The 57,318-nt window shown below is 58.1% G+C and carries 50 protein-coding genes and 2 pseudogenes (2 of these 52 only partly in view); 24 read left to right on the top strand and 28 right to left on the bottom strand.

What is annotated here, in order from left to right; translation table 11 throughout:
- The 8 genes from TU73_RS11460 to tssJ form a co-directional block, all read right to left on the bottom strand.
- On the bottom strand, positions 1 to 1,431 hold the 5' portion of the coding sequence (locus TU73_RS11460) for a DUF2345 domain-containing protein (RefSeq protein WP_057012276.1). Its footprint begins 270 nt before the window's first position; only the first 1,431 of its 1,701 coding nucleotides appear in the window; it begins with the start codon at positions 1,429 to 1,431; its stop codon lies off the left edge, out of view.
- 189 nt (positions 1,432 to 1,620) lie between these two features.
- On the bottom strand, positions 1,621 to 2,055 hold the full coding sequence (locus TU73_RS11465) for a hypothetical protein (RefSeq protein ID WP_057012277.1): 435 nt from the start codon (positions 2,053 to 2,055) through the stop codon (positions 1,621 to 1,623).
- Between the two features lie 261 nt (positions 2,056 to 2,316).
- Complete coding sequence (locus TU73_RS11475) at positions 2,317 to 3,333, bottom strand: PoNe immunity protein domain-containing protein (protein ID WP_082642583.1); 1,017 nt, start codon at positions 3,331 to 3,333, stop codon at positions 2,317 to 2,319.
- Positions 3,334 to 3,337: 4 nt separating this feature from the next.
- Positions 3,338 to 4,861 (bottom strand): hypothetical protein, encoded by a 1,524-nt coding sequence (locus TU73_RS11480; RefSeq protein WP_057012279.1) that lies wholly within the window; start codon positions 4,859 to 4,861, stop codon positions 3,338 to 3,340.
- A gap of 3 nt (positions 4,862 to 4,864) precedes the next feature.
- Complete coding sequence (locus TU73_RS11485; protein ID WP_057012280.1) at positions 4,865 to 7,801, bottom strand: type VI secretion system Vgr family protein; 2,937 nt, start codon at positions 7,799 to 7,801, stop codon at positions 4,865 to 4,867.
- An 11-nt stretch (positions 7,802 to 7,812) separates the two neighbouring features.
- Positions 7,813 to 8,583 carry a type IVB secretion system protein IcmH/DotU gene (gene icmH / locus TU73_RS29325; RefSeq protein WP_057012281.1) on the bottom strand — a complete coding sequence of 257 codons (771 nt, stop codon included), beginning with the start codon at positions 8,581 to 8,583 and terminating at the stop codon, positions 7,813 to 7,815.
- Positions 8,580 to 9,920, bottom strand: a complete 1,341-nt coding sequence (gene tssK, locus TU73_RS11495) for a type VI secretion system baseplate subunit TssK (RefSeq protein WP_057012282.1) — start codon at positions 9,918 to 9,920, stop codon at positions 8,580 to 8,582. The genes icmH and tssK overlap by 4 nt, the downstream gene beginning before the upstream one ends.
- 46 nt (positions 9,921 to 9,966) lie before the next feature.
- Positions 9,967 to 10,557 carry a type VI secretion system lipoprotein TssJ gene (gene tssJ / locus TU73_RS11500; protein ID WP_082642584.1) on the bottom strand — a complete coding sequence of 197 codons (591 nt, stop codon included), beginning with the start codon at positions 10,555 to 10,557 and terminating at the stop codon, positions 9,967 to 9,969.
- Positions 10,558 to 11,010: 453 nt separating this feature from the next.
- On the opposite strand from tssJ, the gene TU73_RS11505 reads away from it, so the two are divergent.
- The 14 genes from TU73_RS11505 to TU73_RS11565 all read left to right on the top strand — a co-directional run bounded on the left by TU73_RS11505 (position 11,011) and on the right by TU73_RS11565 (position 28,174).
- Positions 11,011 to 11,559, top strand: coding sequence for a hypothetical protein (locus tag TU73_RS11505; RefSeq protein ID WP_156421215.1), 549 nt, complete (start codon positions 11,011 to 11,013; stop codon positions 11,557 to 11,559).
- A gap of 43 nt (positions 11,560 to 11,602) precedes the next feature.
- Positions 11,603 to 12,106, top strand: a complete 504-nt coding sequence (gene tssB, locus TU73_RS11510) for a type VI secretion system contractile sheath small subunit (protein ID WP_057012285.1) — start codon at positions 11,603 to 11,605, stop codon at positions 12,104 to 12,106.
- A complete protein-coding gene (gene tssC / locus TU73_RS11515) occupies positions 12,103 to 13,593 on the top strand; it encodes a type VI secretion system contractile sheath large subunit (RefSeq protein ID WP_057012286.1) in 1,491 nt (496 codons plus the stop codon). The genes tssB and tssC overlap by 4 nt, the downstream gene beginning before the upstream one ends.
- Before the next feature lie 41 nt (positions 13,594 to 13,634).
- Positions 13,635 to 14,138 (top strand): Hcp family type VI secretion system effector, encoded by a 504-nt coding sequence (locus TU73_RS11520; RefSeq protein ID WP_054921225.1) that lies wholly within the window; start codon positions 13,635 to 13,637, stop codon positions 14,136 to 14,138.
- Between the two features lie 109 nt (positions 14,139 to 14,247).
- Positions 14,248 to 14,736, top strand: coding sequence for a type VI secretion system baseplate subunit TssE (gene tssE / locus TU73_RS11525; RefSeq protein ID WP_048365505.1), 489 nt, complete (start codon positions 14,248 to 14,250; stop codon positions 14,734 to 14,736).
- Between the two features lie 6 nt (positions 14,737 to 14,742).
- Positions 14,743 to 16,569, top strand: coding sequence for a type VI secretion system baseplate subunit TssF (gene tssF / locus TU73_RS11530; protein WP_057012454.1), 1,827 nt, complete (start codon positions 14,743 to 14,745; stop codon positions 16,567 to 16,569).
- On the top strand, positions 16,533 to 17,615 hold the full coding sequence (tssG, locus tag TU73_RS11535) for a type VI secretion system baseplate subunit TssG (RefSeq protein WP_057012287.1): 1,083 nt from the start codon (positions 16,533 to 16,535) through the stop codon (positions 17,613 to 17,615). The genes tssF and tssG overlap by 37 nt, the downstream gene beginning before the upstream one ends.
- Before the next feature lie 52 nt (positions 17,616 to 17,667).
- Positions 17,668 to 20,328 carry a type VI secretion system ATPase TssH gene (gene tssH / locus TU73_RS11540; protein ID WP_057012288.1) on the top strand — a complete coding sequence of 887 codons (2,661 nt, stop codon included), beginning with the start codon at positions 17,668 to 17,670 and terminating at the stop codon, positions 20,326 to 20,328.
- Between the two features lie 22 nt (positions 20,329 to 20,350).
- Positions 20,351 to 23,014 (top strand): type VI secretion system Vgr family protein, encoded by a 2,664-nt coding sequence (locus TU73_RS11545; protein ID WP_057012289.1) that lies wholly within the window; start codon positions 20,351 to 20,353, stop codon positions 23,012 to 23,014.
- A gap of 4 nt (positions 23,015 to 23,018) precedes the next feature.
- Positions 23,019 to 23,882, top strand: coding sequence for a DUF4123 domain-containing protein (locus TU73_RS11550; RefSeq protein WP_057012290.1), 864 nt, complete (start codon positions 23,019 to 23,021; stop codon positions 23,880 to 23,882).
- Positions 23,882 to 24,355 carry a DUF3304 domain-containing protein gene (locus TU73_RS28265; protein ID WP_082642585.1) on the top strand — a complete coding sequence of 158 codons (474 nt, stop codon included), beginning with the start codon at positions 23,882 to 23,884 and terminating at the stop codon, positions 24,353 to 24,355. The genes TU73_RS11550 and TU73_RS28265 overlap by 1 nt, the downstream gene beginning before the upstream one ends.
- On the top strand, positions 24,355 to 26,376 hold the full coding sequence (locus TU73_RS11560; protein WP_057012292.1) for a phospholipase effector Tle1 domain-containing protein: 2,022 nt from the start codon (positions 24,355 to 24,357) through the stop codon (positions 26,374 to 26,376). Before TU73_RS28265 ends, TU73_RS11560 begins: the two co-directional genes overlap by 1 nt.
- Positions 26,327 to 26,851 carry a type VI secretion system Vgr family protein gene (locus TU73_RS29610; protein WP_082642586.1) on the top strand — a complete coding sequence of 175 codons (525 nt, stop codon included), beginning with the start codon at positions 26,327 to 26,329 and terminating at the stop codon, positions 26,849 to 26,851. The genes TU73_RS11560 and TU73_RS29610 overlap by 50 nt, the downstream gene beginning before the upstream one ends.
- A gap of 237 nt (positions 26,852 to 27,088) precedes the next feature.
- The gene (locus TU73_RS11565; RefSeq protein WP_057012293.1) at positions 27,089 to 28,174 is read left to right on the top strand and encodes a sensor domain-containing diguanylate cyclase; all 1,086 of its coding nucleotides are present in this window, start codon (positions 27,089 to 27,091) and stop codon (positions 28,172 to 28,174) included.
- Here TU73_RS11565 and TU73_RS11570 read toward each other — a convergent pair.
- From TU73_RS11570 to TU73_RS11590, 5 genes and pseudogenes are all read right to left on the bottom strand, one after another.
- Positions 28,158 to 30,506 carry a TonB-dependent receptor gene (locus TU73_RS11570; protein ID WP_057012294.1) on the bottom strand — a complete coding sequence of 783 codons (2,349 nt, stop codon included), beginning with the start codon at positions 30,504 to 30,506 and terminating at the stop codon, positions 28,158 to 28,160. The genes TU73_RS11565 and TU73_RS11570 overlap by 17 nt on opposite strands.
- Before the next feature lies 1 nt (position 30,507).
- Positions 30,508 to 32,910: a hybrid sensor histidine kinase/response regulator gene (locus TU73_RS11575; RefSeq protein WP_057012295.1), complete on the bottom strand. Its 2,403-nt coding sequence runs from the start codon at positions 32,908 to 32,910 to the stop codon at positions 30,508 to 30,510.
- Complete coding sequence (locus tag TU73_RS11580) at positions 32,910 to 33,734, bottom strand: response regulator transcription factor (RefSeq protein WP_057012296.1); 825 nt, start codon at positions 33,732 to 33,734, stop codon at positions 32,910 to 32,912. Before TU73_RS11580 ends, TU73_RS11575 begins: the two co-directional genes overlap by 1 nt.
- Positions 33,735 to 33,980: 246 nt before the next feature.
- A pseudogene (locus tag TU73_RS11585) lies at positions 33,981 to 34,368 on the bottom strand (RraA family protein); the annotation flags it as partial.
- Positions 34,369 to 34,413: 45 nt separating this feature from the next.
- Positions 34,414 to 35,757 (bottom strand): MFS transporter, encoded by a 1,344-nt coding sequence (locus tag TU73_RS11590; RefSeq protein ID WP_057012297.1) that lies wholly within the window; start codon positions 35,755 to 35,757, stop codon positions 34,414 to 34,416.
- A gap of 232 nt (positions 35,758 to 35,989) precedes the next feature.
- Between TU73_RS11590 and TU73_RS11595 the strand changes: the two genes are divergently transcribed.
- A complete protein-coding gene (locus TU73_RS11595) occupies positions 35,990 to 36,910 on the top strand; it encodes a LysR family transcriptional regulator (RefSeq protein WP_057012298.1) in 921 nt (306 codons plus the stop codon).
- Positions 36,911 to 37,011: 101 nt separating this feature from the next.
- Entirely contained in the window at positions 37,012 to 37,677 is a 666-nt protein-coding gene (locus TU73_RS11600; RefSeq protein WP_057012299.1) for an RraA family protein, read from the top strand.
- Positions 37,678 to 37,785: 108 nt separating this feature from the next.
- On the opposite strand, the gene TU73_RS11605 is transcribed toward TU73_RS11600, so the two are convergent.
- Positions 37,786 to 38,685, bottom strand: coding sequence for a LysR family transcriptional regulator (locus tag TU73_RS11605; RefSeq protein ID WP_057012455.1), 900 nt, complete (start codon positions 38,683 to 38,685; stop codon positions 37,786 to 37,788).
- A gap of 180 nt (positions 38,686 to 38,865) precedes the next feature.
- Between TU73_RS11605 and TU73_RS11610 the strand changes: the two genes are divergently transcribed.
- Entirely contained in the window at positions 38,866 to 39,876 is a 1,011-nt protein-coding gene (locus TU73_RS11610) for a zinc-dependent alcohol dehydrogenase family protein (RefSeq protein ID WP_057012300.1), read from the top strand.
- Positions 39,877 to 39,961: 85 nt separating this feature from the next.
- On the opposite strand, the gene TU73_RS11615 is transcribed toward TU73_RS11610, so the two are convergent.
- The 3 genes from TU73_RS11615 to TU73_RS11625 all read right to left on the bottom strand — a co-directional run bounded on the left by TU73_RS11615 (position 39,962) and on the right by TU73_RS11625 (position 42,604).
- Positions 39,962 to 41,176 (bottom strand): pyridoxal phosphate-dependent aminotransferase, encoded by a 1,215-nt coding sequence (locus TU73_RS11615; protein ID WP_057012301.1) that lies wholly within the window; start codon positions 41,174 to 41,176, stop codon positions 39,962 to 39,964.
- Positions 41,177 to 41,276: 100 nt separating this feature from the next.
- Positions 41,277 to 41,939, bottom strand: coding sequence for an RraA family protein (locus TU73_RS11620; RefSeq protein WP_057012302.1), 663 nt, complete (start codon positions 41,937 to 41,939; stop codon positions 41,277 to 41,279).
- Positions 41,939 to 42,604, bottom strand: a complete 666-nt coding sequence (locus TU73_RS11625) for an RraA family protein (protein WP_057012303.1) — start codon at positions 42,602 to 42,604, stop codon at positions 41,939 to 41,941. The genes TU73_RS11620 and TU73_RS11625 overlap by 1 nt, the downstream gene beginning before the upstream one ends.
- A gap of 105 nt (positions 42,605 to 42,709) precedes the next feature.
- On the opposite strand from TU73_RS11625, the gene TU73_RS11630 reads away from it, so the two are divergent.
- Entirely contained in the window at positions 42,710 to 43,603 is an 894-nt protein-coding gene (locus TU73_RS11630) for a LysR family transcriptional regulator (RefSeq protein WP_057012304.1), read from the top strand.
- A 159-nt stretch (positions 43,604 to 43,762) separates the two neighbouring features.
- Positions 43,763 to 44,581, top strand: a complete 819-nt coding sequence (locus TU73_RS11635) for an alpha/beta fold hydrolase (protein WP_057012305.1) — start codon at positions 43,763 to 43,765, stop codon at positions 44,579 to 44,581.
- 86 nt (positions 44,582 to 44,667) lie between these two features.
- Here TU73_RS11635 and TU73_RS28275 read toward each other — a convergent pair.
- Positions 44,668 to 44,802 (bottom strand): annotated as a pseudogene (locus TU73_RS28275) (SDR family oxidoreductase); the annotation flags it as partial.
- Positions 44,803 to 45,042: 240 nt separating this feature from the next.
- On the opposite strand from TU73_RS28275, the gene TU73_RS11645 reads away from it, so the two are divergent.
- The 3 genes from TU73_RS11645 to hemN all read left to right on the top strand — a co-directional run bounded on the left by TU73_RS11645 (position 45,043) and on the right by hemN (position 48,360).
- Entirely contained in the window at positions 45,043 to 45,486 is a 444-nt protein-coding gene (locus TU73_RS11645) for a CopD family copper resistance protein (RefSeq protein ID WP_057012456.1), read from the top strand.
- Positions 45,487 to 45,602: 116 nt separating this feature from the next.
- On the top strand, positions 45,603 to 46,988 hold the full coding sequence (locus tag TU73_RS11650; RefSeq protein WP_057012307.1) for an oxygen-independent coproporphyrinogen III oxidase: 1,386 nt from the start codon (positions 45,603 to 45,605) through the stop codon (positions 46,986 to 46,988).
- Positions 46,972 to 48,360, top strand: a complete 1,389-nt coding sequence (gene hemN / locus TU73_RS11655; protein ID WP_057012308.1) for an oxygen-independent coproporphyrinogen III oxidase — start codon at positions 46,972 to 46,974, stop codon at positions 48,358 to 48,360. The genes TU73_RS11650 and hemN overlap by 17 nt, the downstream gene beginning before the upstream one ends.
- 61 nt (positions 48,361 to 48,421) lie before the next feature.
- Here the strand turns inward: hemN and cobA are convergent, their stop codons facing one another.
- From cobA to TU73_RS11705, 10 genes are read right to left on the bottom strand one after another with little or no spacing between them, the layout of a single operon-like run.
- Positions 48,422 to 49,231: a uroporphyrinogen-III C-methyltransferase gene (gene cobA / locus TU73_RS11660; protein ID WP_057012309.1), complete on the bottom strand. Its 810-nt coding sequence runs from the start codon at positions 49,229 to 49,231 to the stop codon at positions 48,422 to 48,424.
- A gap of 47 nt (positions 49,232 to 49,278) precedes the next feature.
- Positions 49,279 to 50,457 (bottom strand): heme d1 biosynthesis radical SAM protein NirJ, encoded by a 1,179-nt coding sequence (gene nirJ, locus TU73_RS11665; RefSeq protein ID WP_057012310.1) that lies wholly within the window; start codon positions 50,455 to 50,457, stop codon positions 49,279 to 49,281.
- A gap of 25 nt (positions 50,458 to 50,482) precedes the next feature.
- A complete protein-coding gene (gene ahbB / locus TU73_RS11670) occupies positions 50,483 to 50,986 on the bottom strand; it encodes a siroheme decarboxylase subunit beta (protein ID WP_057012311.1) in 504 nt (167 codons plus the stop codon).
- Positions 50,961 to 51,404, bottom strand: a complete 444-nt coding sequence (locus TU73_RS11675; protein ID WP_057012312.1) for an Lrp/AsnC family transcriptional regulator — start codon at positions 51,402 to 51,404, stop codon at positions 50,961 to 50,963. Before TU73_RS11675 ends, ahbB (TU73_RS11670) begins: the two co-directional genes overlap by 26 nt.
- The gene (gene ahbB / locus TU73_RS11680; protein WP_057012313.1) at positions 51,397 to 51,912 is read right to left on the bottom strand and encodes a siroheme decarboxylase subunit beta; all 516 of its coding nucleotides are present in this window, start codon (positions 51,910 to 51,912) and stop codon (positions 51,397 to 51,399) included. Before ahbB (TU73_RS11680) ends, TU73_RS11675 begins: the two co-directional genes overlap by 8 nt.
- The gene (locus TU73_RS11685) at positions 51,909 to 52,367 is read right to left on the bottom strand and encodes an Lrp/AsnC family transcriptional regulator (protein WP_057012314.1); all 459 of its coding nucleotides are present in this window, start codon (positions 52,365 to 52,367) and stop codon (positions 51,909 to 51,911) included. Before TU73_RS11685 ends, ahbB (TU73_RS11680) begins: the two co-directional genes overlap by 4 nt.
- Before the next feature lies 1 nt (position 52,368).
- Positions 52,369 to 53,544: a cytochrome D1 domain-containing protein gene (locus TU73_RS11690; protein WP_057012315.1), complete on the bottom strand. Its 1,176-nt coding sequence runs from the start codon at positions 53,542 to 53,544 to the stop codon at positions 52,369 to 52,371.
- The gene (locus tag TU73_RS11695; protein WP_057012316.1) at positions 53,541 to 53,867 is read right to left on the bottom strand and encodes a c-type cytochrome; all 327 of its coding nucleotides are present in this window, start codon (positions 53,865 to 53,867) and stop codon (positions 53,541 to 53,543) included. The genes TU73_RS11690 and TU73_RS11695 overlap by 4 nt, the downstream gene beginning before the upstream one ends.
- A 16-nt stretch (positions 53,868 to 53,883) precedes the next feature.
- A complete protein-coding gene (locus TU73_RS11700; protein WP_057012317.1) occupies positions 53,884 to 54,198 on the bottom strand; it encodes a c-type cytochrome in 315 nt (104 codons plus the stop codon).
- A 24-nt stretch (positions 54,199 to 54,222) separates the two neighbouring features.
- Complete coding sequence (locus TU73_RS11705; RefSeq protein ID WP_057012318.1) at positions 54,223 to 55,902, bottom strand: cytochrome D1 domain-containing protein; 1,680 nt, start codon at positions 55,900 to 55,902, stop codon at positions 54,223 to 54,225.
- A 199-nt stretch (positions 55,903 to 56,101) separates the two neighbouring features.
- Between TU73_RS11705 and TU73_RS11710 the strand changes: the two genes are divergently transcribed.
- Both TU73_RS11710 and TU73_RS11715 read left to right on the top strand, forming a co-directional pair.
- Entirely contained in the window at positions 56,102 to 56,902 is an 801-nt protein-coding gene (locus TU73_RS11710) for a CbbQ/NirQ/NorQ/GpvN family protein (protein WP_057012319.1), read from the top strand.
- A protein-coding gene (locus TU73_RS11715; RefSeq protein ID WP_057012320.1) for a cytochrome c oxidase subunit 3 crosses the window boundary here: on the top strand, positions 56,886 to 57,318 show its 5' portion. It continues 155 nt past the right edge of the window; the window shows 433 of its 588 coding nt (coding positions 1-433); its start codon is at positions 56,886 to 56,888; its stop codon lies beyond the right edge, outside the window. Before TU73_RS11710 ends, TU73_RS11715 begins: the two co-directional genes overlap by 17 nt.

Here is a 57,318-nt window from a genome sequence, read left to right on the forward strand (position 1 = left end):
TTCGCCGTAGTACACCTGTGCGGGCAGGTCAGGAACACCTTCCAAGCGTGCGTGTCCCTTGGTATCTAACTCACCTTGTCGAACGGTACCGTCTTCAAAAAGCACTGTGTAGGGCGCACCTGCCAGGGGTGTTAATGCTTCGTCGTGGTAATTGAGTTCCATGGCAATGGGAGGCTTTAACAGAGTGCCTACGGGTAAGGCAGGAAGTGATGGTGTGTTTTTTGCCCCACCTAACAGTGGATGCTCACTACCCTTGACACTGAACACCCCCGGACAGGCAAAGGTGATGTCGCCGCCTTGCAACGTAATGCTCGCCGAACCGGCTTGCAGAACGATTCGGGTCTTGGCGATCAGGTCGATCCTCCCTGCCGTGGCGGTGAAGGTTGCCGCTTGGTCAGCCAACACCTCCATACGGTCGGTGTGTGCCTGCAGGCTGACCGCAGCGGTCTCAGCCACGACCTTGGCGCCACCTTTGGCGGTATACCAATGCAGGTTGTCACCGCTGGCCCCCGCGATGGTGTGGGCGGCGCTCAAATGCAGGTCCTGTTGACTGGTCACCTGTAGCTGCTGCCCGGCAAACACATTGCTGCTGGCGGGGGTGGCGACCGTTAGGTGATCTGGCGTTTCCAGCACTAAATGCGGCGCGCTGAAGCGTTCCACTGCTTGTTGCGTGTCGGGTTGAGTGGCGCTTTGTCCATTGACCTGGGCGGGGTAGTGCGCGCCCTTGCGCGGGTTCAATTCATCGCCTAACGCTTGTTGCGCAGCGTGAGCGGCCATGATCCCTGCCTGAGCTTGCTGCGCGGCCTGGCTCAAACGTTCGGCGGTGTTCATCGCGCCGTAGAGTTGGTCGAGGGCGTCGCTCATCTGCATCTGGGTGGCGTTTGCGCCAGTCTGGAGGCTGGCGGACAGGAGCAATCCTTCAGCGGCCCGAATCTGCCCCCAGCCTTGGGTGGTCTGGCTGAACCCTAAGCCCTGATAAGCACTGCGTTTGCTCCCTTCGCTGGCAATCGCATACCCCAGGGTGAGGGTGCTGCGCGCGGTCTGGTTACCTAGCTGCTGACGCAATTGGCCTTGGGCGTCATCCAGCTGCCAATGGCTGGCGGGTTGGCCATCCAGGCCAAGGGTTTGCACCCCACTAATCGTACCGGGATGGTTGGCAGGCGCGCCGATACCGGCACTGAAGGGGGCCGTTGCTTCGCCGTTGAACACCTGCGCAATGACCACCGGTTGATCAATGTCGGCATGGGCGTAGCTGATCACCACTTCACTGCCAATGCGCGGCGTGAAGTTCTGACCAAAGTGCGCACCAGCCAGGGCTTCGGCGACACGGATCCACGTGCCCGACGTTTCGTTGCCAGGGGCATGCGCGTTGTCCTGCAGGCCCCCCGGCAGAGGGCTTTCACCCCGTTGCAAAAAAAACTGTACCCGCACTTGGTGGTCATGGTTGCTGGTGAGGGTTACTGAATAGATCGGAAAATATCTGTAGAACTAAATGTGTTGGAGAAATGCTTAAAAATAAATCTGCGAGAATCCAAAGTGCGATAAAAGCCAAGATCGCAGTCAATATTTTGAGAGATTTTTTCATGGGGTATTTAATCCGGTAAAGAGTTCTTGAGAACGTTAATGTGATGTTGTCGGGTGAGAAAACGCCTCAACTCCCAGACGGCGACGCCGTTTGAGCACCGCGCCGCTGGTAACTCCAGCTAATTTGGCGATCTCACTGTCTGGCTTTGTACCCAGCAACTTTTCGTAACCGTCCAGCGGTGCTGGGCTTTGACTGCGTTGGGACTTGATACCCAGTTTTGCACGGCGAAATGTCACGGCTGCTTTTGTAACTCCCGCGAGATTGGCAACGATCTGGTCGGTCAATACGCCCAACAAGAAATCATATCTGGCAATACGGCTCGGGGTTTTACTGTTGTACGAGGCAATGCCCAGGCTACGCCGGCGCTTGTTGACAGCACCTTGTGAGACTCTTGCCAGTTTGGCGATCTGCGCGTCAGGTTGGGTGCTCAAGAGGGCGTCGAATTTGTATAGATCGCTCTTGTTTTTCATCGGTATTCCACCATCACATCAGTCGCTGACGGCGGCCTGTAGCCAAGGCCATTTGCAGAATAACGGGGGGGAGGCGGGTGGCAGGCAATCTTCCAGGACCTTTGCAAGAACCACCAATAACAACAACGCGAGCCCCGAAATGGTCAGGTAGTGGCGCGGGAGCAGACGCTCGTTGGAGGGCTTTTTCGAGTTGAAGTGAATAGGGCTGTTCATTGGCGAATCTCGCATCGTCCTTTAGTAATTGCTTCATGCTTTGCGCGACTACAGCGTCGGCGCGGATTGATCCGGGCTCCATTGCCAGAACGTAGAGCCGTAGTCGCTGCCCTCTATTGCCGGAAAGGCGATGCCTTGTTGGATGTAGCGTCGAGAGTTGGCCTTGGCGGGCGTAAACCACCAACCGGATTTCGGGCAGAGTTCACCGGCAGTCTTGCGCGATATTGCAGAATTATCAGGTTGTGGCCTGCCCGGGGGACTACCAACGCTGCGGGCGTAATCCACCAGATCTTTTGGATAAAAGGGCATGTCGCGGTAGCTACTGTCGTCGATGCCAAGTATGAAGGTCATAGCTCCTGCCTCAAGTGACCAGTAGCCGGGAAAGAACGAACTCTTGTGTCGGTCGTGAAAAGGCTCGCGACGACTGGCCAAATACCACTCTTTGAGATATTGAGACATCAGGGTTGGTTGTTCTTCAGGATCAGCCTGGAAAATTTTACGTGTTTTGCGGTAGGGAAGTTGTCGCGTGTAAACAGTCGCTACCGGGCGCCCAAGTAAGTATGGTGCCACTAAGTCTTCCAGTAACGAATCTTGGTCGTCGTTTTCATGAATAAGGAGATCTGCGATTTTTGCGAGTTTATCGCTGTGGCCAAGTAGAATGGCAAAACAGATCAGTTGCAGGGCTTCCCAATATTGACTGCCATAAAGGTCTAAGTGTGGAACTCTATGCCCATCGTTGTCGGTGCTAGATTCAAATTGAATTTGAGGTTCCATTGAGGCTAGCCAGAAATTGACTACCTCAGGGAAGAGATTAGATAACTCAACGATAGGGTGTCCCGCCGAATATCCGTAAATAATTGACTCGAGTCCTGCTTCAGCACGGCGCTTTGCTCCCCGCATAATACCCGCTTTGGGGCTGTCTTTTAGTTTTTCGGGATTATTGAGGTTGTCGGTTATAATTTTGATGCTTTTATTTGCTGACTCTATTACGAATTTATAGTCAGCGTATTTTTGGAGTGGTTCGCGATGAGCTGCAATCCATGATTTATTTTCGAGAATTTCCATTTGATCAAGTTTCCAGGATGTGATCTGGGATTGTGACTATAGGAAGCTGGATTTTGTGTCGCGCACCTTTGCTTCTGTCGTGTATTTCATATTGCTTGCCCGTGACCATAAAGATTTCCCTGTTGTAGCAACTGATGCGTGAGAGTGACTCCTCTGCCTCGCGAATAGCTGTCAGTAGTTTCATTTTGTGAGAAGAAGGTATTGTCGTTTCTGAGGTCAGTGATTGTTTTATCCAAAGGTGACTCATCTGCCGTCCTTTGGTTTTTGTTGAGCTCAATGTTCCTGTCTGCTTGTCTGGGTCTGACAAGGCTTTTTCATTATCAATAGTGGCATAAGTATTACTTGAAGAGTCTTTGCTCATTGCTGTGTCTGGGTTGTATGGCTGTTTGTTATCCAGTACTTTGGCGGTATCGGCGCGGGTGCCTTCAACAGCTTTCCTATCGCCTTCGCTCATTGCCGCCAAGAAACTGAACTGTGCCCAGATACTGCCTTTGGTCTCGCCAACGGTATAGGGTCTTCCTCTATGCTGGCCAAACCACAAGTGATCCAGTCCCTGACTACTTACGGCTGATTGGCGATGGGGTGTGCTGCCCTTCTTTTTGCTGCTTTCCCATTCTTCAGTCAACCGCCCGTTGTCGTTAATTTTTCGGCATGCTGGACGTGCGCTTTTTACGTAGTATTCGACAATATGCTCCGCCGGTACGCCCGTGGCCCAACGCTTGCGTTTACTCTGGCGAATTTGGTGGACTGTTGGCGTCTGGCTTCGGCTCGCGGGGTTCTTCCCCGTATTGTCAACTGCGGGCGAGGATGGCGTTTTGTTGCTGGCAGTTGCAGGGGAGGACGACGTTCGAGCCGCCGCCGGTGGCGCTGGCAAGCTGCGTTGTACTCCGGAAACCTGTGCGGTGCTCAGGACTTGGGGTTGGGATAGAAGCCCATTCACGGTTTTTTTTAGTTCACCAATAGCTTTTTTTAGCATTGGCGAAGCTTGATTTTTCAGGTTGGTCAGTCCCTTGATCAATTCATTGGCTTGATTCCGGCCGGCCACCAGTTTTACCAGCCAACCATCGAGTGCTCTGATGAGGTTGTCGAGAATGCTATTGAGCATTTGCAGTGCCTCGCGCTCGACCTTGCTCCAATCCATGCTTTGAATTGCTGCGCGAGGGTTGACGCGCGTATAGGTACGCATGGCATCGAACACGCGATTAGCATTTTGCCCGCTGCGTGCCAGTTTAAAGGCTGCTTTAAAAGCGTCCCCAAAACCAGGAATACAGCCGATCAAGGTAATCAGCAGTTCCACCCAGCTGCTAATGCTGGTGGGCGACGCAGTGAGGGTGATAATGCAACGAATCAAATCGCGCAGATCGAATAGTTGGCCGACTACTGGAACGCAACCGAGTACAGCTGTAACGATGGCATGGGATGGTGTATTGCCCTTGCCGTCAAGCAAACCCAATAACCACTGGCCTGCAGTCTCGTCGGCTTGGCGTACCTGACGTGACAAAGCCGGTGCGGAAGACGGAGCACTCATGGATCAGGCCTCCTGCACTGGGCGAGGTGTGGGGTGGTCTTTTTTATAGTTAGCTACGTTGGGATCTGACTCTTCCGGGAGTTGGTATTCAAGAAACCCCTCGTGCTCTACTGGCATGCTTTCTTCCTGTATAGCTGCTATTTCATCGTCAAAGAAATACTCCTCAAGATGTGCTTGTTCAGTTTTTGAAAACTGCTCCAGCACTGACAGAGTTTCATTCTCGCTGTTGGGGGCTTTACCAAACGCCGGGTTCTTTAATGGAGGAATGAAATCATCGGGCTTTGTGCGATCGGTTTCTCCGTATTCGACTTCAGCCGGGAAGGGTGGTGGATTGTCAATAACTGCGGTGCCTTGTTCGTTTAGCGTTCCCGTCAAGGTTTGCCCATTACTGAAGCGCAGTGTGAAAGGAGCGCCGGTGACTGGAGATTGATCAAGGTAGTGATATGCAAGACTGAGGACTGCGGGCTTTACGCCGTCCGGCAGAATGGGGGGATTGAATAGTCCTTTTGCCCCACCCAGCAATGGATGCTCACTGCCCTTGACACTGAACACCCCCGGACAGGCAAAGGTGATATCGCCGCCTTGCAACGTAATGCTCGCCGAACCGGCTTGCAGAACGATTCGGGTCTTGGCGATCAGGTCGATCCTCCCTGCCGTGGCGGTGAAGGTTGCCGCTTGGTCAGCCAACACCTCCATACGGTCGGTGTGTGCCTGCAGGCTGACCGCAGCGGTCTCAGCCACGACCTTGGCGCCACCTTTGGCGGTATACCAATGCAGGTTGCCACCGCTGGCCCCCGCGATGGTGTGGGCGGCGCTCAAATGCAGGTCCTGTTGACTGGTCACCTGTAGCTGCTGCCCGGCAAACACATTGCTGCTGGCGGGGGTGGCGACCGTTAGGTGATCTGGCGTTTCCAGCACTAAATGCGGCGCGCTGAAGCGTTCCACTGCTTGTTGCGTGTCGGGTTGAGTGGCGCTTTGTCCATTGACCTGGGCGGGGTAGTGCGCGCCCTTGCGCGGGTTCAATTCATCGCCTAACGCTTGTTGCGCAGCGTGAGCGGCCATGATCCCTGCCTGAGCTTGCTGCGCGGCCTGGCTCAAACGTTCGGCGGTGTTCATCGCGCCGTAGAGTTGGTCGAGGGCGTCGCTCATCTGCATCTGGGTGGCGTTTGCGCCAGTCTGGAGGCTGGCGGACAGGAGCAATCCTTCAGCGGCCCGAATCTGCCCCCAGCCTTGGGTGGACTGGCTGAACCCTAAGCCCTGATAAGCACTGCGTTTACTCCCTTCGCTGGCAATCGCATACCCCAGGGTGAGGGTGCTGCACGCGGTCTGGTTACCTAGCTGCTGGCGCAATTGGCCTTGGGCGTCATCCAGCTGCCAATGGCTGGCGGGTTGGCCATCCAGGCCAAGGGTTTGCACACCGCTGATCGTCCCGGGATGGTTGGCAGGCGCGCCGATGCCGGCACTGAAGGGTGCCGTTGCTTCGCCGTTGAACACCTGCGCAATGACCACCGGTTGATCAATGTCGGCATGGGCGTAGCTGATCACCACTTCACTGCCAATGCGCGGTGTGAAGTTCTGACCAAAGTGCGCACCGGCCAGGGCTTCGGCGACACGGATCCACGTGCCCGACGTTTCGTTGCCAGGGGCATGCGCGTTGTCCTGCAGGCCCCCCGGCAGAGGGCTTTCACCTCGTTGCCAAAAAAACTGTACCCGCACTTGGTGGTCACGGTTGCTGGTAATGATGTGCTGTTGCGCTCCGACCACGGTGGCTGTTTGTACACCGGGTGCCTGCGGACGAGGTAGTCGGGTTGGCACGATTGGCACATTCGGCGCAACGGCGTGGAAATGGTTGGCGTAGGTGCCTTGCTCCAGAGCAGGTTCCCCCAGCCGGCTGGCGAGAAGAAGGCCGAGATTATTGCTTGCCACATGCCTGATCTGCCGGCACACCAGAGGGAGGGCACCCAGGGCTGGATGTTGCTCCACGGTATAGCGGATGCCCAGCTGCAGTGGCCGCGTCGCGCTATCTCCCTGATAGCCGTGGCGTGCCAGACGACGCGCGCTCAACAGATGGTTGGCGGTCTGGCGTGCCTCGTTCGACGTCTCGAAAATGGCCGAAGGGTTTGTATCGAACACTTCCAGCTCAGGCAACGCAGGTCCTTCGGTGATAGGGCTCTCAGCGGTCCCGCTCAACCCCAGCAATTGCTCGGCGTTCCAGGCGCAGGTTGTGGCTGCATCATTGGTAATTTGGCGCTGCTCTTCCAGGCGACGAATACCGTCATCCGCCTGCGGGGCATCTTCACGGGAAAAGACCAGCACACCACCGTCAGGCCATTGGTAGTCACGGTCAATAATCACCAGCCTGGCGCTATCCTTCCCGTTGCCCCCGTGTTCAAAATAGAAACTCAAGCCCTCTTCGGATAACAGCCGGCAAACGAACTCAAAGTCGGTCTCGCGGTACTGCGTGCATAACGCACGTCTTGGCAGCAGCTGGGTAACCCGTGCGTCCCACTGGGCTTGAGGGTAGTCGGCAAAAATTCGCGCGACGATCTCCAGTACATCCAGATCCTGGAAGATCATTGTATTGCGCTGTCGCTTGAGTAAGCTCAACCAGGTTGCGGCGTGCAGTCGATAGCGTGCGATACCACCGTCGCTGCCGTGCTGTTCTGCGCTGACCACGATGCCTTGCCAAGTGCGCTGCTGACCATCCAGTTGCGTCAGTTGCAGCTGCAGGGCCGTTCCCGGTAATGCAGCCAGATTCAACAAGGCTGAAGGGCTGATGCAGTCGAGCGTGAAGATGGGTTCTTCATTGATCGCTTCGAGGCCTTCCCAGTGCTCCACCACCAAGGCGTCGGGCAGAACCGTTTGCACGTGCAGCAGGCGGTTGTGCTGCGAAAGCAACGAGGACCAGTCGGTGGCATCCATGTCAGCCAGTGCGGGCATGTGTAGCTCCTTCAGGGGAGGGTGATGGTCAGGCTGGCCGTGCGGGTCGGAAGCTGAATCACGTTGTCGAGCAGGGCCATTTGCGCTTGAGTGTCGGTTGAAAGCGTCAGGCTGAACGCGGTAAAACTGATTGCCCCAACGATCCCCAAGACTAAGGCGGGCGTCCATAACGGCACCTGACGACGCAGGAGGTGGGCGACACGGTCTGGGGAGGCCCAATGGGGGGCGAAGGCGGTTCGTTTGCCTTTGAGAAATACCAGCTCCTCGCCCAGGCGCGCCGTCAGATAGCCCAGCTGCTCCGAACCTTCCAGACGATATTTGCCCTGAAAGCCGAGCAACAGGCACACGTGGTAGACCTCCAGTGCCTGCAAGCGAACCCCACCTTTACTGCGCAGATCTTCCAGATAGGTGAAGAACTTGTCCCCCGCCAACTGATCACCGAACATCACCAACTGCATCGGATTGAGCTCCCACTGGTCGCGGAAGGGGCAATCGGATGCGGAGAGAATCAGCTCGTCGATGGTTGCGCAAAACGCGTACTTGGCCGCGTAGATGTCTTCGCTCGCGATACCCGCAGTAGCGGCAGCGTTCTCTATGCGGGTAAAAAACTGTTTGATCGCTGCGCTGAACGCTTGGTGGTGTTCAGGAACTTGGCGGCGTTGAATCATCAGCAGCAGATAAAAGCCATCGGACATCAGGTCGATCAGGCGTTGTGGAGCGTTGCCTGTGGGGCTGAGAAGTCCTGCCGGAACAGGCATGTGAGGGGCGCTGGTATAGGTCATGGCATTAGGGCTAGCAGTTCAAGTTTCAATTCGGAGAGGCCGTTGGGGATGTACACCGTGACGGTCTGGCTTTTAAGCATGTGTTCGTACAGTGCGCCGCGCGGTTCAAGGGCGAAATACAACATGCCTGGCCGCACAGGGATCGCGGACGGTGGCACGGGGGTGTAGGTCAATGTCACACCGGGCATAGAGGAGGTGACGAGTTTTTCAACCGTGTCCGGCGAACCAATTTTTACCGTGCGCGGCACGATTTCCGCGAGCTCTGCGCCGGCCTTTTCCGCACTGACACCCAGGTAGAGGGTGCAATTGCCATCAATGCGCTCATTGTCCAGACGCCCTTGGTGGTACGCCGGTTTCACTTGGGCGAGCGCAATGCTGAAGTAACGAGCAGAAATAACGGTGTCTACCAGCGTGTGAATAATGGCGAACAGGGTGTTGAAGCCTGGTGCCGGGTGGCGATGGTCGTAAGGCGGTAGATCCGCAAGGCGATGGGTCTTGGAAAACGTCAGCAGGGCGCCTGCCAAGCGAAGCAGTTCTTGATGCACGCGCTCGGGATGCAGGCCCGGGTGCTGGAAGAGGTGAGAAAGGCTGGCGCATGCGGTATTGCTGGTGTGCAACAACCAGAATGACGCGATATCTCCGGCGCGGAACTCAACGACATTCTGAGAGGGTTCGCGGTGAGTTTCTTGCATGACCTGGACCTTGGCGTCTAGGGCTTCAAGCAGCTGTCGCAACTTTATCAGCAGGCTGGGCATGGCGGCCAAATTCAAGGCGGGCGCCATGTACTGATCATCCACCTCAAAGCCTCCGGTACTGCTGCGTTTCAAGCGCGCTATCGGGATGACTTCAAATGCGTCGTGCGCCTGGTCGTCCGTCAGCAAGCGAACGGCGGGGGCAAGGAACGCCACTTCGCTTTCTTCCGCTTCGGTGAACATATCCGGTATTAGGGCGTTGTTCTGTGCATAGCGGCCAACGTCTATACCTAAGTCGCTGGCGGCCAGGTTGCGACCGTAGGGGGTCAGCTGCGGCAATGCCAGATACGCCGTGATTTCGGACACGCTGAGATCCTGAAGCGCGATGGCCGGTGGCAGTGTGGCGCCCTCCGGCGCAGAGTACAGCTCACGGCCCGGGAACACGGCTGACACTTCCAGCACGCGCAACGTGCCTTGCGCCAGACTCGCTTTGTCGAGTTTCAGGTGTTGAATACCCCAGGCATAAGGCTGCAACAGCTGACTCATCTGGCTCAGCCTTGCCTCGTGATAGCGGTCCTGCTGTTGAAAGAGCTGCGGGCGCAGGAACAGCCCTTCGCCCCACAGGATTTTGGCGTTATAACTCAATGGAGAAACTCCTTGCAGGGCGCTGTGGATGGGGCTATCACGCTCGTTAGTTGCTCAGGCATTTGACGGTAGCCAACGTATCGGTGGCGCCGGTTGTGGTGCTGATCAGCGCTCCTTGCGTGGAGGTCAGGGCGCAGGCATGAACACCTACGGTGATGCCCGTGGGTGCCGAAGCGTTGGCGTCGTACGCAAAGCGCCAACGACGCTCGGCGGGCTCGCGGAAAAACGCCACGATTCCGATGTAGGCGGCACCGTTTTCCAGCTTTTCGTTGAGTTCGTAATGCTGTTCGGGCAGCAGCAACATTTCCCTTGAATTGACCAGATCTGAGCCCAGGGCTCGGAGTTCTTGAGTGTCATCCAGAAAGCTGTCGAAGGATGTTTGTTCGAAACGTTCTGTTGCACGCAAATGGTAAATTTTGATGACTTGGGCCAGAGGTTTCTTATGGGTTCCTTGATTCATATTGGCGGCGGCATGAATGCGTAGGGGAATCAGGGGGGGCTTATCCTCCTGGGTTTCATTGCTTGAGCATCCCATCAAGAAAACTATCCCCACCAGAACCAGATACTTAGTGGTACTTACAAGTGCAGTTATGAAGGCGATGAGAGGATAAAGGGCGCGCTTTTTTTGTGTTTGCATCGGCAAGTAGCTCTAGAACATATAAACGTGGTGTGGCCGTTGAGTTTTACTCTAAGTTGGTATGGAGGCTATCGGCCACTCGGAAATTGCTTGCGCTGAGCAGTGCTGCTCTACATCGCGCGCATAGTGTCTATAGGACTTTATTACACTCGACGGGATTTCATGCTCTCAATTTGAGAGGTTTGTCTGGTTTGGTCAAGCCTGAACAAGAGATTTTGTTGTTTTAGTTGCTGTAAAGAGGGTGCTGGTATTTGGTTGTGTAGGATGGTTTTGTTTGTTATGTGGGAAATATTACCGATTAAAGGGTTCCGTTAGGATTCGATAGAATTTATTTGCAAGTGTATTTGGGTTGATATACGGTTCGGTTTCTTACTCGTGCTGGCAAAAGTGGTTTGCTGAGTGCGGAAAACTCTAACGTCTATATACGGATCTTTTACTCGGGGAGGGATCGCTGTGCGTGCCATTCTTATTGTGATCGGTTTTCTAATGGTGTCAGGGTGCGCAATGCAATCTGCACAAGAGCCAGTACCAACGTTTGAACACTTAATGTTTAAAGCAGATGAGCGTATTCAAGCGCGCAACTTCGAAGCGGGTAGGAAGTTGCTGTCGGAAGCTGCATCCATGGAACCCACTCGAAAAGAGCCTTGGTTGCGCCAGGCTGAACTGGAATTCGAAGCTGAGAATTATGGTGCGGCGATTCTGGCCGCGCAGGAAGTGCTGCAGCGCGATGCAGCCAACACCCGTGCTGACGCCATTCTGACGGTGTCCGGCTTGCGAGTCGCAGTGCAGTCTTTGGGAAGGCTGCGTGATGAAAAAGACGTAAACGGCCCTGTGCACCAAGAGGCGCAAAAGCTTGCGGTGAGGCTGCGCGAAACTCTGGGCGCCAAGGCGTTGCTGCCCAAGGCCAAAGCTGCACCGCGTAAGTCGGTGCCTGCACCAGCCAAAGCTACGCCAGCGGCGTCGAGCTCCGATCCGTTCTCCAGCCTGCCGGGCATGAATTGAGCGTGAACCCTTAAGTAAGTATTTGATTGAGGCGGTACCTGCTATGGCTAAGAAGGAAAGTGTGCAGAAACGCCTGCAAAAGGTGCGGGCGCCGAGGATTCAGCTGACCTACGACGTTGAGATTGGCGATGCCATCGAGCAGAAAGAGCTGCCCTTTGTGGTCGGGGTGTTGGGTGATTTTTCCGGAAATCCGGAAACGCCCCTGGCACGTCCGAAGGATCGCAAATTTGTGTCGCTTGATCGGGATAATTTTGACGAGGTCATGGCGGCGATGGCGCCACGTGCCACGTATCGGGTGGCCAACGCACTGACTGGGGAGGGGGAGTTCGGCGTGACCTTAAACTTTCAATCACTGGAAGATTTTGGACCAGAGGCCCTCATTCGCCAGGTGCCTGCACTGCACAAGCTCCATCAGGCCCGGAGCAAGCTGGCGGACATGCGCAACAAGATCTCGACCAACGAAACCCTTGAGGATGTGCTCAGCGACGTGCTGACGAACACCGAGCAGATGGCCGCGATTCGCCGCGAATCCCAGGGGGATGTATGAGCACCGCAAACGCTTCCGGTGATATGAGTGCTCCACTGTTAAATGAAGGGGCCAGCTTGCTTGATCAGGTTGTCGAGCAAAGCAAGATTGCCAAATCCGAGTCGGAACACCTTCGAGCGCGCGACCTGATCGCCGAGTTGGTTGCTGAGGTCATGCAGGGGACGGTCGTGGTCTCGGAGAACCTCGCTCGTAGCCTGGATTCGCGTATTGCAGAGCTGGATCGGATGCTCTCTGAACAGCTGTCGCTGGTCATGCATGCCGCAGAGTTTCAAAAGCTCGAATCCAGTTGGCGCGGCTTGCACCATTTGGTGACTGAATCGACTACCGGGGCCATGATCAAAATCAAGGTCTTTAACGCCTCGAAAAAAGAGCTGATGCGCGACTTCAAAGCTGCATTGGAGTTCGACCAAAGTTCACTGTTCAAGAAGATCTACGAGGAAGAATTTGGCACCTTTGGTGGTGCGCCGTTTGGTGCATTGATTGGTGACTATGCGATCACCCGCCAGCCAGAAGACCTGTACTTCCTTGAGCAAATGTCCCATGTCGCGGCTGCCGCCCACGCGCCATTCATAACGGCGCCTGCGCCGGAACTGCTTGGCCTGGAGAGCTTTGCCGACCTGGGCCGTCCGCGCGATATGGCCAAGGTGTTTGATACGGTTGAATACGCCAAGTGGAAATCCTTGCGCGACTCTGAAGATGCGCGCTATGTGGGCTTGGCATTGCCGCGCTTCCTGGGGCGTCTACCGTACAACCCTATTGATGGCATCACCATTGATAGCTTCCCATTCGTAGAGGATGTAGACGGTCGCGATCACTCCCGATACCTGTGGTGTAACGCTGCTTATGCCCACGGCGTGCGTCTTACACAAGCGTTTGAGAGCTTCGGATGGTGTGCCGCTATTCGAGGTGTTGAGGGTGGTGGTCTGGTGGAAGGGCTGCCGACTCATACCTTCAACACCGATGATGGTGAAGTGGCGCTCAAGTGCCCGACTGAAGTGGCCATCACTGACCGCCGTGAAAAAGAACTCAGCGATCTGGGCTTTATTTCCCTGGTGCATTGCAAGAATACCGATTACGCGGCTTTTTTTGGCGCGCAGTCATTGCAAAAGCCGCGTAAGTACAACACCGACGCGGCCAACGCCAACGCGCTGCTGTCCTCGCAACTGCAGTACATCTTCGCTGTGTCGCGGATTGCTCACTACCTCAAGTCGATGATGCGCGACAAGATTGGCAGCTTCGCTTCGGTGTCCAGCGTTTCAACCTTTCTGAACACCTGGATCAGCCAATACGTGCTGCTCAATGACAACGCAAGTCAGGAGGCCAAAGCCCAATATCCCTTGCGTGAAGCGTCTATTCAGGTCTCCGAAGTGCCCGGTCGTCCTGGCGTATTCCGCGCCGTGGCGTTCTTACGCCCCCATTACCAACTTGACGAACTGTCGGTGTCTCTGCGCCTGGTCGCGGAGCTGCCCGCGGGCGTGAAGGCATAAAGTCACTGTTGCACCAACCCTCCCTAAAAAAGGATGAAGTAATGAAAGACATCTACCTCAAAATTGGACAGCCAGATGTGAAGGGTGAGTCTCTGGATAAGGACCACGCAGATTGGTTGGAAATCGATTCCTGGGTACATGAAATTCGCCAGCCAAAATCGTCAACGGCGTCTGCAACCGGTGGCAACACGGCCGAACGTTGCGAACACGATGCAATGGAGTTCACCAAGACGATGGATGTCACCAGCCCGCAGCTTTATGAGGCAGCGTCGAGTGGTACCACCTTCAAAGAAATCACCATCGAGTTCTTTAAACGGGACGGTGAAGGTCAACGCGTGAAGTACTTGGCGATCGATCTGAAAAACGCCGTGGTAGCCAGCATCGCGCCCAAAGTGGTGGCGGGACAGGAGCCTATGGAAACCTTCAAGTTGAAGTACGCCGCCGTGCAATGGCGCTACACCCAGAAAGCCAGTGGTGGCGGTCAGCAGGGCAACACCCAAGGCGCTTGGAGCTTGACCAAGAATGACAAGTCGTTCGCGGTCTGATTGATGCGTGACGTCGGGCCATGACGTGGTCATGGCCTCGTACTATTTTTCAAAAATATTGATGCATGGCTCTGGGTGAATACCTCTCGGACCAAAGGACGACTTCTGCGTGAAAGGATACGAACCTAGCCTGCTGGAAAAGCTCTTTGATGAGGCGCCGCACAGCGTTGCTCAGGGTAAATTTACCCGGCATACCCTGGAGCAGTTCAAGGAGTCCGTTGCGCTGGATGTTGAGGCTTTGCTCAACAGTCGGTTGGTCATGGAGGAGCACGTTTTAAAAGAATTCCCGCATTGCCAGGCGTCATTGATGACCTACGGCTTGCGCGATGTTTCAAGCCGCAGCTTGGCCAGCTCGGTGGACCGTGCGTTTATCTGCACGGCATTGGAAAAGGCCATCACCCTGCACGAGACCCGCTTGAAGGATATCCGGGTATCTCTGGATGAGCACCGACGCGCGTCGGGGGGCTTGCGCTTCTCGATCAGCGCCATGCTGATTGTTCATCCTGCCCGCGAACCCGTCAGTTTCGATGCGTTGTTGCAGCCCAGCACGTTGCAGTACCGCGTCAGTAAAACCCGACGTTTGGCGGTGAGTGAATAAATGTCCATGGATGATCTCCTGCCGTTTTACGAACGCGAGCTGGCATTTCTGCGCAGCTACTCTCGTCAGTTTTCTGAACGCTACCCGAAAATTGCCGGGCGGCTGCTGCTGGCCGGTGACGTCAGTGAAGATCCCCACGTCGAGCGAATGATTCAGTCGTTTGCCTTGATGGGCGCACGCATCTCGAAAAAGATCGAAGACGACTACCCCGAATTTACCGAAGCACTGCTGCAAGTGCTGTACCCGCATTACCTGCGACCCTTTCCTGCTTGTTCGATTACCGAATTCGATCTCGGCTATGGTGCCGGGAATCTGTCCGAATGCGTGACATTGCAGCGCGGAACGGAGTTGTTGTCCCGTCCTGTGCGGGGTGTGGAATGCCGGTTTCGTACGGTCTACGACGTGACCTTGGCGCCATTGCGTATTGCTTCGGCGCGTTTTAGCCCATTGGTGCAAGCACCCCGTGCCGTACAACTGCCGCTCAAGGCCAGCGCCCAGCTTTCAATTACCTTTGAGCTTTTGTCCACCCATGGCTCCATGCGGGAGCTGGGTCTGGATCATGTTCGATTGTTTATCGACGGTGAGCCGTCGTTTTGTGCAGTGCTGCGCGATGTGCTCGCGCTGAACGTCGCCAAGGCCTATCTCGAGCCGAATGACAGTGGGCAATGGCAGGCACTCTCCGCATCCCCAATGAAGAGTGTCGGTTTTGCCGAAAATGAGGCGCTGATTGACTGGCCGGCACGGGCCCATCCAGCGTATCGGCTATTGACAGAATTTTTCGCGTTTCCAGAGAAATTTGGTTTCTATGACTGCGATTTGAGCGGCGCTCAAGGCCGGCGTTTCACGCTGCATCTATTGCTCAGCGATGTGCTGCCTGGTTCGACCGCTTCGCGCCTGTTGGAAGGGTTATCCGTCGCCAATGTGCGCTTGCACTGTACGCCAGTAGTGAACCTGTTTCGACAGCATGCACGTCCTATTTTGGTGTCGCACCAGGCCGTGTCTTACAACGTTGTCGGAGACCAACAAGCGGCGTCTGCGTTTGAAGTGCATGCCATTGAATCGGTCACCCGGACCACCGAAACAGCGGGTGGAGAATCCCGGAGTGAGATTCGGCCGTTTTATTCGTTGCACCATGGCGAATGCCAGGAACGTAACGGCCTTTACTGGGTGGCACACCGGGATGAAGATCTGGCGCGTAGAAGCCCTGGTAATGAACTGCAATTGACCATCGTCGATCCAGACATGGACCCCATCTCTCCAGGCAATTCTTCGCTAAGCCTGGAGCTTACGTGCAGCAATCGCAATCTCCCTGAACAACTCGCCTACGGCGTGCCGAGCGGCGATCTACGCATGCCCGGTGGCTCTCTGGCACAGCGTATTTCCCTATTGCGCAAACCGACGGCGGCCGTGCGTTTTGCCTGTGATCGCGGTGCGCAATGGCGCTTGATTTCGCATTTGTCGCTCAACCATTTGTCGCTGGTCGAGGGCGGGGCTGCGGCGTTTCGCGAAATGCTCAAGCTATACGACTTGCAACGCTCAGCCACGACGGCCCGACAAATTGAAGGCATACACGCGCTGAGTCACCGCCCGGTCACCGCCTGGCTGCCCGGCAAATACTTCGCCAGCGTGGCGCGTGGAACTGAAATACGGCTGGTGATCGATGAGGACAGCTTTGTCGGTATCGGCTTGCACATCTTTGCCCAGGTGGTGGATCACTTCTTTGGGCTTTACGTTCATGCCAACAGCTTCACGCAGTTGGTGCTGGTATCCAAACACAGCGGTGAGGAGGTCCTTCGATGCCAACCCCGAAGCGGCGACTCGATACTGGTGTGATTGCTCGGATGGTCGAGCAACCTTATCGCTATGAGTTTTTCCAGGCGGTTCGGGTGCTGGAGCATCTGTTCGTTGGACAAGGCGACCGCCCAGGCGATGTGGTGGGTAAGCGTCTGCAATTTCACAACACCCTAACCCTGGGCTTTCCCGCCAGTGAGCTTGAGCGGATGGAGGTGTTGGCAAACACCCCCGAACAGGGGTTGGAACGTATTGAGCGATGGCAGGCGCATTTTCAGGGCCATCTTGATTCGGTGGCACTGACCCCGGCGTTCTTTGGCCTGCTGGGAGGGCAGGGGGCGCTACCACTGTCCTACACCGAGCGTCTGGGAGAGCGGGAGGTGGTCCACCGTGATGGGGCCGCGCGCGCCTTTCTGGACATCTTCAGCAACCGCGCCACGGCGTTGTTTTACGGCGCCTGGAAAAAGTACCGACTCGCCTTGCAGTATGAGCTGGATCGCCAGGGGCGTTTTCTACCATTGACCCAAGCCTTAACCGGGTTGACGCAACGTTCCCTTTCCAACGACCCCGTATCGGGTGGTGTATCCGACCAGGCCCTTGCGTTCTACAGCGGGGCCATCGGTCATCGGCCGTTGTCGGCGGCATATTTGCAACGCGTGCTCAGCGAATATTTCCAGGTGCCCGTACGAATTGAGCAGTTTGTTGGCGGTTGGCATTCGGTACCGACGGATCAACGCTCCCACCTTGGCGCCCCCGGCTTGACGTTGGGACGCAATGCCTTGGTCGGTGGCCGTGTCTGGCAGCGCGATTTGCGCATGCGCTTATGGATAGGTCCGCTGTTGCGCGAAACGTTTGATGACTTTTTGCCCGGTGCGAACGCTGCCAAGGCGCTGGCAACATGGCTGACCTTGATAGTCGGCAGCGGCCTGGAGTTTGAGGTGTGCCTGGTCTTGCAAGCTGATCAGGTAGACGGGGTAACCCTGTCACCCACGGCCAGCAGACGGTTGGGCAGGGATGCGTTTCTGGTCACCCAGGCGCAACACATGGATCGGACCGATGCCCGTTACCAGATCGCCACATTGCATTGAACACCTCGGTCAACGCTGACGGCTTGACCCCGACATTTATCAAGGACGCACGATGAGCGCTTCACTGAAAACCCTGATCGCCAAACTCAACGCCACCTGCCGTCAAGCCGCCGAACAAGCTGCCAGCCGGTGCCGGGCGCGTGGGCATTTTGAGGTGGAGGTTGAGCATCTGTTGTTGGCTTTGCTGGAGCAGCGCCACAGTGATGTGTCCGTCATCGTCAAACGCAGCGGCTTGAGCCTGGAGAAGCTGGAAGCGGAACTCAGTCAGGAACTGGGCACGTTACGCGACGGTAACACCCGCACCCCGGTGCTCTCCACGCAACTGCCGGTGTGGTTGGAGAGTGCCTGGCTGATTGCTTCCCTTGAAGCGCAGGACGGCGCTATTCGCAGCGGTCACTTACTGTTGGCGCTGCTGACCCAGCCGGCCCTGGTGCAAAGGGCGACCCGTAGCTCAACGGTGCTGGCGCAGTTATCGCCTGAAGACCTTAGGGCTCATTTTGACCGGTTCACCGAAGGCTCCCTGGAACAGGATCATGTCAGCGGTGCTGCCCCTGAGGCAGAGGTCAGTGAGGGGGCGGCTGTACGGGTGAAAACACCGGCGCTGGATCAGTTCACCACCAGCCTGACCCAGCGCGCCCGCGACGGGCACCTGGACCCGGTGATCGGGCGCGAGGTGGAAATTCGACAAGTGATCGACATCCTCATGCGCCGTCGGCAAAACAACCCGATCCTTACCGGTGAAGCCGGTGTGGGCAAGACGGCGGTGGCCGAAGGATTGGCGCACGCCATCGTCGTCGGTGATGTGCCAAGTGCGTTGCTGGGCGTTGAATTGCTGGCGTTGGACATGGGGTTGTTGCAGGCCGGGGCCAGCGTCAAAGGTGAGTTTGAACTGCGCCTTAAAAACGTGATCGAGGAGGTCAAAAAACACCCGGTTCCTATCATTCTGTTTATCGACGAAGCCCACACGTTGATCGGCGCAGGGGGCACGGCCGGGCAAAATGATGCTGCCAACTTGCTCAAACCGGCCTTGGCGCGCGGGGAGCTGCGTACCTTGGCGGCCACCACGTGGTCCGAGTACAAAAAGTACTTCGAAAAAGATGCGGCCCTGACCCGTCGCTTTCAGATGGTCAAGGTGGATGAACCGTCCGAGCCGGTCGCAGCCGCGATGTTGCGGGCGTTGGTTCCGTTGATGGAACAGCACTTCAACGTACGTGTGCTGGATGAGGCTGTCACTGAAGCGGTGCGGTTGTCGCATCGCTATATCAGTGCCCGGCAACTGCCGGACAAGGCGGTCAGTGTATTGGACACGGCCTGTTCAAGGGTTGCTTTGAGCCAAGGGGTTCGGCCCGCTGTGATCGCTGACCTTCAAAAACAGCTGGAGCAACTGGAGGTCCAACGGCAGGCGTTGAATCGTGAGCTTGCCAGCGGCGGTCAGCACGAAAAGCGCCTCAGTGAACTGCAAGCTCAATCCGCGACGCTGAAGCAACAGCTGGACGACGCCAATGCGCTTTGGCAGCAAGAAGCGCAGTTGGTCCAACGTATCGCTGAACTGCGTGGTGAGTTGGAGGAGGGAATGCCCTCGGTCAATTCGGCTACGAAGGGACGTAAAAAAGCGCCCGTGTCACCTCAACGCTTGGAACTGGCCCGGGCGATGGAGGCCTTGGCCAACGTGCAAGGGGAGAACCCCTTACTGCCGTTGCAAGTTGACGCCAATGTCATTGCCCAGGTGGTGTCCGCGTGGACCGGTATTCCTCTGGGCAAGATGGTCAAGGACGAGCTTCGCACGGTGCGTACCTTGGGTGGCGTGTTGGAGGCCCGGGTGATCGGGCAGTCCCACGCCTTGGCCGCTATCGCACAGCGGGTACGGACCGCTCGCGCTTATCTTGAAGATCCCAATAAGCCCAAGGGTGTGTTTCTATTCGTTGGACCTTCCGGCGTAGGCAAGACTGAGACCGCCCTGGCCCTGGCCGATGCGCTGTATGGCGGCGAACGCAAGTTGATCACTTTCAACATGAGCGAATACCAGGAGGCCCACAGCGTCTCAGGACTCAAAGGCTCACCGCCCGGCTACGTCGGTTACGGCGAAGGCGGGCAACTGACCGAAGCCGTAAGACGCAACCCCTACAGCGTAGTGCTGCTCGACGAAGTGGAAAAGGCCCACCCGGACGTGCTTGAGCTGTTTTACCAAGTGTTTGACAAAGGCGTGTTGGACGACGCCGAAGGCCGTGAGATCGACTTTCGTAACACACTGATCATCCTCACCAGCAACACCGCCTCGTCGCTGATCATGCAGGCCTGCCTCAACAAAACACCCGATGAACTGCCGGATGTCAAACAGTTGTCGGAACTGATTCGCCCAACGCTGTACAAGACCTTCAAGCCCGCCTTTCTGGGTCGGATGGATGTCGTGCCGTACTACCCGATCAACGATGATTCGTTGGCCGCGATTATCCGCTTGAAACTGGATCGCGTCGGGCGCCGTGTCGAGGCCAATCACCAGGCCGAGTTCCGCTACGACGATGCGCTGGTCGAGTCACTGCTGATGCGTTGCACCGAAGTCGACATCGGCGCCCGTGCCGTTGACCAGATCATCAATGGCAGCCTGCTTCCGGAAATCGCCGATGCCGTGTTGGCACGCATGGCCGATGGGCAGGCCCTGTCTCGAATCAAAGTCGGCGCCAATAAGCGCGGCTTTACCTACCAGATCAAGTGAACTCCATCAGGAAGGATGACCTGTGACGGCCTCTACCGCATTGACGCAACAGCAGCGCCTTTTGCAACTGCACACCCCGCTTGGCGCAGACACGCTGGTCGCCGAATACCTCGACGGCTGGGAGGCACTGGACCAGCAAGGGTATTGCTTGCAACTGAGTGCCTTGTCCGCGGATGGGTGTTTGCCCATTGAACAACTGATCGGCGCACCGGTGTTGGTGCAACTGCAGTGTGCTGACTCGCGCACGGACTTGCGGCCTTTTCACGGGCATGTCAGCCAATGCACGCGCGTCGGCAGCAATGGCGGATTGGCCCGTTATCAGTTGCGGATCGAGCCATGGTTGAGCCTGTTACGACACCGGCAAGACAGCTACGCCTTTCATGACCTGACCGTGATGGAGATTTGCGAGCAAATTTTCGGTTTTTATAGCAAGGGCGTGATTCAGCCGCAGTGGCGCTGGGCCCTGGAGGTTCCGGGTGTTTATCGCAAGCGCAGCCTGACCACGCAATACCAGGAAAGTGACCTGGCGTTTGTGCAGCGGTTGCTGGCGGAGGAGGGCATTGCCTATCACTTTGAGCATCTGGGCGATCCCCAGGCCCCGAACTTGGGCAGCCATACCTTGGTACTGACCGACAGCAACCGCAAGCTGGCGCCGAATGCACCGGTATCCGTGCGCTTTCATCGCAGCGACGTCACCGAGGCAGAGGACAGTGTGCAGCAATGGGCGGAAGAACAGCGCTGGATGGTGGGGCAGGTACAGCGCCAAAGTTGGGACTACCGCAGCCATTCATTGTTATCAGGACACGCTCAGGGCGACACCGGCATCAGTGGCTGTGTGGACCAGGACACAGCCGGCCCTTATGCCTGGACGGACACCGCTCAAGGAGAGCAGCGCGCACGCCAGCACCTGAATGCTCAACAGGTTGCGCGTCGCCAAGTACACAGCCGGGGGACATGGCGACGTTTGGCGCCAGGGTCGACTCTATGCCTGAGTAACCACGACAGCGTGCAGGCGGACGAACCCATGCTGTGCATACGTGTGCGTCATCAGGCCCGCAATAACCTGGATGCTCAATTGCAAGCGGCGGTACTGGCAGGGCTGGGGCCTGTACCCGGCCGGCCGGAGACCGTGTATTGCAACCACTTCACACTGATCCCCGCCAGTCACCCTTATCGCCCGCAAACCCAAGACGGTCACGGGCGCCGCTTGCATCCCATCCCAACCGTCCACGGTGCACAGAGCGCCATTGTGATCGGCGACGGCGGCCCCGTGCTGACCGATCGCGACCAACGCATCAAGGTGCAATTCCACTGGCAGCGCGGTGAACGCTCATCCAGCCATCGCCCCCATCCTCGTGCTACCGACAATGCGCCGGCAGACGCCAGTGTTGGCACTTGGGTGCGCGTGGCCGCGACCCAGGCCGGTGGCAATTGGGGGAGCGCCTGGGTGCCCCGGGTCGGGCAGGAGGTGCTGGTGGAGTTTGTTGAAGGGCATATCGACCGCCCCGTGGTCATCGGCTCGTTGTACAACGGCCGGGGCCAGGCCGAAGCGGCGCATAACCAGATCGCAGGCGGCCCCTCCGGCAGTACCGGCAATGCACCGGCGTGGTTCCCTGGTAACCAACACGCCGGGGTACTCAGCGGCTGGAAAACCCAAGACCTGTCCACCAGCGCCACCGGCAGCGGCGGCTATCGACACCTGCAGTTCGACGACACCCCGGGGCAAAGCCGCGTCCAGCTCTACACCACCGATCACGACAGTGGCTTGACGTTAGGGCACCTCAAACAGAACAAAGACAACAAACGCCTGGCTGACCGAGGCTATGGCGTCGAGCTGCATACCCAAGCGCAAGGCGCTTTACGCGCCGGTACCGGACTATTGCTGACGACAGAGCCGGCTGACCAGCAAATGCAGGCCAAGGGTCTGTTGGCCGAACTGGAAAAAGCCCAAGACCAAGTGGATCAATTGGCCGACAGCGCCAGACAGCAGAAGGCTGGGCTAGCCAGCGACGGCAAGCAGTCGCCCACCAGCGAAGCTCTGCAGAACAGCCAGGAAAGCCTGAAGGCGACGCAGCAGGGCACCGCGTCAGGCATGGGCATCGGTGGTGGCGAAGGGCAGGTAGCGGCGTGGAGTAAGCCGCTGCTCGCGCTCTATGGCCAAGCCGGCCTGCTCAGCTTGACCCCCAAGCACCAGATTTGGGCGACGGGTACGCAATGCCTGCTCAACGCCCGAACGGACATCAACTTGACCGCCCAAGGTCATGCAGCCTTTCTCGCGGCGCAAGGCTTAGTGCTGTTTACCCGTGGCGCAGAGGGCGACAGTCGCCCCATTGCGAACACCGGGATTGCCCTGCACGCGGCCACCGGCGCGGTCAGCGTGCAAGCGCAAAGCGACAAGATCAGCGTTGCCGCACAGCAAAATATCCGCATGGTCAGCACCCAGGGCAACGCTCATGTGCAGGGTAAGAAGCACCTGTTGTTGAGCGTGCAAGGCGCGACCGTTCGACTGGTGGGGGGCAACATTGAGATTCATGCACCGGGGGCGGTGACGTTCAAGGCGCAGCGTCATCAGTTGACCGGGCCCCGCAAAACCACGCCGATGTTACCCGCACTTAACAAGCCGGTGTGCGTGGAATGTATGCGTCGATCAGCGCAATCCCATCAGCCCGTTGCGATTCGAGGTTAGGCGCATGAACACCTTGCTGGAGCGTTGGCACCTCGCCGCGCAACAAATTCAAGAGACCCATCCCGCACTGCAACGTTATTTGCTGGTCGATGCAGCACAACTGTCGCGCAACGCTCTGCCGTGGAAGGATCTGGTCGAGCGCGAACAAGTCGAAAACCTGTTAAAGGGCCAGCCCGAAGCCAGCGCCCCTGAAGTCTGCGCCCTGTTAATGTCCTATGAGTCACATTGGGTGGACGGACTACTCACGCGCGCTCTCACCCGTCGACCTTTTGCGTTTACGTTGCTGGTCAGTGCCTTGTCCCAAGAACAGTTGGCTAGTGCTTTGGCCCGCAAAACCAGTATTGCGCTTTCGGGGCATCGCACTGGGTTGATGCGTTTTTACGACTCGGCGGTGTTGCAATCGCTGATCCAGGTGCTTGGACCACGGCGTAGTAATGCGTTGTTGGATGAGGCCAAAGCCTGGATGTTTGTGCGACGTGATGGTGAGGTTGAGACGTTGACGCCTTCGATAGACCAGCAGGGGCGTTCCTGGGCGTGGGAGCTCAAGGATCGAGACTTACAGGCTTTGGAGCGACTTAGCCTGGTTGACCGCATTACAGCGCAACTGCGCTGGCAGGGTGTCCTCGCAGTGAACTCAGATCCTATTCAGACCTATCAAGATATTTTTACGCTGTGTGGAATGCTGAGCAGCGACAAAGAGCCCGAAGGAAAACTGCTTTATCAAGTGTGTGCATTGATATTGCCGGTTGCCGCCAAAGAATTGAATGATCCTGACCTCAAGTCTGTGTTTGAACAGTATCGAGATAAAACTGAGGTGATTCTGGAGAGGGTGTTGATTTGGGTGGAAAGTATGAAGGAGAGAGTTTGATGGTCTGCTTGTTAATTAGAGTGGCGGCAATTGTTGCTGGAGTACTTTTTCTTTCTGCGTGTGGAGATATTTTTCCACCATCCCCTAAAACGGTTTGTATCAGTGGATACAATCAAAATGAACGAAAGATACATATGTTTTGGTTGGATAATGAAAGTAAGGCAGGTTGTTGGGGGAACCCTCCAGGAAAGGATGTCGATCAGATTTACGGTGGCGGTGGGAAGTTTAACTGTGGATGTCGAGTTACTCCAGGGAAAAAGGTCGGCTTGACTTGGGATTTTGCACGCAGCCGAAAAGAAGTTGAAGCAGGCATGCCGAAAAAAGAGTTTTTTACGCAGGTAACTATTCCGCAACCCGAATCTTCAACGTCGCGATATTTTCGTGCGTACTTCATGAAGGATGGTACTGCCCAGCTCCAATGGGTTGATAGTATGGGCGCGCCAGAGCTAGTGCCGCCTGAGGGGGCAGAATAGTGAATGATCAAGAGTTAGACATTAAGGGAAGCGTTTTAGATCGTATTAAATCCGAGTCTGAGCAGAGCTGTCCGGTTTGTCAGCAAGTAATGTGGATGAGCTTTTATTTTGATGGCTTTGGCTTCTCTGATAAAGCTGGCGTGCCCTCGAATATCGTCAAACTTCATCTGGCAGCTTATGAACGTCCAGATAAAGGTCAGCGTGCATTTTATTATTCGGGGCTCGGCACTGAATTCGACCCCGAGTCCGGCGTATTGGCCGCAGCCCTAGCCGATAGAGCACGTAGAGATGCTGCCAAGAAAATAAAGGACACAGCAAAAGACAAAGCTAAAGAAACAGCCACCGAGACGGTAAGTGACGCTTGGAGCCGAAGCAAAGGTATTCGTAATAGAAGTCTGCCTCGGCGTGCCATTTGGACGACCGGTGAAGTGTGGGACGAAGGAAAGGAGTCGGTTGGCAACATGGCCCGGCAGGTTAAGCGCCTGGCTAAAAAGCCTCGCAAACAATGGGCGCGAATCGAACGTAACTTGCGTCGCGAGTGGCAGGCCTATTGGCGTGAAGTGACGCGTCATCCTTGGCGCGCGGGCAAGACGGCAGCACAAGCCGGTGTCAAGGTAACAGCGGGTTATGTTGCGGAGTCATCGGGCTTGCTGCGTGATGCGTCGATGATCGCGGCATTGTTCAACACGGGCGTTGACTCCCGATTGAATGCCGCTCGGCGTGACTTTCAAATGGCGATCCTGAATGCCAAGGAACGCTTGCCCATTAACAAGATTCAAGTCGCGATCTTTGGCTACGACATGGGCGGTGGTATGGCCCTGGCCTTCGCTAATCGGCTGCTGGATGAGATTGCCCCCGGTGGTTTGTACGAGGGAGTCCCCGTGCAAATCAAGTTCATGGGCTTGTTTGATTGCGTCACCAATCGCTATGACGACAACTTCCTCACGGGCTTTATGCCGTTGAGCAACAAGGTGTCCTCGGAGCTAGTGGTGTCGCCGCAGATCGAACGGTGTGTGCATTACGCCGCAGCCCATGAACTGCGTTTTTATAAACCACTGAGCATGATCGGCGCCGATCCCGAGGACTATCGCGGACCACGTCAGGAGCGCTTGTTCCCGGGCTCGCAAGTAGATGTGGGCGGTGGAGCGGTGGACGGTGAAGACGGCGTATCCGATAAGTTGTCACGGTTACCGTTGCAGATGATGTACCACCGTGCCTATGGGGCAGGGATTCCTATGCCTAGCCTTGATAAGTTGGCGGAAATTGATGATGACTTGCACCAAACATTTGTCATAGATACCGAGATCACCGCTTTCCAGCGCAATTACCGCAACGCGGTTAAAAAACTGGTAACGGTCACCCGCGATATCCCATCACTGGTGCTTGAATTGGGGCGCCCTGTAGAGCGTTTTAAACCAGATATCATTAAAGTTCAAATTTCGCCATCTCAGTGCGTGGCCCCCTGCGTTCCGCAATCAGTTACCCTATTGCCGAAAAACATCGAAGAAGAATTAAGTGGCCACACTGCTATTTTTATCCACTGGCTGCGTATGTGGTACGACCAGAACGAGGCCCGTGCCGGGCGTAAGACCATGGGCTGGGGCTTGGGTGTACCGCTTGATCCTAAGGCCTACGGCCGTTATCAGAAGTTGGTCGACGAACTCGCATATTTGGAACGCAACGCTCGTTCCACTCCCCAATTTAATGAAAAGCAAGCCATGCGACAAATTAACGGCGAAGTAACGCCAGATGTTTTTGTGACCGATCCGCAAGGGCAGGCACTGTATTGGTTGTGGAATAATCCCGGTGCTCGTATTCCAGAGATTGAGGCGTTGTACCCGCATTTTATCAACGATGTTCATGACAGCATGGCTGAATCTGATCTCGAAGCAACGTTCGGCAATCTAGTGTATTCGAAGCACTACATGAATAGGCGCCTGATTCAAAAGCTGTCGACTAAACCCGCGCGAAGTGTATTGGATTGGATGGAGTTGGCGTACGAGAAGTTTTTTAGCAAGTGAATATAGTCTATTCAGTCTCTCGCGCATTGACGCAACAGCAGCGCCTTTTGCAACTGCACACCCCCCCCTGGGCGCAGACACTCTGGTCGCCGAATACCTCGACGGCTGGAAAACCCAAGACCTGTCCACCAGCGCCACCGGCAGCGGCGGCTATCGACACCTGCAGTTCGACGACACCCCGGGGCAAAGCCGCGTCCAGCTCTACACCACCGATCACGACAGTGGCTTGACGTTAGGGCACCTCAAACAGAACAAAGACAACAAACGCCTGGCTGACCGGGGTTATGGCGTCGAGCTGCACACCCAGGCGCAAGGCGCTTTACGCGCCGGTACCGGGCTATTGCTGACGACGGAGCCCGCAGACCAGCAAATGCAGGCCAAGGGGCTGTTGAAAACGTCAGGCAGCACACCGCTTCATGACCCTGTCCCGACAAGCAACGGTAGTAACGCACCAACTGCTCCTCCTCTCGATTGAGCTGGCCGGGGCACAGGGATGTACTGCGCTGAAAGCCGGAGTTACAACGGGAGATGTCGAAACCATAATAGGCTCGCCCAGTGACTGACAACCCCAGCTGGCTGACACCGCAGAAAATCCTTCCCATTCATCCCCTCCCGCAAAGCTCTCATCCGTTCGCGCAAAGGCCTCGGCAGGTCTGCACCTCGATAATCACCCTTCACTCAACCCTGCCGCTGCAACCGAGCACCGCGTACCATGAACCTGCGCACCTTCATCCGTCGCTACTGCCTCAACTCCAGGCTTGCCACGCACGCACTGACCCGCCTGCACAAATCGCTCTCTTTGCTGGTCTCCTATCTGGCCCAGCAAGGCTTCGATTCCAACACCTGGCCGACCCGTCGTGACGAAGGCGCTTACGAGCGTCGCCTCAACAGCCTGTGTCCGGAGTTGGCCGCCACTGTGTTCAGCCACGCTCGCGACGGCATTATTCTCGTCGACCCGTTTGGCCGGGTTATCGCGGTGAACGAGGCGTTCACCCGGCTCACCGGCTACGGGCAGGACGAAGTGCTGGGGCGGGAGTTAAATGCTCATCGTCTGGTGCGTCGGCTCGCGACGTTTTATACGCCAATGAAGAACGCGCTGGATTTCCACGGGCATTGGTCCGGTGAGATTCAAAGCAGCCATAAGAACGGCCGGGAAATGACCTCCCGCATCAACATCAGTGCGGTGCATGACCGTCACGGGAATGTCCAGCACTATGTAGCGCTGTTCAGCGATGTGACGCAGATGAAGCAGCGCCTTCAGTTGCTGGAGCGCGATGCCCGGTATGACGCGCTCACGCAATTGCCCAATCGGCTGCTGTTGGCCGAGCGGATGCGCCAGGCGCTGGGCAAGGCGCGTATGCATCAGCAGAAAGTGGCTATCGCGTTTATTGACCTCGATGGGTTCAAGGCGCTTAACGACAGTTATGGGCATGATTGGGGTGATCGGGTCCTGGAGATTGTCGCGGCACGGATCAATGCGACGTTGCGTGAAGGCGATACCCTGGCGCGGCTGGGGGGCGATGAGTTTGTGGCGGGGCTGGTAGGTTTACAGGCCGTGGAAGACAGCGAGCCTTTGCTCAAGCGAATGCTGCAGGCGGCCAATGCCCCGATTGTGATTGGCGCGCAGACGGTAGAGATTGCGGCGAGTATCGGGGTGGCGTTTTATCCTGAGCATGGGGTGGAGATCGATGGGCTGATCAGCAAGGCGGATCAGGCCATGTACCTGTCGAAAAAGGCCGGCGGTAACCGTTTGGCGTTTTGTCCGACGCGGTTCATTTCGCTCAATAACGAAGCCTGACGGTGGTGCCGAGGGTGCGTTCGCTGCCGGTCATGACGCCGTAGTCACCGGCGCCGAGCAGTGAATACACGGCGGTGATGTAGTGGCGATCGAAGAGGTTGCGCACCCAGCCTTCCACCTCCCAGGCACGGTCCTGGCTGCGCAGCCCCAGGCGCAGATGGGTAAGGCCGTAGCTGGGTTGATAGCTACCTTCGCCGCCTTCGAGGGTGCCGTAGTAGCCGGACCTGAAGCTGTAATCGATGCCGCTGTAGGCTTCCAGCCCATGCGGCAGCGGGTGGCTGTGGTCGAGGCCGCTGCTGAGGTTCCATTGCGGCGCGTTGTAGAGGCGATTGCCACTGAGGTCGCAGGTCCATTGGCCCGAGGCGGGCGGGCATGGCGCGTTGGGGAAGCTGCGGTAGCGCGCGTCGCTCCAGGCCAGGCCCAGGCGCCAGGTGAGTTGGGGCTGCAGTTGCCAGGCGGAATCCAGTTCGATGCCGCGCAGGCGGACTTTGCCGACGTTGATCAGGTTGTCGCGCAGCGGGGGGGCGAACAGCGATGTCGGCGGGCTATAGGTCAGCGCTTGGTAGTTGTCCACGTCGGTCTGGTAGACGGCGAGGTCGAGCATCGCGCGCTCGTCCCAGAAGCGCGTTTTAATGCCCAGTTCCAGGGAGGTGGCACGCTCCGGCTCGAAAGTGGGCGCGGTGAACGGGCCGACCACGTCGAAATTGATGCCGCCGGCCTTGTAGCCCCGCGACCCGCTGATATAGCCCATCACGGCATCGTTGAAGCGGTAGCTGGCACTGAGCAAACTTGAGACGTTGTGCTCTTCAATCGTATCTTCACGGTAATAACCACCGCCCAGGGCGATGCCGCGCAGCAATTGGCCGCCCGCCTGGAAAACCGCGGGCAAGCCATTTAGCGGGGCGAGATTGCTGACGTCGCGGGAGACCCAACCGTCTTTGCGATCCTGGCTGTAGCGCAGGCCGCCGGTGAGTTCCAGCGCCTCAATCGGGCGCCAGGAAAGCTGGCCGAAAATGGCTCGGCTGTCGCCCCTTTGCTTGCCGTTGTAACGTTGTTGGGCACCTTCGAGCAGCATGGCCGGCACCTGCTTTGGATCGGTGAAGTTAATGCCATAAAGTTTTTTCAGCGGTTCCAGTTGATCGCCGACGAACCAGGGCGCGGCGTCCTTGCCGAATTCAACGTCGATCTTACGGTCGAGCTGCTGACGCAGGTAATAGAGCCCGGCGACATAATCGACGGACGAGCCGGCGGTGCCGGACAGGCGCCATTCCTGGCTGAACTGGCGGTGACCCAGCTCGGTTTCGGATTCGGCCACCGACAGCGCAGTGCTGTCGCCGTCGCGAGCGGCGCGGTAGTCCCAGTCGCGGTAGGCGGTGATGCTGGTCAAACGCAGCGCCGCGTCGAGTTCCCAGTTCAACTCCAGTGAGACACCGTTCTGTAAGGTATGCGGACGCCCCGGCGCGTCGATGCGGGTCTCGCGTTTGTAAGGGGCGGGTGCTGCCAGCGGATAGCCGAGGAACTTGGCGCGCTGGCGAGTCTGGGCGCTGTAGTGATTGACCAGCAGCACGTTGCCGGCCTCGTTTTGCTCGGCATGGTCGGCGATCAGGCGCGCGCTGAAGTCCGGGTTCGGCGTCCACAATAATTGCCCACGCAGGCCCTGGCTGTCGGCGTCGCCGAGGCGGTTGCCATCTTGCAGATTGTCCACTGAACCATCGACCGAACTGTTGAAGACGTTCAGGCGCCCGGCCAATACGTCGCCCTGCAGGGGGCCGGAAATCGCCCCGCGATATTCCCGCAACCCGTGCTCGCCGTAGCGTGCTTCAAAGTTGGCCTCGGGTTGAAAGGTCGGCTGGCGGGTGATGATGTTCAGCGCCCCGGCGGTGGTGTTCTTGCCGAACAGGGTGCCCTGTGGCCCGCGCAAAATTTCGAGGCGCTCGATGTCCATCAATTCAGTGAAGGCCATGCCCTGGCGCGCTTGGTAAACGCCGTCGATGTAGGTGCCAACGCTGCCTTCCAGGCCATCGTTGTAGGCAGTGGCGCCGAAGCCGCGCAGGCCGAACCCGGCGAAACGCGCATCGTGACCGGACACCACCAGGCCGGGCACCCGTTGTTGGATGTCCTGAAGCCGATGCAGGCCGGCCTCGTCCAGTTGCTCGCCGTAAAGCACGCTCATCAGAATCGGCACGTCTTGTGGGGCTTCCTCGCGGCGTCGGGCGGTGACGGTCGTGTTGTCGAGCGTGAGGGTGCCGGGCGCCTCTTGTCCGGCATCCACCGACGCCCAGGGCCAAGCCGCAAGGCAAAGCAAGAGCAGCCGATAACCCGAGCCCGGCATGCTAGAACTCCCGGGCTATTGCGCGGCGCACTGTATCCGTGCAGGCCAGCATCTTGACCCAAGCCAGCAATTCTCGGCTGTCGGCGGGCTTGAGCAGTACCGCATCGAATACCAGATAGTCTGGATAATCCTGCGGCCTGCGTGGCGGGACCGCGGAAAACAGCATCACCGGCAAATCACCCCAGCGCTCGCGCACCTGCCGCAACAGTTCCCAGCCGTCCATGCCGGGCATCATCTGGTCGCTGATCAGCAGGTCTACCGATTGTCCGGCCAGGCAGGCCAAGGCGTCTTCGCCGTTCGCCGCCATGCTCACGTCAAAACCGTAGCCGGCCAGCAGGTCATACAGCCATTCGCTGTTCTGCTCGACGTCATCGACCAGCAGAACGTGCTTGCCCTGGCCATCGAGCGGCGTGGCGTTGTTGTCGACGAGGCCGAGTTCCAGGTCATGTTCTTCAGCGCATCTGAGTCGCAGGCGAAAACTGAAGTGGCTGCCGCCTTGCTCGGTGGCCTGGGGTTCGAGCCGGCTGTCCATGCGCTCCAGCAGTTGCGTGACGATCGACAAGCCCAGCCCGCTGCCGTCGTAGCGCTGCGCATTGCGGCCGCGGCGGAAGGGTTGCAGCAGTTGTTCGAACTCTTGCGGATCAACGCCGATGCCGGTGTCGATCACGCTGAAGCGCAATTGCACGCCATCGGCGTTTGCCTGCGGGTAACCGCTCACTTCGAAACGGATCTGGCCGTTGTGGGTGAATTTTGCCGCGTTAGCCAGCAGGTTCATGAGGATTTGCCGAAGGCGTTTGAAGTCGGCCTCGACCAGAGGCGGCAGGTCATCGGCCAGCACCGCTTCGAAGCTGTTGCCCTGACGCGCGGCGAGAAAGCCGGCTTCGTCGGCGATCTCCTTGAGGAAACCGTACAAATACCCCGGCGCGAGGGCCAGTTGCATTTGCTCCAGCTCGCCACGGGAAAACTCGAGCATCTCATCGATCAGCTCCAGCTGCTGGCGGGCGTTGCGTTCGATCGTGGCTGGGTAATCGCGGTTTGGCCCGGCGTGCAACAGGCGCGCGTAGTCGATAATGCGTACCAGCGGCGAGCGCAGATCGTGGCTGATTCGCGCCATCAACGCACTGCGAGCCGTCAGGGAGTCGCGCAACTGTGCGGTGCGCAGCGCCACGGTGCTTTCCAGGCGCTCGTGCTCGGCGTGGCGCTGTTGTTCGAGGCTGGACAGCGCGTGCTTTTCGCGGTCGCGGCTGCGGACCACTTCCATGATCAGGGTGCACACCAGCAACGCCACGCCTGCCAACGTAGACGATAAGCTGTATTTGCTTTGCGCAGACTGCCAGGGCAGCTGTTCCTGAGGGAAGAAAATCCGCATCAGCAATTGGCCCAGCAAGAGCCCTGGCACCAGCCAGGCCATCCAGCTGTAGCTCAGGCGCCGGCGCCAGGCCATGAATAACGTCGCGAGCAGCACTGCGTAGAAGCTCATCAGCGATACCTGGACCAGCTGCGCGCCCTGGACTGCATCGACTTTCAGCCACCAGAGTCGGCCGAGGATACAGCCCGACAGCGGCACCCAATAGCTCCAGCCAATGATGCGGGGCAGGCGGGACACCTGCAACAACACGCGCATGTAGGCCAGAAACAGAACGAACGAGACCGCGCTGGCGCAGGTCAGCAACTCGCGTGTCCAGCCCAGCGCGGTGGGCCAATAGACCAGGTAGCCGTTGAGGATGCAGGTGAGCAGGATGTAGCTCAGCACCGCGCCTGCGTTCACGGTCAGCAAGGGGGAGCGCAGGATCCAGCCGACGATCAGGCCGAACGGCACGACCAGCAGGACAATGCCGAGGGTGAGTCCATCGCTCAGGTAGGTCTGTTGCTGACTGCGCAGCAGCGCCGGTTCGGACCACAGTTGCGGTTCCAGCAGCATTTGGAAATTGCTCGCCACTCGGACGAACACAGTGACGCTTTCCCGTGCCGCCAGTGAGATCGGGAACGCCGGCTGGCGCGCCGGTGGCTGGGGCCATTCGGCCAGGGGATGAGCGCTTCCCGCATGCGCATCACTCCAACGTCCGCCGGTGGACAGATAGACGCGGATGTCCTCCAGGCGCGGCGCCCCAACCACCAGCAGGCGCGAGCAGGCCGCATCGCTTGAATTGGTGAGCTGCATTTTTAACCAGAACGCGGAGCGGCTATAGCCTTGGGGTGGCCAGTCTGAGGTCGGGGTGTTGAAACGCGCTGCGGGCAATCGAGCCACTTCGTCCAGGCTCAGGCTGGCGTGAGTGTCCTCGAAAATTTGCAGCGTGGACATCAGATCCAGTTGCTCGGCCCGGCAACTTTCCACAGGGGCGGCGCGCAGCAGGCCTGCGGATAACAACGCCAGCGTCAGCAACAACAGCTGTAGACGCCGCATCAGGTGCGTCCGGCCGGCTCTGCATCCTCAATGCCCAGGGTTTGCCGGCGAAACTGACTGGGCGTCATGCCGATTCGCTGGCGCAAGGCGGTGGCGAAGTTGCAGGCGTTGCGAAAGCCCACCAGCTCGGCGACGTCTTGCACGCTCATGGCGCTTTCGCCGAGCAGTTCCTGGCCGCGACGCAGCCGGGCATCGCGTATATAGGCGAACACGGTGAGCCCCAAGTGCTCACGGAAGATCGCGGTGAGACGTTTTTCATGAGTGCCGACTTTTTGTGCCAGCCAGGGCAGGGAGGGTATATCGTCCAGCTGGTTTTCAATCAATCGCATCGCCGCCCTCAGCACGATTTCATCACCTTGTGGTTGCGGATCGACCGGGCCGTCGTGAATGGCCGGCGGCGCTCGCCAAGTCAATTGCAGGTGAATCTTGATGCGTGCCAGTACTTCTTCGGGGGCGTAGGACTTGGGGATGTAGTCGACCGCGCCGACCGCCAGCCCCTCGAGGCGCTCCAGTGGCGTATTGGCCGACGACAGAAACAGGATCGGAGTAAGCCGGGTGGCCGGTGCCTCGCGTAATAGCCGGCACAGGCTGAAGCCATCCATCTGTGGCATGTGAACATCCAGCACGATCAGATCCGGGCGCAGGCTGAGTGCCCGTTGATAGCCCTGATGGGCGTCGCTGGCCAGCGAAAGGCGCCAAGGCTGGGTCTTTAGCAGAACGAGCGTGGCACGGATATCTTCAGGAACATCGTCGATCAGCAGAATATGCGGCAACGCGTCGGACACCGCCGTAGCTGCCCGCCTTGCGTACTGTCCATTGTCCATTGGCCACGTTCTCTTATGATGTTTCGCCAAGTCATTGCCGCGACATTGCCAGCGAGCCCCCCGGAGACTCGCAGCAGGTATTCACTCAAGAGTTGTCTACCTGCCGGATTGCCTCGTCGACAGTTTGCAAGATAAGGCACGTTACTAACGACGACAAATCGATATAGCAATAGCGGCAGATGAAGCGAGAACTGAAGCTATCAAATTTTTACTCGGCGATAAATGGTCCGTAGGGCGCGCTACGCTCTATGACTTTCGCTGCAGCGTGTGATAACCCAGCAGGCTTCTCGCTTCCTTCAGGGTTTTTCCTTCAGCGCTCAGGGGCGAATATCAGCTTCAACCTTCTCGATGTTATGTGCGCATTCGGCCACTTCGCGTGCTTTGTCACGCACGACAACGACTACGCCGTTGGCATCCGCAATGCCGATGCTTCTGGCACCTGCGTATTGGGTCATGATGTCACCCCATACTATGCAGTCGGTACGGCCATTATTGTCGATAACCACAATGTCGCCTGGCGCAACGTCTTCGATGAAGTCGCCGTAAACGCTGGGCCTATGACGACCTTGGAGTTACCCAGCGGCATCACCGCGAAGCATTGGCCCGGCAGTTCGAGTTTGTCCAGGGCATCTGAGTGAGGAAGTACCTTGCCGCCAGGTTCAACTGACGGTGACCGCCGCTAACCCCGCTGCTTGCCAGGGATGGGCTCGGCAATGGTCAGCAAGAGGACGAAGCTTGTGAAGGAACCGATTGCAAGGAAGATGAAGACATAGTTCCAGCCATAGCTGTCCAGCAGAAGGCCGGTTAAAAAGGGGGTCGCCGCAGCACCCAGCTGTCCAACCATGTTCACGATCGCGTTGGCGATCGGGAAGCTGGCTTTGGACGCCAACCCCATCGGGTAGGACATGTAGGATGAAAAACCCAGGCTCAACACAACACCCGTCAGCATCAGCAGCAGCCCATAAGACAGAGGCTCTGCGGGTGAGTTGATCAGCAGGTACATCATCAGCGACGTACCGATCGCGGACAGCAGCATGCCAGGCTTGCGGCGCCCACCCAGGAAACGGTCAGAGAAGTAACCGCCAAGCAGGTTGCCCAGTACCGCTCCCACCCATGGCGCTGCTGAAACGAGCCCCATATTCATGATGGAAAAGTTCTTTACCGTAATGAGGTAGGTGGGAATCCAAGTCAAAAGCACACTGGAAACACCTAATTGGAAGCAATAGCTGGTCGCACATCCCCAAATATTCCAGGATTTGAAAACCTGACCGTTTGAAGTGAGCGCGGGCACCGCGCGACGTTTGATGATTCTGTCCAGTGTATTCAGCCAATTTGCAGAGGGCTTGCTCAAGTCGGTTGCATTCGCCTGCATGGGGTCGGACTGCTCAAGTATGTACTCAAGTTCAGCCTTGTTAACGAAGCGACTTTTCGACGGGTGATCAGCAACCAGGAAATACCAAACGAGCGACAGGATGATGCCGGGCACGGCGAAGAATATGAAAATCTCTCGCCACCCCCATACCGAGATGATGATCGCGCAGAGGGGAGGAACAATGACCGGGCCAAACTTGACGGCAGACAGGAAGATGCCAGAGGCAATACCTTTCTCTTTCGCGGGGAACCAGTTGTTGATGGTCGAGGTCATGCTGATCGGCAATGGGCCTTCAGCAAGCCCCAAGCCAAACCGGTAGATTTTCAGCATCAGAAGTGATCCGGCAGTGCCCACAAGCCCTGTCAGAATCGAGGTCAGGATCATTGCCCCCGGCAGTATTTTGCTGACGCCTATGCGGGCAAAGGCAAATCCCGCCGGGATTTGCGCCAGTGCGTAAGCGAGGAGGAAAAGGCTCATAAGGCCGCCTGCCTCTGCGTTACTCATGTCGAATTCTTTACGGATGAATGGCATCGCGACGCCCAGGTTGGCCCTGTCTGCTGCCGCGATGGTGTAGATGATGAAAATCAAACCTGCTACAGCCCAGCGGTAACTGCTGCGAGCAATAGGCTTGGCAGACTGCGAGATAGCCATGGTGCGACCTTATTGTTGTAGGTATTCGCACTTAATTTAGAGTGGGCAAACAATCAATAAAAGCGACAAATACTCATTGGAAATCATCTCTTTAAGTTATGTTTTCGATTGTGCCTGGACGCTGGGCTAGTCGTCATACACCTCGATTACGGATAAGCAGCCAGGGTATAGATTTACTATTAGCGATGAGTTGAAGTAATAATCGGGTAATTATTTTCAGGTAGGTGTCAGAATGATTACGCTCAAACAGCTTGAAGCCATCTACTGGATCGTTGAGCTGGGGAGCTTCGAGGCCGCATCCATCAAGCTCAGTATGTCCCAGTCAGCCATATCAAAGCGTGTTCAGGAGCTGGAGGACGCTTTCGACGTGCCCATTTTCGACCGCTCCAAACGCAACGCTCGACTGACGCCCAAGGGCGAGGAGTTGTTCGAATGTGCAGTTGAGATGCTGCGGCAGCGAGACTACTTATTGGATCGAATTAGCTCCAAAGAGGCACTGGTCAGGCGATATCGATTAGGGGTCACTGAGCTGACGGCCTTGACGTGGCTACCATCGCTTGTCGAGAAGATCCGCGCGGCGTATCCAAAAGTGGCATTGGAGCCCTCCATTGAACTGAGCTCCGAGTTGTTCAAAAAGCTGGAAAACGATCAGCTGGACTTGATCATCGTGCCAGAGATATTCAGTGATGCACGTTTTGCCAGCACCCAGCTCGATGCGGTTGAGAACGTCTGGATGAGCGCTCCGGACCTTTATCAGGAAAACGAACCAATGCAATTGCAGTCGTTGGCGTCTTACACCGTGCTGACTCAAGGCGGTAGTTCGGGTACCGGGCTCATTTACGAGCGCTGGCTGGCCGAGCACGATGTTCGATTGAATAGAACATTGACCAGTAATTATCTTGTGGCTCAAGTGGGGCTAACCATTTCAGGGGTGGGTATCAGTTATCTACCAAAAAATTGCCTTGCTTCCATCATCAAACAAGGTCGTCTGAAAATCATCCACACACAACCGCCCTTGCCACACATTCGCTACGCTGCTGTGCATCGCGCCGATCGCCTGCAAGGATTGAGTCTTGAGATCGCACACCTTGCTCGACAATGTTGTGACTTCAGCCACCTCATCCTGGATTCCTCTTTGGGAGAGAATGAATAAAAGTGATGGGTTTGCATGACTAAATATCGCTAAAAGTAGCGTTTTTATTTCCTTAACATGACTTCAACCCAGCAGGGCTTAATTCGGTTCAGGAGGTCATCATGTCTTTCCCAGGTTCTCGCATCCTTACATCCCCACCTCTCGCGTCAGCGGATCTTATCGACGCCTTCCGCCGGGTTGTAACGCCTCATATCAGCGACAACATGGGGCGACACATTGGTGCCAGAGGCTTGAACCGCTACAACCGTACGGGAAAGCTTGTCGGTACTGCATTGACGGTCAAGACCCGGCCAGGTGACAACCTTTACATTTATAAAGCACTGACGTTACTTGAAGAGGGCCACGTGCTTGTAATTGATGCTCAGGGCGATACCCATAACGCAGTGATTGGCGAGCTGATCAAGCTGTATGCTCAGAAACGTGGATGCGTTGGCTTCATTGTGGACGGTGCAATTCGTGACGTCGCAAGTTTCGAAGACACTCCTTGCTACGCCCGCAGCGTGGTGCATTGTGGTCCCTATAAAAGCGGTCCGGGCGAGATCAACGTTCCCGTGTCCATCGGAGGAATGCTCATCAACCCAGGCGACATTATCGTCGGCGATGAAGACGGGTTTGTTGCGTTTTCTCAGGATGACGCAGAAGAGGTGTTGGCCAAGGCACGTGCTCATGAGGCCCATGAAGAAAAGGTAAAGGCCGAGATCGCATCCGGCGTGATTGACCAATCATGGTTGGACAAGGTGCTTGAAAAGGCCGGGCTTGCACACTGAGCAAGCAGGATGAACAAGCGGTTTCTTTCGACGCCTGTGCTCGGTATTGAGCCCTCGCCGGACGGAACTTTTGGCCGGATCGATTCGCTGGTTCAACGGTATCACCCATTACTCAGCCTTGAACCACGCTGGATGAAGCGCTGGGAAGTGTTCGCGTAGCCAATCTGCAAACGCATGCACCTGTGGCGCGAGGTGCGTCCTGCTGGGATACAGTACCGAAACCTTGCGTCGCGTGGGTCGGTAAGGTCGCAGTACTTCCCTAAGCTCGCCACTGGCCAGCGACGCGTCGACGGTGATGCCCGGTGCTTGAATGATGCCGAAGCCCGCCACGGCGCAGTGGACGTAAGCATTCGATTCGTTGACGGTGATGGTGCCGCGACAGGTATAAGGCTGATCGGCTCCTTTACCTCGAAAAGACCAGGAAAGCGGCCTGTTGCTTTGCCCTGAGAGGAAGTTGACGCCTCTGTGGTTGACCAGCTCGTTCAGTGTCTTGGGTTCTCCCCATTCCTCTAGATAGGCTGGCGAGGCGCAGGTGACCATTTCCACTGTTCCAATTTGACGAGCCACCATGCTTGAGTCAGGCAGTTCGCCAATCCGCAATACGCAGTCAACGCCTTCTGCAACAAGGTCGACTGTCCTGTCAGTAATGCCCACGACGAGTTCGATGTCAGGGAACGCTGCGGTAAACGTTTTCAGGCTTTCGATAAAGCTTCGCTGTGAAAAAGCGCTGGGGATGTCGACACGCAGTCGGCCTTGCAACATGGCTCCGCTGGAATCGAACATCGAAGTGGTGTTCGAAATGTCAGCCAAAATGCATTTGACCCGCTCGTAAAATCTCTCCCCTTCGGCCGTTAAATTGACCTTGCGGGTGGTGCGTTGGAACAAGCGCACGCCCAGAGAAGCCTCTAACTCCTGAATCGATCTGGTGATGTAGGGGCGCCCTGTTTGTGTAGCCTCTGCCACCTTGGTAAAGCTGCCTGATTCGGCGAGTCGGACGAACACGCGCATTGACTGTAAGAGCTCCATTCGAGTCTCCAAGTGTGATAGCAGGGTGGGTTTGTTACCTGGCAGGGTAACAATCTTGTACATCGTTGAACATTTATCCGAATCGCTCCAAGCGAAACAATGCTCTGGGTAAACAGGCTGTCGAACCGACCGTCTGGCGTCCACTTCGAATGGAGAGAAAAAATGAAAGCGTGGCTTCTGAAAGATTTTGGCCTGGATAACCTGCAACAGGGAGAGACTGAAACCCCAACGCCCAAGGCAGGCGAGCTGCTGGTCAAGGTCGGTGCCGTGTCTCTCAACTTCCGCGATAAAGCCATCGTTGATGGTATCTACGAGCCCCATATGGTTCCCAAGCCGCTGATTCCGGTAAGCGACGCGGCCGGCACCGTCGTGGCAGCGGGCGAGGGCGTCAGCCGCTTCGCTGTCGGCGACCGCGTCAACTCCCATCTGTACTCGCGCTGGATCGATGGCATGCCAGCCCATGACGAGCCCGATTACTGCTTCGGCTCACCCCTGCCTGGCGGCCTGGCTGAGTTCATGATCATCCATGAAGACAGCGCAGTTAGGGCGCCTGACGATATGAGTGATGAAGAAGCGTCGACCCTTCCAATCGCAGCATTGACTGCCTGGTATTCGCTGGTGGATTTCGGCCAGATCGAAGCAGGCCAGACCGTACTGGTACAGGGCACGGGCGGTGTATCGATCTTCGCCGCGCAGATTGCCATGGCACTGGGCGCCAAGGTCATCGTTACTTCGAGCCGCGACGAAAACCTTGAAGCCGTCATCAAGCTGGGTGCAATCGCGGGTGTGAACTACCGCAAGACGCCGGATTGGGCTGCCGAGGTCCTCAAGCTTACCGACGGCAAAGGCGTTGACCTGTTGCTGGAAGTGGCCGGCGGCGACGGTGTCAACGATTCTGTTCAAGCAACCAAAGTGGGTGGCCGTATTGCTCAGATCGGTTTCCTGACAGGCCAGACTGCTGCGCTGAACTTGATGCCGATGATCTTCCGCCAAACCACGATTCGCGGTATCGCCGTTGCGCCACGCTCTTCGTTCGACCGCATGAACGAGTTCTTGAACACCCATCACATCCGCCCCGTGATCGATCATGTGTACCCGTTTGCACAAGCGCGCGAAGCCTACGAGCACTTGGCTCGCGGTCCGTTCGGCAAGGTCGTGATCAAAATCAGTTAAAAGGGTAGGGAGGGGCCGGTATTCCACCATGCTCCTTCCATCGACCATAACCCGGCCATGGCCGGGTTTTGTTCATTCATCAGCGTTAACGCAAGGACGTACAGAACATCCGGATAGCCTCGCAAGCTTGGCGCAATGAGGCGTCGTCCAGTGCATAGGCAATACGAATGTAGGGGCCAAGGCCAAACGCACTGCCATGCACCACTGCCACGTCTGCTTCGTCGAGCAGCGCATGGGCGACATCTTCGTCGGTGTGCAGCACTCGCCCGGCGGGCGAGATGCGGCCGATCAGGCCCGCGCAGGAGGCGAACGCATAAAACGCCCCCGCCGGGGTTACACATTCCAGCCCTGGCGTGTCGTTCAGCAGCGCCACCATCAAGTCGCGACGGCTCTGAAAAGCAGCACGGCTTTCGCGGATAAAGTCTTTCGGCCCCTCCAGCGCGGCGAGCGCGGCTTGCTGCGAAACCGAGCTGGCGCCCGAGGTCTGTTGGCCTTGCAGTTTTTCCATGGCCTCCAGCAACCAGCGCGGCCCCGTGGCAAAGCCGATGCGCCAGCCAGTCATGGCGTAGGCTTTGGACACACCGTTCATGGTCAGGGTTCGTGGTGCCAGTCGTGGCTCCACCTGGGCCAGGGTGTAGAACGCCTGATCGTCGAAAATCAGGTGTTCATAGATATCATCGGCCAGGATCAGAACGTGGGGATGCTCCAGCAGCACTGCCGCCAAGGCACGAAGCTCCGTCTCGTTGTACACCGCGCCTGTCGGATTGGACGGGGAGTTGAGGATCAACCAACGGGTCTGCGGGGTGATCGCGACGGCCAGTGCCGCGGGCGTCAGTTTGAAACCGGTAACGGCATCGCAGGTAACGATCCGCGCTTCGCCGCCGCACAGTTGCACCATTTCCGGGTAACTGACCCAGTATGGCGCCGCTACGATGACCTGGTCGCCCTCGTTGAGAGTAGCGGCCAGGGCGTTGTAGATCACCTGCTTGCCACCGTTGCACACCAGCGTGTCTTGCCAGCTTACGTCCAGACCGTTTTCGCGACGGAACTTGGCCGCCACCGCTTCGCGCAATGAACGTACACCGACAACCTGTGTGTAGCGGGTATGGCCATGCTCGATGGCGTGAATGGCGGCCTCACGCACATGTCTGGGGGTATCGAAATCCGGTTCGCCGGCGCACAGCGAGATGATCTTCGCTCCTTGAGCCCGGCGCTCGGCCACTCGATCCATGATCCGATAAGTCGCCGAGGGCTGCGCATTCGCCAGGCGTTGGTTCAGTCGCTGAAAGTCGGTGTTCATGCCCGGCGCCTCCAGTCGGTGAGGTTCATCAACTCCAGAGTGGAGCCGCCCGATGCTTTTGCCTGTTCTTGAAAATTCGGGGGAAGGGGGAGCGTGGTCATCAGACTTTCCTCTGCAGGCTGTGGTAACCCAGCGCATCCCGGGCTTGTTTAAGGGTTTTTCCTTGAGCGATCAAGGCGCGAATGTCGGCTTCGACTGATTCGATTTGACGAGCACATGCCGCCACTTCCGGCGCACGGCCGCGAGGCACGATCACTACGCCGTTGGCGTCGGCCACCACGATATCGCGGGCACAGACTCGGGCTGTACCAACGGACACCGGTTGGTTGACCGACTGCACCTGCACCCGGTCTTTGCCCGTGCGCATGAAGCGGCCTTTGCTGAAGATCGGGTAGCCATCGCCCAGGGCTTTGTTGACGTCACGGCACACACCGTCGATGACGGTGGCTGCGATATGCCGGGTACCGGCGTACTGGGTCATGATGTCACCCCAGACGGTACAATCGGTACGGCCGCCGTTGTCGATGACCACCACGTCGCCGGGCGCGACGTCTTCGATGAAATCACCCACCGTGCCCGGCGGGACACTGGCCGGGACGTACTGCACGGTGAACGCCGGCCCGACGATGACGTGGCGGTAATTGTCCAGTGGTGCCACGCCAAGGCATTGGCCGGGCAGGCCGAGCTTATCCAGCGCATCGGAGACGCCAGGGGTGTCCAGGCCATCAAACAAGGCGATCAGTGCTTTGTCTTCAAGATTCATCAGGCGCGCTCTACGTGGATCGCTTCGAATTGGGTGTCATGCATCACTTCGGCGACCGAGCGGCCGCTGCGAACGGCCTCGACCATGCCGTCCTGGCGGCGGGCAATCCGCTCGCCAAGATCGATGACTTTTTCGATATAGGCTGAAGGCACGAATACGGTGCCGCAGTTATCGGCGATCACATAGTCGTTCTCGCTGACATCGACGCCGGCTACGCTGATGGTGATGGCAGCATCGATCTGAACCACCCGATTGCGGGCACTGATCATGGTCACGCCGCGTCCGTAAACCGGATAGCCAATCGACGCGCTGCCATCGATGTCCCGACTGAAACCATCGATTACCGTACCGCGCACCTGCTTGCTGGCCGCGGCGTTGGCGAGAATATCGCCCCAGCAGGAAATGCCTTCGATGCCGCCGGCGATGACCAACACACGATCGTCACTGTCGATCTGCTCTACCACCGGGGTAATCAGGTGCGCAGTGGGAGCGGTGTCGGATTTAGGCGCCAGCAGGACAGTGCTGGCGCGGCCGACGATTTTCGGGCAATTCCACAGCGGGCGTAGCCCAACGGTGGCACCTGGCAGGCCGAGGAAGTCGAGTGCGTCGGAGACCGTGTTGGTGTCCAGTGCTGCGAAGCGATCCAGCAAATTCAAAACGCTCATGGGGTAGCCTCTGTGGTAACGGAGGCGTCCAGTGTCAGCGAGACAATTTGATAGGTATATTACTAATCACAGAAGCGTTCTATACGCTCAACCTATGGATTAATCATGATCAACTTTCGTCTGATACGGCACCTCTGGTTGTTCCTGGCCGTGGCCGAGGAACAGAATTTCGGCCGCGCCGCCAAACGCCTGGGCATGTCCCAGCCGCCGCTGAGTGAGCAGATCCAGGTGCTTGAACAGGCGCTCAAGGTCAAGCTGTTTGATCGCTCTCGACGCGGCGCGAAACTGACGCCGGTCGGTGCCGCTATCCTGCCGGCGGTGCGCAAGTTCGCCGACCAGCTGGAGCGCCTGGAGCTGGCCGTGGAGGAGGCGGTGACGGGGCAGTCGGGGATGTTGACCATCGGTGCGATCTCTACGGCAATGTTTGATGTCTTGCCGGGTTTGATCGAGCAATTGAAGAGTGATTACCCGCACCTCACCGTATCCGTGAGGGAGATCGACAGTGTCGATGCCGTTCCGGCGCTGGAGGCCGGCGATATCGACCTGGCCTTCGCTCGTTTGGATGGAGACCTGGGGGCGTCGATCAATTCGCTGCCGCTGACCCAGGATCGCTTGATGGTAGCGATGCCCAGTGATCATCCCCTGGCTTCGCGCACGCGAATCAGTTTGTCCAGTTTGTCCAACGAGCCGTTGGTGATGTTTTCTCGCAAGGTCAGCCCGGTCTATTTCGACAATCTGATTGCGACCTGCCGCACCAGCGGCTTTTCCCCGCGAGTTTTGCATGAAGTGCGCTCCGTCGCCTCCCAAATTGCCTTTGTCAGCTACGGCCAAGGTATTGCACTGGTGCCCGCGTCGTTGAAAAAGCTGGCCCCGGGCAACGTTGTGTTTCGCCCACTTACCCAGAAACTCAATGTTGTGACTACCGCAGTTGCCTGGCATGCGCACCGCCCCAACCCTGTGGTCGAGGAAGTGGTTGCGCGGTTACGGGCCAAGGCATGAATGGCCAAAGGGTTGCCCACGAACAGCGACGATAGGTTTGACATATGAAAGCATTCCCTAATTAGGAATTTACAAGCCACTTGATAAGCCTGAAATTGCGTGTCTGTCAGCCGGTGAACCTGGTCCGGTGCAATTTTTTTCGTTCAAGGAGTCAACAACGTGCCTTCTCCAGAAACCTTTGCTCATGAGCAACTACCGTTGACGATAGAAGGTGTCCAGTTGAGCGTTGCCGCCCTACATCGCGATGGTGTCCGGGCGCCGATCGTGTTCCTGCATGGGTTTGGCTCGACCAAGGAAGACTACGCCGACATCGTGCGGCAGGCCGCGTTCGTCGGCCATCCTTTCGTCGCATATGACGCACCGGGTTGCGGAGAGAGCCAGTGCAGTGATCTTTCGCGGATTTCCATCCCCTTTTTGCTGAAAACCGCGCTGCAGGTGCTGGAACATTTCGGTATCGAACGCTTTCATCTGGTCGGTCATTCCATGGGCGGGTTGACTGCGCTGATGCTGGCTCATCAATGCCCGGAACGGGTGCTCAGCTTTGTTGATATCGAAGGCAACATTGCCCCGGAAGACTGCTTCCTCAGTCGGCAGATCGTCGATTACCCGGCGGATGATCCCGACGTATTTTTCACCGCTTTCATCGAGCGCGCCCGTCACGCCCCGGCCTATGCCACTGCGCTCTACGCCGCAAGCTTGCGGCACAAGGTTCGCGCAGGCGCTGTACGCGGAATCTTCGAATCGATGGTCGAGCTCTCCGACAACGCCGATTTGATGGGTAAGTTCCTCGGCCTGCCCTGTCCGCGCATGTTCATGTACGGCGAGCAGAACGCTTCATTGTCCTACCTGCCGCATATCCAGGCCCAGGGCGTGCGTTTGGCGCCAATTGCCCATTGCGGGCATTTCCCCATGTACTCCAACCCGGTCGCGATGTGGCAACAGATCGCCGACTTTCACGCAAGCAGCCTTACCGGGTAAATTCAAAAGCGCTTTCGGTCAGGGTCGGTATGCGCGTGCTGCGCGACTATGATCATCGCACGCCCAGCCTTCGAGTTTGGGATATCGGGTTTCTTAAGCACCTTGCCGACGGTGTTGATGGCGATGTCCGGCCTGCCTACAGCGCTGATGGCGTCGGCAAACAGCTTCTCGACGGCACCCGCTGTGGTCAGATCAGCCTGCAACGCGACGGCTTGCGCACCGCAATGGCCTTGTCTGGATTACTTGATTGATGTCAACCGCAGGCGTCGGCCTGCTCTGTATCCTGTGCTCAAACCCACTCTGCAGGCTTGAACCTGAATGTTGGCGCGGCGGTTTTGCTTGAGCATCACCCCGGCATGACCGCAAAGGTGTTGGCCAAGATCGCCGACGAAGCACGATGGGCCCGACGGTTGCCTCGCCGTAAGTCAGCCGTGACCAGCTCAAATGAGAGCGAGTACCCCATGCTCTATCCGCTGTTTCTGACGTTGCATCTGTTTGCCGCGCTGATTTTCATCGGCACGGTGTTCTTCGAGGTACTGTTCCTGGAAAGTATTCGTAAACAGCTGCCGGTCAAGGTCATGCTGTTGGTCGAGCAGGGTATCGGTCGACGCGCGCGCACCCTGGTTCCATGGGTTTTGCTGGTGTTGTTTGGGGCCGGGGCGGGGATGGTCTGGTTGCGCTATTTGCCGACCCTTGCCACACCATTGGCCTCATCGTTCGGCACATTGTTGATGTTGAAGATCGCAGTCGCCGTCAGCGTGCTGCTGCACTTTCTGGCCGCCATGTATCTGTTCAGAAGTGACCGGATGAGTGCTCGATACCTGCATTTCATCCATGCCAGCCTGTTCTGCCACATGATCGTCATCGTGCTGCTGGCCAAAGGGATGTTTTACCTTGCGTGGTGACCAGGCTTGCCCGGCGGTCTGTTACGGCAGCATTTGCTTGTGCTTGATACAAATCAAGACGCATTGATCGCCAGGCCCTGACACTGGTAGTGCGCAGCCAGTCTCGGAGACCCGTCATGCTCAATCCATCTCACAACCGCGGCGAGCTGAACGTTCGGTACGATCAAGGCGTGCTGGATCCCGACTGCCCTGTTGGCACTGAAAAGTTCCATGAAGGGATCGGCTCCCTGGATTTGCTTCGCGCGTTACGTGTCAGCCGCCAGAAATGCCGTCCGCTGTCGCTGAACGTGCAACTGCCGTCTAACCCGAGGCCTGCCTTGTGTTCCCCTGACGATGGTTCATGCGAATACAAGGGCGGGGAAAACTACCTACGGCGTCTGCAGCACGAGATTGACCTCGTCAGTTGTCACCTGGGCACGGGGCAGCGGGTCGAGCAGTTTCATCTGGGGGGCGGTTTACCCGCAATCGCCCAGCTCAAAAGGCTGATGAGCCATCTTCGTGGCCGATTCAACCTTCTGGGGCATGAGTGCGGTGAGTACAGCATTGACGTTGACCTGCACCACACCGACTGGTCGACCATGGGCGTGCTGCGCGACCTGGGGTTCAACCATGTCAGCATCGGCGTTCCGGACATCGGTGCCGACAGTGATATGTCGGTGGACTGCTACCAGAACCCGGCCCCCATCCATTCGCTTATCGATGCCGCGCGTACCTTTGGTTATCGTTCCATCAATGTGGATCTGGGGTATGGCCGTGCCTGGCAGACGCCGGAAAGCTTCGCACTGAAACTGGCCACTCTTATCGAACTGGAGCCGGACCGGCTGCTGGTATTTGACTACTCACGGCCACCCCAACGCTATCGGGCGATGGCCGGGGATACGATCAGAGCGCTGTGCAGCCTGGATGATAAAAGCGCGATGCGCCAGAGCTGTTTTGAACAGTTGCTCGGCGGGGGGTATCACTACATCGGCCTGGGGCAATTCGTGCGGCCCGACGATGATTTGGCGATAGCGCAGGAGCGCGGCCGGTTACGCCGCACCAGTGAAGGTTTTACCCGCCACGGGTATTGCGATCAAATCGGTTTCGGTCTGGGCGCCATCAGTCAGATTGACGAACTGTACGCGCAAAACACCGACCAACTGCAACGGTACCAGCAATGCCTGGACATCGATCAATTGCCGACGAGCCGTGGCTGGCGTTGTGAGCCACGCAGCCAGATCAGGCTCATGGTCATGGAACGCCTGGCGTGTGATTTGGAGCTGGATATCCAGGCCATCGAGACGCGTTGCGGACTGGTCTTTCGCCAGTACTTTTACGCCGCCTGGCCTGTGCTGGAGCAGTTGGCCGGTGACGGGTTGATTGAGCTGTCTGAGCGTTTCATCAGCATCCTTCCGGCCGGTCGGCCGCACGTAGATGCCATCTGCAACCTGTTTGAAAAGGACTCGGGCGGCACGGCGCGTAAACCCTATAGCGAGTGGATTGATCATGACACCTTCATTTGATTTCAATCGCGCCCTGGTCGAAAAATATGACCGACCGGGGCCGCGCTATACCTCCTATCCAACCGCACCGCAATTTCATCAGGCGTTCGCCGTCGATGACTATCACCGCGCCGTCACCGATAGCAACCTGGCGCCGGTGCCCAAGCCCCTGTCGGTGTACATTCACATTCCGTTCTGCAAGAGCCTTTGTTACTACTGTGCCTGCAACAAAATCATTACTCAGAAAACCCACCGTGCCGTCGAATACCTGACCTACCTCAAGCGCGAAATCGGGATGCAAGCTGCCTTGTTCGACCGCACGCGCAAGCTGACGCAACTGCACCTGGGCGGGGGCACGCCGACCTATTTGACCCGCGAGCAGCTGGCCGACCTGATGGGCTGTCTACACCAGGCATTCGACATGGACGACAGCGACGACCACGAGTTTTCCATCGAGGTCGATCCGCGCACCATCAGCACCGAACGGATCCAGTCGCTGCGCCAGCTGGGCTTCAATCGCCTGAGTTTTGGTGTGCAGGACTTTGACCCCGACGTGCAGGTGGCAGTCAATCGCCAGCAAAGTGAAGCGCAGATTTATGCCCTGGTCGCAACGGCACGTCAGGCGCAATTCAAGTCGGTCAGCGTCGACCTGATTTACGGCCTGCCGCTGCAAACGGTGAAGAGTTTCGATGTCACCCTCGGCAAAATCATCGCGTTGCGTCCGGATCGAATTGCCGCCTACAGCTACGCCCATTTGCCGGAGCTGGTGCGCGCGCAACGATTGATCCGCCCAGCCGACATGCCGCCACCGGAACGTAAGCTGGAGTTGCTTGAACTGACCATCCGGCGCCTGACCGAGGCCGGTTATGTCTATATCGGCATGGATCATTTCGCCTTGCCGGACGATGAGCTGGCGCTGGCCCGGGCCAATGGCACGTTGCAGCGCAATTTCCAGGGCTACTCCACCCATGCCGACTGCGATTTGATCGGCCTGGGGGTGTCATCGATCGGAAAGGTCGGCGACAGCTACAGCCAGAGTGTCAAGGAGCTCTCGCAGTACTACGCCCGTATTGATCAAGGCTTGCTGCCGGTGCATCGGGGTTACCGTTTGAACGCCGATGACCTGCTGCGCCGTGACGTGATCAGTGAACTGATGTGCCATGGCCGGATCGACTTCGGTAAATTCGAGGCGGGTCATGGCATCTGCTTCACCGAGTATTTTGCCGACGCGCTGGGGCAACTGGACGAGCATGTGCGGGACGGGCTCCTGAAGATTCATCACGGCCAGTTGCGGCTGTTGCCCCAAGGGCATTTGATGATGCGCAGCGTCGCAATGGCGTTTGACGCCTACCTGGGTGAGGCACAGAAGGGCCGGTTTTCCCGCACCGTTTAAGGCGTTGAAAAAACACCTGCAAAGAAAACCGATCGCCTTCAAGTCAGTAGGCTTGCACCTGTCACCTGGATGGAGAAAAGCGCGCCGGGTATTGCAGTGGTTGTTCGGCGAACAGATTGACCACTGTGCCGATCACCGTCAGCGTCGCAATGCCGGGCGGGCACTTAAGCCCCAGGGCCGGCAGTTGGTGCAGCGGGCCACGCACGACATGCTGTTCAGGCCGTGTGCCGTTGCTTATCAGTGCCGCCGGTGTGTCGGCGGGCATTCCGGCCTCGATCAAGCGCTGGGCGATAACCCCAAGATTCGCTAACCCCATGTAAAAGACCAGGGTTTGACTGCAGTCGGCAAGGCTGCTCCAGGGCAACGACAACGCGCCATTGTGCTGCAGGTGCCCGGTGATGAAACGGCAGGAGTTGACCAGGTCCCGGTGGGTCAGTGGAATCCCCGCATAGGCGCTGCAGCCGGAAGCGGCGGTAATGCCCGGCACCACCTGGCAGTCGATGCCGCGTTGCAGCAAATATTGAAGTTCCTCGGCACCGCGCCCGAATATGAAGGGGTCGCCACCCTTGAGCCGAACCACCCGTTGGCCCTGGTCGGCAAGGTGGGCGAGCCGTTCGTTGATCTGTTCCTGGGGCAAGCTGTGGCAGCCGCTGGCCTTGCCGACGTAATGCCGCGCGCAGGTCGGTGGGATCAATGCCAGCAATTCATCGCTGATGAGACGGTCATAGACCACAGCGTCGGCCTGCATCAGCAGGCTCCAGGCGCGCAGGGTCAGCAGCCGGGGGTCGCCGGGGCCGGCACCGACCAGGGCGACTTCCCCCGGTCTGAACGCACACTCAAGTGCGGCCGGTATAACAATGGATGCAGGCATAGAGCTTCCTTGGTGCTTAATATCAGAGGGTTTACCGCACGGACGATTCAGTCTGTGGTGCAAGGGATGAGCGGTGACGGCTGCACGCCGATCTCTTCATCGCTCAGATGACAGCCGGGGTCCTGGCCCCAGAGGTCGCCCTCGGCCCAGGCGCGGGTGCGGGTATTGCCGTTGCAGATGAGCAACCAGCGGCATTGCGCGCAACGGCCGCCAACAGCACGGGGGTGCTCACGCAATTTCGACAGCAGCGCATCCGGCTGATCAAGCCATAGCGTGCGAAAGGGCGTGTGCCGGACATTGCCTACCGAGTGCTGCCACCAATAGGTGTCCGGGTGCACTTCGCCGGTATTGTCGATATTGGCGATGCCGCTGCCCGAGGCATTGCCGCCCCAGGCGCGAAGCATGTTTTCCAGGCGCGGGTAGTGCGCAGGCAAGCGGCTCGCGGCCCATTGCAGCAAGAGAATGGCATCGGCATCGTTGTTGCCACTGACAAAATCGGTGTCATGGCCTTGTTGAATGTCTTCCCAGGCGCGTTCGAAGATCGAGGTCATGGCGTCGCGGCTCATCTGCCGCTGCGCATCAAGCTGGCGACTGCGTTTGCCGCGGCCGCTGTAGTTGAGGTGCGACAGGTAGAACTTCTGGACGTCGTACTCGCGCATCAGTGCCAGCAGTTGGGGCAACTGCGTGTGGTTCTGCTGGGTCAGCGTTGTACGCAGGCCCACGCGAATGCCTTGTTCTCGACAGAGCCGGATCGCGTGCATGGAACGAGCGAAGCTGCCTTTCATTTGCCGAAAGGCATCATGGGTGGCTTCCAGGCCATCGATGCTGATGCCCACATAGTCAAACTGCGCGGCACTGATCTGCGCGATGTTCTGCTCATCGATCAGCGTGCCGTTGGTGGACAGCGCCACAAAGAAACCCTTGGCGCGGGCATAGGCGCTGAGCACAAACAGATCCTCGCGCATCAGCGGCTCACCGCCGGAAAATATCAGTACTTTCACGCCGGCATCGTGCAGGTCATCGATCACAGTAAGGGCGGCGGGCGTATCCAGTTCGTCGCGAAAGACACTGTCGGCCGAGGTGGCGTAACAGTGTTTACACGTCAGGTTGCAACGCCGCAGCAGGTTCCAGATCACCACCGGTGGCCGGTTGCTGCCCGGTGGGCTGGTTTTGGGGGCGGGCGCCTGGCCGCCCAGGGCGCGCAGGTATTGGCTGATCCTCAACATGTAAATCTCCTTGATTCAGATGGGTTCAGCGTGGCGCTTGGGGTAGCCGCAAACCGGTTTTCTTCAGGATGCGGCTGCTCACCAGCATCTCGTCGGCGACACAGGCGTCACCCAGTAATTGGCGCAGGTGCTCGCGGTAGTGGTTGATCTCGTCGCTGCTGCGGCCATGGACCATGGCGAACAGGTTGTAGCGCCAGGCGGTTTGGCGCGGGCGTCGGTAGCAGTGGCTGACGAACGGTTGCGCGCCGATCAATGCGCCGAGGCGCGGCATGTCGGCGTCTCGCACGTCCCAGACGGTCATGCCGTTGTGGCGATAGCCCAGGCGATAGTGATTGGGGACGGCCGCGATCCGGCGGACCGCGCCCTCGGCTTGCAGGCGCTTGAGCAAATCCAGGGTGGCCTCGACGCTCATGTGCAACTGTTCAGCGAGCCAGGCCCATGGGTCGTCCACCAAAGGCAGGCCGGCCTGGGTCAACTTGATCAGATGCTGGGCCAGGGTATCCTCAGACCGGGAAATATACACCGACATGGTAGGTCTCCTCTTTAGGCAGGTTAAGCAGTGGCAGGCCGGTCAGGGTTTCGATGTGGTGCAGGGTTTCGGCGATCGCCTGTTCTGTCGAACAGGCGAGCACGAACCACATGTTCCAGGCGTGTTCGCGTCGATAGTTGTGCGCCACTTCGGGCAGGGCGTGCAGTTGTTCGGCTACCTGTTCGAAGCGTTCTTCCGGCACCGCCAGCGCCGCGAGGGTGAACGCGCCGCCCAGCCGCTCGATGTCGAACAGTGGGCCAAAGCGCGTGAGTATTCCGTCAGCGAGCATTTGGCGCAGACGCTCAAGCAGTTGCGTGCTGCTGCTGTCCAGTTCGGCGGCCAGCGCCTGCCAAGGGTGGCGTACCAGCGGTAGACCCCGTTGCAAGCGGTTGATCAGCCGGCGGTCGAGGTCATCCATGGCACGGTGCTCCCATTGACGGGGCTGCAAAGCGTGCGCCGCACTGTTTGAAGGCGTGGGTGCTGAACAGCAATTGGTGGGGCAGGTCGCTCAGCAGGTGTTCGTCCAGCAATTGCTGAATCCGGGTTTCGACCTGTTGACGTTGACGTCCATGAACCATGCAGAACAGGTTGTATCGCCACTGCGGCAAACGCCGCGGCCGTTGATAGCAGAGAGTGATGCCCTGCGCTCGCCCCAGGCGCTGGCCGACCTCGTCGATCAGTGCATCCGGAACATCCAGTACCAACATTGCGTTGGCGGTAAAGCCCAGGGCGCGGTGGTTGAGCACCAGGCCGACCCGGCGGAACAAGCCCTGCTCATGCCACTGATGCATCTGCCCCAGCACCTGGTCTTCGTTGGCGTTTATTCGCTCGGCGAGGCATTGGTAGGGGCGCGATACCAAGGGCACGCCAGCTTCAAGGTGCCGACGCAGCGCCAGCGTTTGTCTAGGGGTCAAGCCGGTCTTCATGGCGTTTCTCCCAGGGAAAAACCGAGGTCGATGCGGTAGGCGGTCAACATCGGCAGGTCCAGTGGCGTGAGGCCGGTGTCTTTTTCAAGTTCGTTGAGTACGCGTTGGATGTGCGGGCGATCAGGGCCGGTCACCACAAACCACAGGTTGTAGAAATGCTCCCGTGCATAGTTGTGATTGACCTCGGGATACTGGCTGACGCGCTCGGCGACCTGATGCAGGCGTGTGGCGGGCACGGCGAACGCGGCGAGGGTACTGGCTCCGGCACGGCGGTGGTCGAACACCGCGCCGACCCGGGAGAGGGTGCCGGCCTGATCCATGGCGTGCAGGCAGGCCAGCACGTGCGCCTCGTCGCAACCGAGGGCGACGGCCATGGCCTTATACGGTTCCGCGCACAGCGGCATTGCGTGCTGGAAGCGATCCATCAACTGGCGACTCAGCAGGTCCAGGTCCATTTCAATAGCCCATTTTTTGTGCGCGGCTGCTGAAGAAGATGCCGCTCGGCGCGCTGGCCGGCAGGGTGGCCAGCCGTTTGAGGGTGTACGGGTCCCAGACTTGGACCTGATCGCCGTCCCGGGCCGACAACCACAACTGGTCGCCACGGGCGGTGAACTCCATGTGCAGCACGGCCGGGCCCGGTCGCAGGTCGGCGATCACGCGATGGGTTTCGGTGTCGATCACCTGAACCCGATCATTGTCCGGGTAGGCAAAGTTGACCCACAGCTGCCGGCCATCTGGCCGCGAGGTGACGAACACCGGCTGCCCAGCCACCGCAATGGTTGCGGTCTGCTGCCAGCTGCGCGAATCCATCACCAGCACCTGATGGCGGCCGACGGCGGGCACAAAGGCCTGGTTGTCGGCGACGGCCCAGCCTTCCAGGTGCGGCATTTTGTAGACCGGGAGTTTTTCCTGGCCGCGACCGTAGTCGCCGAGTATTCGCTTCACGCCTCGTTCCGGATGCCAGAGATCGAGTTGGGCCATACCGTCTTCGCCGAACAGCCCGGCCATGTAATAACGCCCATCCGCAGTTATCAGTGCATCGTAGGGTTGCTGTCCGATGTCTTTGAAGCGGTGGATCACTGGCGAGTTGCCCTGGGCGAAATCCGCGCTCCAGATTTCGCCGGTATCGAACAGGCTGAACACAAAGCGTTGTCCGGGGGCGTCCACCAGGCCCACCACACGAGAGCGCTTGCCATCGGCCAGCGCCGTGGCGGGGATGTCCGCTACCTGTTGCAGGGTGCCGGCATCGAACACCTTGACTCCGCCGGGGACGTAGTTGGACACCGCGATCAACCTGCCGTCCTGACTGATGGCGCCGCCGATGCTGTTGCCGCCCTGGATGACCCTGTGGTCGATGCGCTGGGTCAACAGGTCGATTTTGCTCAAGCCCCCGTCGCGGCCGAACACATAGGCATAACGCTGGTCAGGGGAGAACACCACCGAGGCATGGGACAGATCGCCAAGGCCTGTGAGTCGAGCCAGCGCGGTGTGTTTCTGGCTTTCGATAATCTGGATGCTACCGGTGCCGCGTTCCACCACGACCCCCAAGTCGCCCGTGCCCCGCAAAGGGGGTGAAGCGCAGGCGGATAACAAGAGGCCGGTCGCCGCGAACAGCAGGATTGAACGGATCATGGTGCGGGGTATCCCTGGAGAAGAAGATCGACCAGCCAACGGATGTCGTCGGCACTGAGCAGCGCGCCCCAGCCCGGCATGGCGGTGCCGGGGCGCCCTTGGGTGACGGTGGCGATCAGGCTGGCCCGCGACTTGCCGGCCAATGCCGCGCGGGTCAGCTCGGGGCCCAGCCCACCGGTCATGTACAGCCCGTGGCAGGCACCGCAGTCCTGGGCCAGCAAATGTTCGAGCTGCGCCTGGCGCTTGGCGTCCGGCGCCGCAACCGAGCTTGCACACATGAGCAGGAGGGCCGCCATAATCGCAGCGTGTCGATAGGTGTTCATGACGCCCTCCCGGTGGTTATTTGAGCGTCAGTACCCAGGTCGCAAGGGTCTTCGCTTCTTCTTCGGTGACCGGGTTGGCCGGCATCGGTATCGGCCCCCAATTGCCTTGCGTGCCGTTTTTGATATGGCTCGCCAGGGTGTCCACGGCGCCGGCCACACCGGCGCTCCTGGCCGCGACATCCTTGAGCGCCGGGCCGACCATCTTGGTGTCGATGGCGTGGCAGGCGGCGCAAGGCTTACTCTTGAACAGCTCCAGTGCGTCTTGCGCCATGGCCGGCTGCACATTCAGCCAGGCAGCCAGGGCAAACAATGAAAGCAGCGTATTTTTCATGGCGATTCCTTGCATTGATGGAGCTCAATAGATGTCGTGTTGGGTGTTGTAGACGTTGAATTTTCCGGTGGGCGTAATCAGCCGCTTGTCTTTGATCACCGCTTTGAGCTTCAGGGTTTTGTCGTCGATCACCACCAGTGCCGACTCGTCTGCCTGCCCGCTCCAGACGGAGAACCAGACCTCGTCCCCGGCCTTGTTGTATTCCGGCTGCACGACCCGCATAGCGCCTTGCTTGATGCCGGCGTACTCGGCGATGGGCAGTACGGTGTAACCGGCGTCGAGCTTGTCGAGGTTGAACACCGCCACCGATTGACTGAGCTTGGCATCTGGGTTGAACGTGGTGTCGACGTACAGGTGGCGTGAGCTGGGGTGGGTTTTGATGAACAACGAACCGCTGCCCTGGCCTTTGAGTGAGGCGACCTGTTTCCAGGCGTATTGCGGGTGTTTGACCGGGTCGGTGCCGATCAGTGAGATACCGTCATCGCCCAGGTGGCTGGTGGCCCAGACCGGACCGTAGACGGGGTGCTCGAAGTTGGCGCCGCGACCCGGGTGAGGGATCTTGCCGACGTCCACCAACGCCGTCAGCTTGCGCTCCCTGGAATCGATGACGGCGACCTTGTTGGAGTTGTTGGCGGCGGTCATGAAGTAGCGATGGGTGCTGTCCCAACCACCGTCATGCAGGAACGGCGCGGCATCGATGTAGGTGATGGTGAGGTTCTTGATGTCCTGGTAATTGACCAGCATCACCTTGCCGGTTTCCTTGACGTTGACGATGAACTCGGGCCACTCGTGGGAGGCGATGATCGCCGCGACTCGGGGTTCGGGGTGGTATTCCTGCGTGTCGACGGTCATGCCGCGGGTCGAGACGATTTGCTTGGGCTCCAGGGTTTCGCCATCCATGATGGTGAACTGCGGCGGCCAGTAAGAGCCGGCGATGGTGTATGTGTCTTCGTAGCCCTTGAACTTGGAGGTCTCGACCGAGCGCGCTTCAATACCCACTTTGACTTCGGCAACCTTGGTCGGCTCCGCCGGCCATAGGTCGATCATGTCGATCCGGGCGTCTCGACCAATCACCAGCAGATAGCGACCGGAGGCGGAAATTCGTGAGATGTGTACCGCATAACCGGTCTCGATCAGCTTGACGATTTTCTTGCTGTCGCCATCGACGAGAGCGATCTTGCCGTCATCACGCAAGGTCACCGAAAACAGGTTCGGCAGGTTGAGCGTGCTCAGTTGTTTCTTCGGACGGTCTTCAGGTTTGACCAACACTTTCCAGGTCTTGCGCGTCTCGGCCATACCCCATTCCGGCGGTGTCGGCGGTGTGTGTTGAATGAACTTTGCCATCGCGGTGATCTGCTCCTTGGTCAGGGCGTTGGACGTTCCCCAATTCGGCATGCCCGCCGGTGACCCATAGGTAATCAACGCTTCCAGGTAGGGTTGTCCGCGGGACTGGGTGATGTCGGGGGTCAAGGGTTTACCTGTGGCCCCTTTGCGCAGGACGCCGTGGCAACCAGCGCAGCGCTGGAAATAAATCTCTTTGGATGAGTCGAACTCGTCTTGGCTCAGGTCAGGCGCCCCGGCGGTTTTCACCATGGGCGGGGTGGCCGCCGCCGTGGCGGGTTCGTCAGCGCCGGCGACCTGGCTTATCGCCAAATAGAGTGTGGCGACGGCCAGGGCAAACGTTTTTCTATTGCTGATCAGCATTCCATTTCTCCTCAGGCAAGACCTTTGCGATGTGCTGGAACGCCAGCGCAGAACGCAGGTTCTTAGTGCGTTGCAAGGCTATGCCCGCGCAGCCCAATGCTTGCTTGACGGCGATCAAGTTTGCCGGCCGTGTCACTTGCCAGGTTGTCGCAGGCGCCCTTAGCGTGTGCCTTGAATCCGCTTTTGGAACAGGCAGCCCATGGACCGTATCCCGTCGTGCGAACAGGTCGAACCTTTCTATCAACCGCTGAACAATGAGCAGATACTATTCGAGCAGGCCTGGCGTCACGGCATGCCGGTGCTGATCAAAGGCCCGACCGGATGCGGCAAGACCCGTTTCGTCCAGCACATGGCCCATCGCTTGAAACTGCCGCTCTACACCGTGGCGTGTCACGACGACCTGAGTGCCGCAGACCTGATCGGTCGCCATTTGATCGGCGCCAAGGGCACCTGGTGGCAAGACGGACCGCTGACCCGTGCGGTCCGGGAAGGAGGCATCTGCTATCTCGACGAAGTGGTCGAGGCACGCCAGGACACCGTGGTGGTGCTGCATCCACTGGCCGATGATCGTCGGGAACTGTTCCTGGAACGCACCGGCGAAGTGTTGAAAGCGCCGTCGTCCTTCATGCTGGTGGTGTCTTACAACCCCGGTTATCAGAACCTGCTCAAGGGCATGAAGCCCAGCACCCGCCAACGGTTCATGGCGATGCGCTTCGGCTATCCGCCAGTGGCCGACGAAGAGCGCATTGTCGCCCGGGAGGCCCAGGTGGACAGCGCGCTGGCGGCACAAGTGGTCAGGCTGGGGCAGGCCTTGCGCCGGCTCGATCAGCATGACCTGGAAGAAGCCGCCTCGACGCGACTGCTGATTTTCACCGCGCGCATGATTCGCTCCGGCCTGAGCCCGCGAGAGGCGTGCATGGCGTGCCTGGCGGAGCCGCTGAGCGATGATCCGCTAACGGTCGCTGCACTGATGGACGTGGTTGATGTCCACTTCGGCTGAGCCCAGCGAGCTGTGCCGTGAACACCTGCCGGGCGATCTGGCGATGTGGTTTTTCATTCTGGCCGAGTTGTCGGTGTTCGCGATTTTGATTCTGGCGTTTACGGTGACCCAGGCCCTCAAGCCACAGATGTTCAGTGACAGCCGACAGTTGCTTGCCACGTCTACCGGTTTGGCGATGACATTGAGCCTGATCACCGCCGGGTTGTTCGCTGCATTGGCGCAGGAGCGCATCCGGCGCTCACGGCCACGCCACGGCGCGGTTTTCCTGTTGCTCGCGTTGCTCGCCGCGAGTGTCTACGTAGTGTTGAAAGTTACCGAATACCGGCACTTGCTGGCCTCGGGGCTGGGTATGGAGCACAACACGTTTTTCACGCTTTACTGGATCCTCACCGGATTTCATTTTCTCCATGTATTGC

The organism is Pseudomonas libanensis (genome assembly GCF_001439685.1).
Classification (GTDB): Bacteria; Pseudomonadota; Gammaproteobacteria; order Pseudomonadales; family Pseudomonadaceae; genus Aquipseudomonas; species Aquipseudomonas libanensis.

Excerpts from the sequence above, each read along its gene's own strand:
- tssJ (WP_082642584.1), bottom strand. The coding sequence starts at position 10,557 with ATGCAAACACAAAAAAAGCGCGCCCTTTATCCTCTCATCGCCTTCATA.
- tssG (WP_057012287.1), top strand. The coding sequence starts at position 16,533 with ATGCCAACCCCGAAGCGGCGACTCGATACTGGTGTGATTGCTCGGATG.
- tssH (WP_057012288.1), top strand. The coding sequence starts at position 17,668 with ATGAGCGCTTCACTGAAAACCCTGATCGCCAAACTCAACGCCACCTGC.
- TU73_RS11520 (WP_054921225.1), top strand. The coding sequence starts at position 13,635 with ATGAAAGACATCTACCTCAAAATTGGACAGCCAGATGTGAAGGGTGAG.
- TU73_RS11690 (WP_057012315.1), bottom strand. The coding sequence starts at position 53,544 with ATGATCCGTTCAATCCTGCTGTTCGCGGCGACCGGCCTCTTGTTATCC.
- TU73_RS11480 (WP_057012279.1), bottom strand. The coding sequence starts at position 4,861 with ATGAGTGCTCCGTCTTCCGCACCGGCTTTGTCACGTCAGGTACGCCAA.
- TU73_RS11695 (WP_057012316.1), bottom strand. The coding sequence starts at position 53,867 with ATGAACACCTATCGACACGCTGCGATTATGGCGGCCCTCCTGCTCATG.
- TU73_RS11615 (WP_057012301.1), bottom strand. The coding sequence starts at position 41,176 with ATGAACACCGACTTTCAGCGACTGAACCAACGCCTGGCGAATGCGCAG.
- tssF (WP_057012454.1), top strand. The coding sequence starts at position 14,743 with ATGGATGATCTCCTGCCGTTTTACGAACGCGAGCTGGCATTTCTGCGC.
- nirJ (WP_057012310.1), bottom strand. The coding sequence starts at position 50,457 with ATGTTGAGGATCAGCCAATACCTGCGCGCCCTGGGCGGCCAGGCGCCC.
- TU73_RS11565 (WP_057012293.1), top strand. The coding sequence starts at position 27,089 with ATGAACCTGCGCACCTTCATCCGTCGCTACTGCCTCAACTCCAGGCTT.
- tssB (WP_057012285.1), top strand. The coding sequence starts at position 11,603 with ATGGCTAAGAAGGAAAGTGTGCAGAAACGCCTGCAAAAGGTGCGGGCG.
- TU73_RS11575 (WP_057012295.1), bottom strand. The coding sequence starts at position 32,910 with ATGCGGCGTCTACAGCTGTTGTTGCTGACGCTGGCGTTGTTATCCGCA.
- TU73_RS11590 (WP_057012297.1), bottom strand. The coding sequence starts at position 35,757 with ATGGCTATCTCGCAGTCTGCCAAGCCTATTGCTCGCAGCAGTTACCGC.
- TU73_RS11485 (WP_057012280.1), bottom strand. The coding sequence starts at position 7,801 with ATGCCCGCACTGGCTGACATGGATGCCACCGACTGGTCCTCGTTGCTT.
- hemN (WP_057012308.1), top strand. The coding sequence starts at position 46,972 with ATGACACCTTCATTTGATTTCAATCGCGCCCTGGTCGAAAAATATGAC.
- TU73_RS11645 (WP_057012456.1), top strand. The coding sequence starts at position 45,043 with ATGCTCTATCCGCTGTTTCTGACGTTGCATCTGTTTGCCGCGCTGATT.
- TU73_RS28265 (WP_082642585.1), top strand. The coding sequence starts at position 23,882 with ATGGTCTGCTTGTTAATTAGAGTGGCGGCAATTGTTGCTGGAGTACTT.
- TU73_RS11650 (WP_057012307.1), top strand. The coding sequence starts at position 45,603 with ATGCTCAATCCATCTCACAACCGCGGCGAGCTGAACGTTCGGTACGAT.
- ahbB (WP_057012311.1), bottom strand. The coding sequence starts at position 50,986 with ATGTCGGTGTATATTTCCCGGTCTGAGGATACCCTGGCCCAGCATCTG.
- TU73_RS11580 (WP_057012296.1), bottom strand. The coding sequence starts at position 33,734 with ATGGACAATGGACAGTACGCAAGGCGGGCAGCTACGGCGGTGTCCGAC.
- TU73_RS11550 (WP_057012290.1), top strand. The coding sequence starts at position 23,019 with ATGAACACCTTGCTGGAGCGTTGGCACCTCGCCGCGCAACAAATTCAA.
- TU73_RS11570 (WP_057012294.1), bottom strand. The coding sequence starts at position 30,506 with ATGCCGGGCTCGGGTTATCGGCTGCTCTTGCTTTGCCTTGCGGCTTGG.
- ahbB (WP_057012313.1), bottom strand. The coding sequence starts at position 51,912 with ATGAAGACCGGCTTGACCCCTAGACAAACGCTGGCGCTGCGTCGGCAC.
- TU73_RS11700 (WP_057012317.1), bottom strand. The coding sequence starts at position 54,198 with ATGAAAAATACGCTGCTTTCATTGTTTGCCCTGGCTGCCTGGCTGAAT.
- TU73_RS11685 (WP_057012314.1), bottom strand. The coding sequence starts at position 52,367 with ATGGACCTGGACCTGCTGAGTCGCCAGTTGATGGATCGCTTCCAGCAC.
- TU73_RS11675 (WP_057012312.1), bottom strand. The coding sequence starts at position 51,404 with ATGGATGACCTCGACCGCCGGCTGATCAACCGCTTGCAACGGGGTCTA.
- TU73_RS11475 (WP_082642583.1), bottom strand. The coding sequence starts at position 3,333 with ATGGAAATTCTCGAAAATAAATCATGGATTGCAGCTCATCGCGAACCA.
- TU73_RS11610 (WP_057012300.1), top strand. The coding sequence starts at position 38,866 with ATGAAAGCGTGGCTTCTGAAAGATTTTGGCCTGGATAACCTGCAACAG.
- TU73_RS11625 (WP_057012303.1), bottom strand. The coding sequence starts at position 42,604 with ATGAGCGTTTTGAATTTGCTGGATCGCTTCGCAGCACTGGACACCAAC.
- TU73_RS11600 (WP_057012299.1), top strand. The coding sequence starts at position 37,012 with ATGTCTTTCCCAGGTTCTCGCATCCTTACATCCCCACCTCTCGCGTCA.
- TU73_RS11595 (WP_057012298.1), top strand. The coding sequence starts at position 35,990 with ATGATTACGCTCAAACAGCTTGAAGCCATCTACTGGATCGTTGAGCTG.
- TU73_RS11705 (WP_057012318.1), bottom strand. The coding sequence starts at position 55,902 with ATGCTGATCAGCAATAGAAAAACGTTTGCCCTGGCCGTCGCCACACTC.
- TU73_RS11630 (WP_057012304.1), top strand. The coding sequence starts at position 42,710 with ATGATCAACTTTCGTCTGATACGGCACCTCTGGTTGTTCCTGGCCGTG.
- TU73_RS11465 (WP_057012277.1), bottom strand. The coding sequence starts at position 2,055 with ATGAAAAACAAGAGCGATCTATACAAATTCGACGCCCTCTTGAGCACC.
- icmH (WP_057012281.1), bottom strand. The coding sequence starts at position 8,583 with ATGACCTATACCAGCGCCCCTCACATGCCTGTTCCGGCAGGACTTCTC.
- TU73_RS11710 (WP_057012319.1), top strand. The coding sequence starts at position 56,102 with ATGGACCGTATCCCGTCGTGCGAACAGGTCGAACCTTTCTATCAACCG.
- tssC (WP_057012286.1), top strand. The coding sequence starts at position 12,103 with ATGAGCACCGCAAACGCTTCCGGTGATATGAGTGCTCCACTGTTAAAT.
- cobA (WP_057012309.1), bottom strand. The coding sequence starts at position 49,231 with ATGCCTGCATCCATTGTTATACCGGCCGCACTTGAGTGTGCGTTCAGA.
- TU73_RS11620 (WP_057012302.1), bottom strand. The coding sequence starts at position 41,939 with ATGAATCTTGAAGACAAAGCACTGATCGCCTTGTTTGATGGCCTGGAC.
- TU73_RS11605 (WP_057012455.1), bottom strand. The coding sequence starts at position 38,685 with ATGCGCGTGTTCGTCCGACTCGCCGAATCAGGCAGCTTTACCAAGGTG.